This window comes from Actinacidiphila sp. bgisy160 (genome assembly GCF_057707815.1).
On the sequence record NZ_JBYIQW010000043.1, the window covers coordinates 1 to 56,762 of the forward strand.

Annotated in this window: 44 protein-coding genes, 1 tRNA gene and 2 pseudogenes (1 of these 47 running past the window's edge); 17 read left to right on the forward strand and 30 right to left on the reverse strand. The window is 75.5% G+C overall.

The annotated features are described in order from the left end of the window. Window positions 1-387, reverse strand: a pseudogene (locus tag AC3EUJ_RS27335) (amidohydrolase); the annotation flags it as partial. A 220-nt stretch (window positions 388-607) separates the two neighbouring features. Between AC3EUJ_RS27335 and AC3EUJ_RS27340 the strand changes: the two are divergent. Next, window positions 608-1,594 carry an NAD-dependent epimerase/dehydratase family protein gene (locus tag AC3EUJ_RS27340; RefSeq protein WP_431965848.1) on the forward strand — a complete coding sequence of 329 codons (987 nt, stop codon included), beginning with the start codon at window positions 608-610 and terminating at the stop codon, window positions 1,592-1,594. A 320-nt stretch (window positions 1,595-1,914) separates the two neighbouring features. Here AC3EUJ_RS27340 and AC3EUJ_RS27345 read toward each other — a convergent pair whose 3' ends face one another. Genes AC3EUJ_RS27345 through AC3EUJ_RS27370 form a run of 6 tightly spaced genes read right to left on the reverse strand, consistent with a single transcriptional unit; the run spans window position 1,915 to window position 8,752 of the window. Then, window positions 1,915-3,123 (reverse strand): vWA domain-containing protein, encoded by a 1,209-nt coding sequence (locus AC3EUJ_RS27345; RefSeq protein WP_431965850.1) that lies wholly within the window; start codon window positions 3,121-3,123, stop codon window positions 1,915-1,917. A 34-nt stretch (window positions 3,124-3,157) separates the two neighbouring features. Continuing rightward, window positions 3,158-4,057 carry an AAA family ATPase gene (locus AC3EUJ_RS27350; protein ID WP_431965852.1) on the reverse strand — a complete coding sequence of 300 codons (900 nt, stop codon included), beginning with the start codon at window positions 4,055-4,057 and terminating at the stop codon, window positions 3,158-3,160. Further along, entirely contained in the window at window positions 4,047-4,979 is a 933-nt protein-coding gene (locus AC3EUJ_RS27355) for an XdhC family protein (protein ID WP_431965854.1), read from the reverse strand. Before AC3EUJ_RS27355 ends, AC3EUJ_RS27350 begins: the two co-directional genes overlap by 11 nt. An 8-nt stretch (window positions 4,980-4,987) precedes the next feature. Continuing rightward, entirely contained in the window at window positions 4,988-7,360 is a 2,373-nt protein-coding gene (locus AC3EUJ_RS27360; protein WP_431965856.1) for an aerobic carbon-monoxide dehydrogenase large subunit, read from the reverse strand. Beyond that, complete coding sequence (locus tag AC3EUJ_RS27365) at window positions 7,357-7,878, reverse strand: (2Fe-2S)-binding protein (RefSeq protein WP_431965858.1); 522 nt, start codon at window positions 7,876-7,878, stop codon at window positions 7,357-7,359. The genes AC3EUJ_RS27360 and AC3EUJ_RS27365 overlap by 4 nt, the downstream gene beginning before the upstream one ends. Window position 7,879: 1 nt before the next feature. Beyond that, window positions 7,880-8,752, reverse strand: a complete 873-nt coding sequence (locus AC3EUJ_RS27370) for an FAD binding domain-containing protein (protein WP_431965860.1) — start codon at window positions 8,750-8,752, stop codon at window positions 7,880-7,882. 117 nt (window positions 8,753-8,869) lie between these two features. Between AC3EUJ_RS27370 and AC3EUJ_RS27375 the strand changes: the two genes are divergently transcribed. Further along, a complete protein-coding gene (locus AC3EUJ_RS27375; protein WP_431965862.1) occupies window positions 8,870-9,829 on the forward strand; it encodes a LysR family transcriptional regulator in 960 nt (319 codons plus the stop codon). 337 nt (window positions 9,830-10,166) lie between these two features. Here AC3EUJ_RS27375 and AC3EUJ_RS27380 read toward each other — a convergent pair whose 3' ends face one another. Next, complete coding sequence (locus AC3EUJ_RS27380) at window positions 10,167-10,952, reverse strand: tyrosine-protein phosphatase (protein WP_431965864.1); 786 nt, start codon at window positions 10,950-10,952, stop codon at window positions 10,167-10,169. Between the two features lie 139 nt (window positions 10,953-11,091). Here AC3EUJ_RS27380 and AC3EUJ_RS27385 point away from each other — a divergent pair, with 139 nt between their 5' ends. The 3 genes from AC3EUJ_RS27385 (at window position 11,092) to AC3EUJ_RS27395 (ending at window position 14,256) form a co-directional block, all read left to right on the forward strand. Further along, window positions 11,092-11,868 (forward strand): enoyl-CoA hydratase-related protein, encoded by a 777-nt coding sequence (locus tag AC3EUJ_RS27385; RefSeq protein WP_431965866.1) that lies wholly within the window; start codon window positions 11,092-11,094, stop codon window positions 11,866-11,868. Window positions 11,869-12,008: 140 nt separating this feature from the next. Continuing rightward, window positions 12,009-13,460, forward strand: coding sequence for an MDR family MFS transporter (locus tag AC3EUJ_RS27390; protein WP_431965868.1), 1,452 nt, complete (start codon window positions 12,009-12,011; stop codon window positions 13,458-13,460). 286 nt (window positions 13,461-13,746) lie between these two features. Next, entirely contained in the window at window positions 13,747-14,256 is a 510-nt protein-coding gene (locus AC3EUJ_RS27395) for a GNAT family N-acetyltransferase (RefSeq protein ID WP_431965870.1), read from the forward strand. Between the two features lie 110 nt (window positions 14,257-14,366). Here AC3EUJ_RS27395 and AC3EUJ_RS27400 read toward each other — a convergent pair. From AC3EUJ_RS27400 to AC3EUJ_RS27420, 5 genes and pseudogenes are all read right to left on the reverse strand, one after another. Continuing rightward, window positions 14,367-15,194 (reverse strand): annotated as a pseudogene (locus AC3EUJ_RS27400) (lysylphosphatidylglycerol synthase transmembrane domain-containing protein); the annotation flags it as partial. Further along, a complete protein-coding gene (locus AC3EUJ_RS27405) occupies window positions 15,191-16,042 on the reverse strand; it encodes an SAM-dependent methyltransferase (protein WP_431965872.1) in 852 nt (283 codons plus the stop codon). The pseudogene AC3EUJ_RS27400 and the gene AC3EUJ_RS27405, both read right to left, overlap by 4 nt. Beyond that, a complete protein-coding gene (locus AC3EUJ_RS27410) occupies window positions 16,039-17,163 on the reverse strand; it encodes a glycosyltransferase family 4 protein (protein ID WP_431965874.1) in 1,125 nt (374 codons plus the stop codon). Before AC3EUJ_RS27410 ends, AC3EUJ_RS27405 begins: the two co-directional genes overlap by 4 nt. Further along, on the reverse strand, window positions 17,160-17,558 hold the full coding sequence (locus tag AC3EUJ_RS27415) for a 6-pyruvoyl trahydropterin synthase family protein (RefSeq protein WP_431965876.1): 399 nt from the start codon (window positions 17,556-17,558) through the stop codon (window positions 17,160-17,162). Before AC3EUJ_RS27415 ends, AC3EUJ_RS27410 begins: the two co-directional genes overlap by 4 nt. A 24-nt stretch (window positions 17,559-17,582) precedes the next feature. Continuing rightward, complete coding sequence (locus tag AC3EUJ_RS27420) at window positions 17,583-18,563, reverse strand: zinc-dependent alcohol dehydrogenase (protein ID WP_431965878.1); 981 nt, start codon at window positions 18,561-18,563, stop codon at window positions 17,583-17,585. A gap of 116 nt (window positions 18,564-18,679) precedes the next feature. Between AC3EUJ_RS27420 and AC3EUJ_RS27425 the strand changes: the two genes are divergently transcribed. Then, a complete protein-coding gene (locus AC3EUJ_RS27425; RefSeq protein WP_431965880.1) occupies window positions 18,680-19,480 on the forward strand; it encodes a CDP-alcohol phosphatidyltransferase family protein in 801 nt (266 codons plus the stop codon). A gap of 555 nt (window positions 19,481-20,035) precedes the next feature. Here AC3EUJ_RS27425 and AC3EUJ_RS27430 read toward each other — a convergent pair. Together AC3EUJ_RS27430 and AC3EUJ_RS27435 are read right to left on the reverse strand one after the other, a co-directional pair. Then, complete coding sequence (locus AC3EUJ_RS27430) at window positions 20,036-20,719, reverse strand: RibD family protein (RefSeq protein WP_431965882.1); 684 nt, start codon at window positions 20,717-20,719, stop codon at window positions 20,036-20,038. A 371-nt stretch (window positions 20,720-21,090) separates the two neighbouring features. Then, window positions 21,091-21,447: an MmcQ/YjbR family DNA-binding protein gene (locus tag AC3EUJ_RS27435; protein WP_431965884.1), complete on the reverse strand. Its 357-nt coding sequence runs from the start codon at window positions 21,445-21,447 to the stop codon at window positions 21,091-21,093. A 192-nt stretch (window positions 21,448-21,639) separates the two neighbouring features. Between AC3EUJ_RS27435 and AC3EUJ_RS27440 the strand changes: the two genes are divergently transcribed. Next, the gene (locus AC3EUJ_RS27440; RefSeq protein ID WP_431965886.1) at window positions 21,640-22,119 is read left to right on the forward strand and encodes a winged helix-turn-helix transcriptional regulator; all 480 of its coding nucleotides are present in this window, start codon (window positions 21,640-21,642) and stop codon (window positions 22,117-22,119) included. A gap of 26 nt (window positions 22,120-22,145) precedes the next feature. Here AC3EUJ_RS27440 and AC3EUJ_RS27445 read toward each other — a convergent pair whose 3' ends face one another. Together AC3EUJ_RS27445 and AC3EUJ_RS27450 are read right to left on the reverse strand one after the other, a co-directional pair. Continuing rightward, a complete protein-coding gene (locus tag AC3EUJ_RS27445) occupies window positions 22,146-23,960 on the reverse strand; it encodes an ABC transporter ATP-binding protein (protein ID WP_431965888.1) in 1,815 nt (604 codons plus the stop codon). A 375-nt stretch (window positions 23,961-24,335) separates the two neighbouring features. Continuing rightward, window positions 24,336-24,409 (reverse strand) — tRNA-Pro (locus AC3EUJ_RS27450). 180 nt (window positions 24,410-24,589) lie between these two features. On the opposite strand from AC3EUJ_RS27450, the gene AC3EUJ_RS27455 reads away from it, so the two are divergent. Next, window positions 24,590-24,880, forward strand: coding sequence for a YiaA/YiaB family inner membrane protein (locus AC3EUJ_RS27455; RefSeq protein ID WP_431965890.1), 291 nt, complete (start codon window positions 24,590-24,592; stop codon window positions 24,878-24,880). Here the strand turns inward: AC3EUJ_RS27455 and soxR are convergent. Continuing rightward, complete coding sequence (gene soxR / locus AC3EUJ_RS27460; protein ID WP_431965891.1) at window positions 24,861-25,340, reverse strand: redox-sensitive transcriptional activator SoxR; 480 nt, start codon at window positions 25,338-25,340, stop codon at window positions 24,861-24,863. The genes AC3EUJ_RS27455 and soxR overlap by 20 nt on opposite strands. 54 nt (window positions 25,341-25,394) lie before the next feature. On the opposite strand from soxR, the gene AC3EUJ_RS27465 reads away from it, so the two are divergent. Both AC3EUJ_RS27465 and AC3EUJ_RS27470 read left to right on the forward strand, forming a co-directional pair. Beyond that, the gene (locus tag AC3EUJ_RS27465; protein WP_431965893.1) at window positions 25,395-26,096 is read left to right on the forward strand and encodes a transketolase; all 702 of its coding nucleotides are present in this window, start codon (window positions 25,395-25,397) and stop codon (window positions 26,094-26,096) included. A gap of 29 nt (window positions 26,097-26,125) precedes the next feature. Then, window positions 26,126-27,067 (forward strand): transketolase family protein, encoded by a 942-nt coding sequence (locus AC3EUJ_RS27470; protein ID WP_431965895.1) that lies wholly within the window; start codon window positions 26,126-26,128, stop codon window positions 27,065-27,067. A 13-nt stretch (window positions 27,068-27,080) separates the two neighbouring features. Here the strand turns inward: AC3EUJ_RS27470 and AC3EUJ_RS27475 are convergent, their stop codons facing one another. Continuing rightward, window positions 27,081-28,046, reverse strand: a complete 966-nt coding sequence (locus tag AC3EUJ_RS27475; protein ID WP_431965897.1) for an aldo/keto reductase — start codon at window positions 28,044-28,046, stop codon at window positions 27,081-27,083. Between the two features lie 119 nt (window positions 28,047-28,165). Between AC3EUJ_RS27475 and AC3EUJ_RS27480 the strand changes: the two genes are divergently transcribed. Beyond that, complete coding sequence (locus tag AC3EUJ_RS27480; RefSeq protein WP_431965898.1) at window positions 28,166-30,841, forward strand: alpha/beta fold hydrolase; 2,676 nt, start codon at window positions 28,166-28,168, stop codon at window positions 30,839-30,841. Further along, complete coding sequence (locus tag AC3EUJ_RS27485) at window positions 30,838-31,692, forward strand: ABC transporter permease (RefSeq protein ID WP_431965900.1); 855 nt, start codon at window positions 30,838-30,840, stop codon at window positions 31,690-31,692. The genes AC3EUJ_RS27480 and AC3EUJ_RS27485 overlap by 4 nt, the downstream gene beginning before the upstream one ends. A gap of 306 nt (window positions 31,693-31,998) precedes the next feature. On the opposite strand, the gene AC3EUJ_RS27490 is transcribed toward AC3EUJ_RS27485, so the two are convergent. The 5 genes from AC3EUJ_RS27490 to AC3EUJ_RS27510 form a co-directional block, all read right to left on the reverse strand. Beyond that, the gene (locus AC3EUJ_RS27490; RefSeq protein WP_431965902.1) at window positions 31,999-33,771 is read right to left on the reverse strand and encodes a hypothetical protein; all 1,773 of its coding nucleotides are present in this window, start codon (window positions 33,769-33,771) and stop codon (window positions 31,999-32,001) included. Between the two features lie 270 nt (window positions 33,772-34,041). Then, a complete protein-coding gene (locus AC3EUJ_RS27495) occupies window positions 34,042-37,860 on the reverse strand; it encodes a DUF5682 family protein (RefSeq protein WP_431965904.1) in 3,819 nt (1,272 codons plus the stop codon). A 4-nt stretch (window positions 37,861-37,864) separates the two neighbouring features. Next, on the reverse strand, window positions 37,865-39,034 hold the full coding sequence (locus tag AC3EUJ_RS27500) for an ATP-binding protein (RefSeq protein WP_431965906.1): 1,170 nt from the start codon (window positions 39,032-39,034) through the stop codon (window positions 37,865-37,867). Continuing rightward, a complete protein-coding gene (locus AC3EUJ_RS27505; RefSeq protein ID WP_431965908.1) occupies window positions 39,031-44,010 on the reverse strand; it encodes a hypothetical protein in 4,980 nt (1,659 codons plus the stop codon). The genes AC3EUJ_RS27500 and AC3EUJ_RS27505 overlap by 4 nt, the downstream gene beginning before the upstream one ends. After that, window positions 44,007-44,861, reverse strand: coding sequence for a DUF4132 domain-containing protein (locus tag AC3EUJ_RS27510; RefSeq protein ID WP_431965910.1), 855 nt, complete (start codon window positions 44,859-44,861; stop codon window positions 44,007-44,009). The genes AC3EUJ_RS27505 and AC3EUJ_RS27510 overlap by 4 nt, the downstream gene beginning before the upstream one ends. A 188-nt stretch (window positions 44,862-45,049) precedes the next feature. Between AC3EUJ_RS27510 and AC3EUJ_RS27515 the strand changes: the two genes are divergently transcribed. Together AC3EUJ_RS27515 and AC3EUJ_RS27520 are read left to right on the forward strand one after the other, a co-directional pair. Continuing rightward, on the forward strand, window positions 45,050-45,304 hold the full coding sequence (locus tag AC3EUJ_RS27515) for a type 2 periplasmic-binding domain-containing protein (RefSeq protein ID WP_431965912.1): 255 nt from the start codon (window positions 45,050-45,052) through the stop codon (window positions 45,302-45,304). Window positions 45,305-45,462: 158 nt separating this feature from the next. Continuing rightward, the gene (locus AC3EUJ_RS27520; protein ID WP_431965914.1) at window positions 45,463-47,334 is read left to right on the forward strand and encodes a hypothetical protein; all 1,872 of its coding nucleotides are present in this window, start codon (window positions 45,463-45,465) and stop codon (window positions 47,332-47,334) included. A gap of 134 nt (window positions 47,335-47,468) precedes the next feature. Here the strand turns inward: AC3EUJ_RS27520 and AC3EUJ_RS27525 are convergent, their stop codons facing one another. The 4 genes from AC3EUJ_RS27525 to AC3EUJ_RS27540 all read right to left on the reverse strand — a co-directional run bounded on the left by AC3EUJ_RS27525 (window position 47,469) and on the right by AC3EUJ_RS27540 (window position 51,677). Beyond that, a complete protein-coding gene (locus AC3EUJ_RS27525) occupies window positions 47,469-48,635 on the reverse strand; it encodes an MBL fold metallo-hydrolase (protein WP_431965916.1) in 1,167 nt (388 codons plus the stop codon). A gap of 295 nt (window positions 48,636-48,930) precedes the next feature. Then, window positions 48,931-49,359: a PPOX class F420-dependent oxidoreductase gene (locus AC3EUJ_RS27530; RefSeq protein WP_431965918.1), complete on the reverse strand. Its 429-nt coding sequence runs from the start codon at window positions 49,357-49,359 to the stop codon at window positions 48,931-48,933. 210 nt (window positions 49,360-49,569) lie between these two features. Then, on the reverse strand, window positions 49,570-50,208 hold the full coding sequence (locus tag AC3EUJ_RS27535; RefSeq protein ID WP_431965920.1) for a GNAT family N-acetyltransferase: 639 nt from the start codon (window positions 50,206-50,208) through the stop codon (window positions 49,570-49,572). Between the two features lie 107 nt (window positions 50,209-50,315). Continuing rightward, complete coding sequence (locus tag AC3EUJ_RS27540; protein ID WP_431965922.1) at window positions 50,316-51,677, reverse strand: NAD(P)/FAD-dependent oxidoreductase; 1,362 nt, start codon at window positions 51,675-51,677, stop codon at window positions 50,316-50,318. 195 nt (window positions 51,678-51,872) lie between these two features. On the opposite strand from AC3EUJ_RS27540, the gene AC3EUJ_RS27545 reads away from it, so the two are divergent. The 3 genes from AC3EUJ_RS27545 (at window position 51,873) to AC3EUJ_RS27555 (ending at window position 55,750) form a co-directional block, all read left to right on the forward strand. Continuing rightward, window positions 51,873-52,817, forward strand: a complete 945-nt coding sequence (locus AC3EUJ_RS27545) for an AraC family transcriptional regulator (protein WP_431965923.1) — start codon at window positions 51,873-51,875, stop codon at window positions 52,815-52,817. 17 nt (window positions 52,818-52,834) lie between these two features. Beyond that, complete coding sequence (locus tag AC3EUJ_RS27550; protein ID WP_431965925.1) at window positions 52,835-53,971, forward strand: site-2 protease family protein; 1,137 nt, start codon at window positions 52,835-52,837, stop codon at window positions 53,969-53,971. A 243-nt stretch (window positions 53,972-54,214) separates the two neighbouring features. After that, window positions 54,215-55,750 carry an ATP-dependent DNA ligase gene (locus tag AC3EUJ_RS27555; RefSeq protein WP_431965927.1) on the forward strand — a complete coding sequence of 512 codons (1,536 nt, stop codon included), beginning with the start codon at window positions 54,215-54,217 and terminating at the stop codon, window positions 55,748-55,750. Between the two features lie 96 nt (window positions 55,751-55,846). Here AC3EUJ_RS27555 and AC3EUJ_RS27560 read toward each other — a convergent pair whose 3' ends face one another. Continuing rightward, window positions 55,847-56,377, reverse strand: a complete 531-nt coding sequence (locus tag AC3EUJ_RS27560) for an O-acetyl-ADP-ribose deacetylase (protein ID WP_431965929.1) — start codon at window positions 56,375-56,377, stop codon at window positions 55,847-55,849. Window positions 56,378-56,429: 52 nt separating this feature from the next. Further along, window positions 56,430-56,762, reverse strand: partial view of an NUDIX domain-containing protein gene (locus AC3EUJ_RS27565; protein WP_431965931.1) — the end only. 513 nt of this gene lie beyond the right edge of the window; 333 of the gene's 846 nt are visible here — the last part of the coding sequence; its start codon lies off the right edge, out of view — the gene reads right to left on this strand; its stop codon occupies window positions 56,430-56,432.

Genomic DNA, 56,762 nt, shown 5'->3' on the forward strand with positions numbered 1-56,762 from the left:
ACCGGGGCGGTCGCGCGTCCGGGGCCCCGCGGCCACCCGCTCGCCGCCGAAGGGTCTGTGGCACCCGGGTGGCGGCGTCTCCGCGGGCGGCCCGGCGAAGGGATCCCGGTCGAGGACGACGAGGTCGCCGAGCCCGCCCGGGGTGAACGTGCCGGCGTCGTCGAGGTGGTTCACCCAGGCCCTCCTCCGGCAGGGACACGGGACGCCCTCCGGGGCGTCCGGGGTGCGGCGGTTGACCGCGGCGTGCGGGGCCTGGAACCGGCCGGGGCTGCTGACCGGCCGGCCGCTGCCGGCGGCGGGCATGGCGCCACAGCGCGACAGGTCGCCGAACCGGTACTGCCGGGCGGCCCGTTCGGGGCCGGGGAAAGGCAGCGTGAGCTCGTCCATGCGCGGCACTGTGCGGCCAACGGCGCCTGAACGTCGGCGATGGCGCCCGGTGCGGGGAAGCGGGCGGCGACGTCGGGGGCGACGACGACGTGCAGACGGTCGAGGTGGTGCCGGGCATCGCGGCGGTCCACTCGGCGGCGGTGCTCACCGCCTGGCCGCGCGATTGCGCCCACAGCGTGATCGGTGCCGCCCGGCCGCGCCACCGGGCACAGTGGCCGGTATGAAGCTGCTGACACTGGGTGGTACGGAGTTCGTGGGACGCGCCGTCGTCGAGGACGCGCTCGAACGGGGCTGGGAGGTCACGGTCTTCCACCGCGGCCGCCACCAGGCGCCGCCCGGCACCACCGAGCTGCTCGGGGAACGCGGCACCGAGGGCGGCCTGGCCGCCCTCGGACACGGCCGGTGGGACGCCGTCGTCGACACCTGGTCCGGCGCGCCTGCCGCCGTACGGGAGACCGCCCGCCTCCTGGCCGGCCGTGCCCGGACCTACGCCTACATCTCCAGCCGTTCCGTCTACACCTACCCCGCCGCCGCCGGACTCGACGAGGACGGACCCGTGGTGGACGCCTCCCCCGGCGACGGACCCGACGTCGACTACGCCCGCGCCAAACGCGGCGGGGAACTGGCCGCGGCCGAGTCCTTCGGCGACGGCGCCCTGCTGGTGCGCGCGGGCCTGATCCTGGGCCCCCACGAGAACATCGGCCGCCTGCCCTGGTGGCTCAACCGCATCGCCCGCGGCGGCCCCGTCCTCGCCCCCGGCCCCCACGACCTGCCCCTGCAGTACGTCGACGCCCGCGACCTCGCCGCATGGGTCCTGGACGCCGCCGAATCCGGCCTCGGCGGCGCCTACAACCTCGTCAGCCCACCCGGGCACACCACCACCGGCGAACTCCTGGCCACCTGCGCCGCGGTGACCGGCTCCGACGCCGAACTGCGCTGGACCGACCCGGAGACCGTCCTGGCCGCGGGCATCGAACCCTGGACCGAACTGCCCGTCTGGCTCCCGCCGGGCGAGCTCTACGACACGCTCCACACCGCCGACGTCTCCCGCGCCCTGGCCACCGGCCTGCGCTGCCGCCCCGTCACCGAGACCGTCGCCGACACCTGGCAATGGCTGCGCTCCGTCGGCGGCACGGCACCCCAGCGCCCCGACCGCCCCGTGGTCGGCCTCGCCCCCGAGAAGGAGGCCAAGGCGCTGGGCGGCTGAGACGCGGCCGGCGGGAGGTGGGAGTCGGCCGCCAGGGTGAGCTCCTGACGCTTGGCCCGGGGGCCGAACGCGGTGAACCGCGTGGCGTGGATGCCGCCGAGACAGGCCTTGCACACCGCGGTGCGGCCGGGGCCGGCCTCGGGCCGCGTCGTCGGGAAACTGCCGGCCTCCCGCAGGTCGTCGACCCCGGCGGTCGCGTCCTCGTACCGGCGCGGCGCACCCTCGCCTGCCAACCGGCCGCGGTGGCCGAAGGCGAGCGCCGCACAACCCCGTTCGGCGAACCTCGTGGGCCGCTGCCGGGCCTTGCCGGGAGGACGGAATCAGGACGAGCGATCCCCCGCGGACGCGACGGAACCCGCCGTGCCCTGCTTCGCACCGGCGCGGCGGCGCCCCGGCGCGGACAACGCGGCGGCGAAATCGTCCAGGGCGGCCAGGTCGTGGGCGCTGACGACGGTGTCGCAGTACGGCAACGCCGCGGCCATGCCGCCCACGAGCGGACGGTAACGGGGACTGGCCGTACGGGGGTTGACCCACACGACACGGAAGGCTACCCGCGCGAGCGCGGCCATGTGCCGGGCGAGGAGCGCGGGGTCGCCGGTGTCCCAGCCGTCCGAGACGATCACCACGACGGCACCGCGGGCCATGCCGCGGCGTCCGTACCGCTCGTTGAACTCCCCCAGGCACCTGGCGATCCGCGTGCCCCCCGACCAGTCCGGCGCCGTACGCCCGGCACGCGCCAGCGCGTCCGAGGGCAGACCGGGCCGCCGCAGGACGGAGGTCAGCCGGGTGAGCCGGGTGGCGAACGTGAAGACCTCGGCCCGCGCGCCGCGCGACGCGCAGTAGAGCAACTGCAGCATGGCCCGGGCGTACGGCTCCATCGACCCCGAGATGTCGCAGAGGACGACCAGGTCACGGCGCCGGGTCCGCGGCACGAAGCGGCGCAGCCGCAGAGGGTGTCCGCCCGTGCGGCGCCCGGCGGCGAGCGTACGGCGCAGGTCGACGCGCTCACCGTGCCGGGCGGCGCGGCGCCTGCGCGAGGGGCGGAGAGGGGTGTTGAGCACGATCGCGCGCATCGCCCGTGCCAGAAGGACGAGTTCGTCCTCGGACAGCTCCGCGAAGTCCCGGGTGGCGAGCCGGTCGGTGGGGCTGGCGATGGTCGGCGTCTCCACCTCGCGCGACCGCCCGCGGGCATCCTGCGCGCGCCCGGCGGCACCGCCCCTCGGCGCGGTACGCCCGGCGCCGGCGGGCGACCGCGGCGGGTCGCCCCGCTGCCCCCGCGCGACCGCGTGCGCGGGGGCCTCGCCGCCGAACACCTCCCGGAACACCGCGTCGAACAGCGTGATCTGCTCCGGGTCCGACACCAGCGTCGCCAGCGCGCAGTGCCGCAACTCCCGCGTCGTCGCAGGCCCCAGTGCGGTCACCGCACGGGCGAACCGCCCCGCCCTGTCCGGGCCCACCGGTATCCCCGCCCGCCGCAGGGACTCGCCCAACGCGGCCACCACCTCGGCCAGCCCCGGTGCCGAGGGCATCTCGACCCTCGCATTACTTGCCTGGCCTCCACGCTCACGCATCGCTGTCCACCAGGTGCGCGAGGCCCCCGGCCCGGACCGCCGCGAGGTCCTCGGCGTACTTGAGGACCGCGCCAAGGGTCCGGTCGGCCGCGTTCGCGTCGAACGAGGTGAGGCCCAGCGCCCGCATCGCGGCGGCCCAGTTGACGGCCTCGGCGATGCCGGGCGGCTTGGTGAGCCGCTGATCGGCGCGCAACCGGTCCACGGCCCCCGCGACCCGGGACGCCAGCCACTCCCCCGCCCCGGGCACGCGCCGCCGGATGACGGCGGCGACGCGCTCGGTGTCCGGGTACTCGATCCAGTGGTAGAGGCAGCGCCGCTTCAGCGCGTCGTGCAGGTCGCGGGTGCGGTTGGAGGTCAGGACGGCGACGGGCGGCACCGTCGCGGTGCGCGTGCCGAGTTCGGGGACGGTGACGGCGGCGTCGGCGAGCAGCTCCAGCAGGAAGGCCTCGAACTCGTCGTCGGCGCGGTCCACCTCGTCGATGAGCAGGACGGCCGGTCGCGGCCCCGGGTGCGTGATCGCGGCGAGCAGGGGCCTGGGCATCAGGAAGTCCTCCGTGAACAGGTCGGCGTCGCGCAGCGGTTCGCCGCGGGACTCGGCCAGCCGGATCGCGAGCAGCTGGCGCGGGTAGTTCCACTCGTAGAGTGCCTCGGCGGCGGACAGCCCCTCGTAGCACTGGAGCCGGATCAACGGCGTGTCGAGGACGGTGGCCAGTGCGCGGGCCGCCTCCGTCTTGCCGACGCCCGGTTCGCCCTCCAGCAGGATCGGCTGGCGCATGCGGACGGCCAGCAGCAGGGCCGTGGCGAGCGCGTCGTCGGCGAGGTAGTCGGCGGCGTCGAGCCGCGCGCGCAGGGCGGGGACGTCGGGGACGAGGGCGTCGGGGTCAGGAGGCATGCGCGTAGCGGGCGGGGTCGTCGGTGTAGGCGTGCCGGCAGCCGGGGCCGCAGAAGTAGACGCTGCCGCCGCCTTGTCCGGTCAGTGCGACGGTGCCGGGGGTGACGGCGACCGCCATGCCGCACACCGGGTCGACGGCCTCCGCGACGGGCGGCCCGGGCGCCGCGGTGTCCGGGGCGGCGGGTCGGGCGGCGGGAGGGGCGGCCGGCCGTGGCCGCACCGCGATGACCTCGGCGTACACCGACACGGCGATCTCCGCCGGGGTGCGGGCGCCGATGTCCAGCCCCGCCGGGGTGTGGACGCGGGCCCGCTCCCGCGGTGTCAGCCCGAGCCCGGCCAGGACGGCCGCGCCGCGCCGGGGACTGGCGACGAGTCCGACGTACGGGACCCCCGCGCGCACCGCCCCGGCCAGCGTGGCCTCCTCGTCCCGGCCGTGCGAGGCGATCACGACGGCGTCCAGGTCGTCGGGCAGTGGTGTCCCGGGTTCCGCGGGCCGGGCGTCGTAGCCGAGCGCCCGGCCGACGTCGAGCAGGGCGCGGGCGATGGGCGCGTGGCCCTGGACGTGCACCAGCAGGGGCGGCAGGTGGGCCTCCAGGAAGATGTCGAGGGTCCCGCCGGACTGGCACGGGTTGCCGACGGTCACCAGGCCCTCGTCCTGGGCGCCCGTCTCCGCGCCGCCGGGGGTGATCCGCAGCAGCACCGACTCCCCGGTCTCCAGCAGGCGCAGCCCCTGCAGCTGCACGGTCGACTCGGCGCAGACGCCGCCGACGAAGCCCTCCACGGTGCCGTCGGGCAGCACCAGGGCGCTGTCGCCGGGCCTGGCGCTGGTCGGGCGCTGCGCGCGGACGACCGTGGCGAGGACGAACGGGGTGCGGCCGTGCCGCAGTTCGTCCGCTCGGTGCAGCAGTTCGGTGCTCGTCATCGGGTGCCTCAGGTGATCGCCAGGTCGCTGCGGAGCGGCTGTCCCCGCGCGGCCCGCCAGACCGCCGCCGGGGTCAGGGGCATGTCGATGTGGCGTACCCCGAGCGGCCGCAGTGCGTCGACGACGGCGTTGACGACGGCGGCGGGCGAGCCCACGGTGGCGGACTCGCCGACGCCTTTGGCGCCGATCGGGTGGTGCGGGGAGGGGGTGACGGTCTCGCCGAGCTCCCAGGAGGGGCACTCGACGGAGGTGGGCAGCAGGTAGTCCATGAAGGACCCGCCGAGGCAGTTGCCGTCCTCGTCGAACGCGATCACCTGCATGAGCGCCATGCCGAGCCCGTCGGCGAGCCCGCCGTGCACCTGTCCTTCGACGATCATCGGGTTGATGCGGGTGCCGCAGTCGTCGACGGCGACGAAGCGGCGCACCTTGACCTGCCCGGTGCCGGCGTCGACGTCGGCGACGCAGATGTAGGCGCCGAACGGGAAGGTGAGATTGGGCGGGTTGTAGACGCAGGTCGCGTCGAGGTGGCCCTCCACGCCCTCCGGCAGTTCGAGGGTGGAGTGCGCGGCGAACGCGATCTCGGCCATCGTGCGGCCCTGGTCGGGGTCGCCGGTGACGAACCAGCGGCCCTTCTCCCACTCCAGGTCGTCCGGGCTGACCTCGAGCATCGCCGAGGCGACCAGCCGGGCCCGCTCGCGGACCTTGCGGGCCACCAGCGCGGCCGCCGCGCCGGACACGGGGGTGGAGCGGGAGCCGTAGGTGCCGAGGCCGAAGGGCGTCTGGTCGGTGTCGCCGTGCACGACCTCGATGTCCTCGGGAGGGATGCCCAGTTCCTCGGCGACGATCTGCGCGAACGTCGTCTCGTGGCCCTGGCCCTGCGTCTGCACGGAGATCCGCAGCACCGCCTTGCCGGTGGGGTGGACGCGCAGTTCCGCGCCGTCGGCCATGCCCAGGCCCAGGATGTCCATGTGCCTGCGCGGGCCCGCGCCGACGGCCTCGGTGAAGAACGAGAGCCCGATGCCCATGAGTTCGCCGCGTTCGCGCCGCTCCGCCTGCTCGCGGCGCAGCTCCTCGTAGTGCGCCAGGTCCATCGCGAGCCGCAGGGCCCGCGGGTAGTCGCCGGAGTCGTACTCCCAGCCGGTCGTGTTCCGGTAAGGGAACTGCTCGGGCCGCAGCAGGTTGCGCATCCGCAGTTCCGCCGGGTCGGTGCCGAGTTCGGCGGCGAGCACGTCGACCATGCGCTCCACGAGGTAGACGGCCTCGGTGACGCGGAAGGAGCAGGCGTAGGCGACGCCGCCCGGCGCCTTGTTGGTGTAGACGCCGGTGACCTCGCAGTGCGCGGCCTCGATGTCGTACGAGCCGGTGAAGACCCCGAAGAAACCGGCGGGGAAGTGGGTGGGCTGGGCGGTGGCGTTGAAGGCGCCGTGGTCGGCGAGGACCTTGACGCGCAGGGCCAGGATCCGCCCGTCCGCGGTCGCCGCGATCTCTCCGTGCATGTGGTAGTCGCGGGCGAAGGAGGTGCTCATCAGGTTCTCCGAGCGGTCCTCCACCCACTTGACGGGCTTGCCGGTGACGATGGAGCCGACGACCGCGCACACGTACCCGGGGTAGATGCCGACCTTGTTGCCGAAGCCGCCGCCGATGTCCGGCGAGATGATGCGGATCTTGTGCTCGGGGATGCCGGCCACCATCGCGTACAGGGTACGGTGCGCGTGCGGGGCCTGGGTGGTGGACCACACGGTGAGCTTGCCGGTGACGGCGTCCATGTCGGCGACGGTGCCGCAGGTCTCCAGCGGGGCGGGGTGCACCCGGGGGTAGAGCATGTCCTGTGTGACGACGACGTCGGCGCGGGCGAACGCCTCGTCGGTGCGCTCGCGGTCGCCCGCGGACCAGTCGAAGACGCGGTTGCCGGTCTGGTCCTCCTTGTCGTCGCGGATCAGCGGCGCGTCGGGGTCGAGCGCCCTGCGGGCGTCGACGACGGGCGGCAGCGGGTCGTACTCGACGTCGATGAGCTCCAGGGCGTCGCGGGCCGCGTAGCGGTCCTCGGCGACGACGAAGGCGACCTCCTGCCCCTGGAAGCGCACCTTGTCGGTGGCCAGCACCGCCTGGGTGTCGTACGAGATCGTGGGCATCCACGCCAGCCCGAGCCCGGCCAGGGTCTGCCCGGTGATGACGGCCTTCACCTTGGGATGCGCCTCGGCGGCGGAGGTGTCGACGGACACGATCCGCGCGTGCGCCAGCGGACTGCGCAGCACCGCGCCGTACAGCATGCCGGGCAGTCGCACGTCGTCGACATAGGTGCCGTGGCCGCGCACGAAGCGGGCGTCCTCCTTGCGGGTCATCCGCCCGAAGCCGACCGGCCGTCCCGCGGTGGTGGTCATGTCCGCACCTCCTCGCGGCCGGGCGCCCCCCGCGCCGTCTCCTCGGCGGGGCGCGCGGTGCCGCCGTGCTCGGCGGCCCAGCGGATGGAGCGCACGATGTTCTCGTAGCCGGTGCAGCGGCACATCTGTCCGGAGATGGCCTCGCGGATGTCCTCCTCGGAGGGGTCCGGGTCGTGGTCGAGCAGCCAGCGGGCGGTCATCATCATGCCGGGGGTGCAGAAGCCGCACTGCAGTCCGTGGCAGGCGACGAACCCCTGCTGGACGGGGTCGAGTTCCGATCCTTCGGCGAGGCCCTCGACGGTCCGCACCTCGTGGCCGTCGGCCATCACCGCGAGCACAGTGCAGGACTTGACGGGCGTGCCGTCCAGCCAGACCGCGCAGACCCCGCAGTTGGAGGTGTCGCAGCCCCAGTGCGTGCCGGTGAGGCCCAGCTCGTCGCGGAGGAAGTGCACGAGCAGCAGCCGGGGTTCGACGTCCCGGGTGTGGCGCTCGCCGTTCACGGTGACCGTGATCTGCATGTCAGGCCTCCTGCCCCTGGGCGCGGGCGGCCGCGGCGCGCAGCGCCCGCACGGTGAGCTCGGCGGCGAGGTGCCGCTTGTAGTCGACGGGGCCGCGCTGGTCGGCGGAGGGCCGGCACTCCTCCCCCGCGATCCGGCCCGCCTCGGTGAACCGCTCCTCGCCGGGCGGCCCGCCGCGCAGGTGTCGCTCGGCCTCCTCCGCGACGAAGCGGGGCGCGCCGACCGCAGTCAGCCCGATGCCCGCCTCGGCGACCACTCCCGCGGAGAGTTCCAGCACCGCGGCCGCCGCGGCGACCGCCCAGTCTCCGGCCCGGCGCTCCACCTTGCGGTAGGCGCTGGCGTGCGAGCGGATCGGCACCCGGATCTCCAGCAGCAACTCAGCCTCGCCGAGCACGGTCTCGTACGGGCCGAGGAAGAACTCCCGGACCGGCACGGCCCGTCGCCCGCCCGGCCCCTGGGCGACGAGGGTCGCGCGCAGCGCGCAGAACGCGGCGGACAGGTCCTCGGACGGATCGGCCTGGCAGAGCGAGCCGCCGACGGTGCCGCGGTTGCGCACCAGCGGGTCGGCGATCATCCGCTCCGCGTCGCGGAGGACGGGGAAGTGCTCGCCGACCACGGCAGAGGCCAGCAGGTCGGCGTGCCGGACCATGGCGCCGACGGCGAGTTCACCGCCGTCCACGCGGATGCGCGTCAGCTCGTCGAGGCCGTTGATGTCGATCAGCGCCTCCGGCTGGGCGAGCCGCAACTTCATCATCGGCAGCAGACTGTGCCCGCCCGCCACCACGCGGGCCTCGGGCCCGTACCGGGTGAGCAGCTCGATGGCGTGGTCGACGCCGGTCGCGCGCGCGTACTGGAAGGTGGCCGGAACCTGCATACGCCCTCCTGGGTCCGGACGTGGCCCCCTGTGGGGCCGATGCTGCGCCTGCCCGCGGGGGCGGGCAATGGGCCGATAAGCCTTCACTTATCGGGGCGAAAGCGGGAAAATCGAGGGGTGACCGTGACGCAGCTCAGCACCTTCGTGCTGGTGGCCCGGCTCGGTTCGGTCACCGCCGCCGCGCGGACGCTGAACGTGAGCGAGTCCGCTGTGTCGCAGTCCCTGGGCGCACTGCGCGCGCACTTCGGCGACCCCCTGATCCGCCGTGCGCCGGGCGGCGGGATGCGACTCACCCCGGCGGGCGCGCGGCTGCTCCCCGTCGCCTCGCGCATGGTCGCGCTGGGCGCGGACGCGGAGGCCGCCGTGCGGGCGGCGCAGGGCGAGCCCGACGAGCTGCGCGTGGTGGCCGCGGGCACACTCGCGGAGTTCGTGCTGCCCTCGCTGACGGAGGCCTTCGCCGAGCGGACGGGCGGCCGTATCGACACGTCCTTCGGGGTCGCCACGACGAGCGGGATGCGGGCGCTGGTGGAGCACCGTCTGGCCGACGTGGCGCTCGGCCCGGACCTGGGCTCGGTGGGCGGCGGAGGGCTGATCGGCGAGCCCGTCTTCCGCGCCCTGCTGGTCGCGGTGACCGGTACCCGGTCGCCCCGGCCCGCGGGGCCGCCGTCCCGGTGGACGTGGCTGGTCGACCCCTCCGGCACCGACCCGGGCGCCGACGCGGGACGCCTGCTGCGCAGGCTGCGGGTGCCCGAGGCCCGCGTCCGGGTCTTCCCGCACCAGACCGCGGCCTGGGCCGCCGCCGCGGAGGGCGCGGGCGTGGCCCCCGCGACGGCCCACCTGGTCAGCCCGCGCCTGCGCCGCGACGAACTGCGCCTGCTCGACACCCCGGCCACCCCGGTGGACGCCACCTGGTACGCCACCGTCCTGCCCCCCGGCTTCCGCTCCCCCGCGACGGACGTCTTCCTCCACTTCGTCCACACGGCCGCCGCCACGCGCGTCATGCGCGCCCCCGGCACGGGCGTCGCCCCCTCCCGCTCCCACCCCGCGGTCCACGTCACGCTCTGGCCCACCGCCTGACCCGCACCGGCATGCGGCGCGGACCGGCCCGGCCCAGGGCGCGGTGCTCCCCTCCCTCATCGGGCCGGTCCCGGCAGCCCGGTCCGCCACCGCTCTCCGCGGCGCACATCGGCCGAAGCGGCGGACGGCCGCCCGGAGCGCGAGGCCCTGCCCGGACACCCTCGTCCCACGTCGTGGCGCTGGGACGGCAAGCCCCGGGCATAGGCCCTGCCCCGGGGGCACGGCCGCGCTCGGCCCCTGCCGGACCCGCACCGCTCCGCCCCGGCGACGCGTTCGCCGCCACCGGCCCGGACCGCGGCATCCCGGGGCCGGGTCGCGCCCGCACGAGCGACAGCGGTCAGCGCGGGGCCGGGATGACCAGGACCTCCCTCAGGCGGGCGAGTTCGGCCGCCGTCAGGCCGCGGTCCCGCAGCCAGGCGGCCGCGCCGCCGTGGTCGGTGTGGAGGGTGTCCAGGAAGCGGTGCATGACGCGGGGCTCCGAGGCCATGAAGGCGTGCTCCACGGCGGGCAGGTCGCGGTACGAGGGGAGGCGGGTCAGGCGGGCGCGGATGCGGACGACGCGCTGGGCGGTGAGCGCGTAGTCGGCGGCGATGGCGGCGGCGGGCACGTCCACGGCGTCGAGCAGGAGGGCCGCGAGGACGCCGGTGCGGTCCTTGCCGACGGCGCAGTGGAAGACAACGGCGTGCTGGTCGGTGTCGGCGACGACGCGCGCCGCGGCGACCAGGGACTCGCCGCTCCCGTCGAGCAGCCCGAGATAGAAGCCGGTCGCGTCACCGTCGTCCGCGGTCGTCACCGCAACGGTGTCGGTGACCAGCGCCCGTACCCGGCTGACCGGCAGGTTCATCCTGCGCACGGCGGTGTCCGCCAGCAGGCCGTGGCCCTCGCGGGCGGCCTCGTCGGGGCCGCGCAGGTCGAGGACGGTGCGCAGCCCGTACCGGCCGAGGAGGAGTTCGACGTCGTCCGCCGTGGCCTCCTGGAGGGTGCCGGCCCGGAACACCACGCCGCGCCGGGTCGTGCCCCCGCCGCGCACCGGCAGGCCGCCCAGGTCGCGGATGTTGTCGACCTCCGCGAGTTCGAGCCAGCGCGGCGTCTCACCGGTGGATCCGTCCTGCGTCGCCTCCAAGGCGCCCTCCTCGTGCAGCCCCTGGCCATCGTGCCGTGCGCGGCCGCCCCGGTCCACCGGCGACCACGGGCGCGGGGATATCGTCGGCTGACCCCGGGGAGGCCCCGGACACGGACGACCACGACCGGAGGTGCCCGCCATGGCCCAGTCCGAGCCCCTCGTGGAGCCGCTGGTGCGCACGGAGCGGCACGGCCGCGTCCTGGTGATCCGGATGTGCCGCGCGCACAAGCGCAACGCGGTGGACCGGCAGTTGGCCGACGCGCTCGACGCGGCGTTCAACACCCTGGAGGACGACCCGGAGCTGTGGGCGGGGGTGCTCACCGGCTCCGGCGGGGTCTTCAGCGCGGGCAGCGACCTGAACGCCATCGGCGACTACGTCACCGAGCGCGGCGGCGAGTACGGGCTGATCCGCCGTCACCGGCGCAAGCCGCTGGTCGCCGCCGTGGAGGGCGCCGCCCTGGGCGGCGGGATGGAACTCGTGCTCGCCTGCGACCTGGTGGTGGCCGCGGCGACCGCCCGCTTCGGGCTGCCGGAGGTCCGGCTCGGCCTGGTGCCCACGTGCGCGGGGCTGTTCCGCGGCCCGCGCGCCCTACCCGTCAACCTGGCCAGGGAGATGGTGCTGACCGGCGACCCCGTCGACGCCGCGCGGGCGCACGCCGCGGGGCTGGTCAACCGGATCGTCCCGGAGGGCGGGGCGCTGGCGGGCGCGCTCGAACTCGCCGCGCGGGTCTGCGAGAACGCCCCGGTCGCGGTCCGGGCGAGCCTGGTGGCGATGGACGCGTGGCTGTCCGGCTCGGACGGACTCGGCTGGCGGGCCACCGAGGAGGCGACCCGCACCGTGATGGACTCCGAGGACCGGCACGAGGGCGTCGCCGCCTTCCTCGACAGGCGACCGCCCCGCTGGACCGGCCGCTGACACCCCGGTAACCGGCGGATACACGCACCCGGGTGACTCCGGCGTGCGCCACACCGGGGGCCGGGCTTATCTGGAAGCCGTGACCGGTGTCGTCCGGGCGGTCCGCCGCGCAGAAGGCGCCCCGAGCGAGGAGCTTCCTTTTGGCACGCAGGATTCCGCCGACCACCGCGGTCGCCGTGGTGTTCGTCGCCGCGCTGTTCATGGCGATCATGGACACCACCATCGTCAACGTCGCCGTACCGGCCATCGGCGAGGACTTCGGCGTACCGGCCTCCGGTCTGGGCGGTGTCAACATCGGCTACCTGGTCAGCCTGGCGGTCTTCATCCCCGTCGCCGGCTGGCTCGCCGACCGGTACGGCACCCGCAAGGTGTTCCTCGCCGCGCTGGTCGCCTTCACCGGGGCGTCGGCGCTGTGCGCGATGTCGACCAGTCTCGAACAGCTCACGCTGTACCGGATCCTGCAGGGTGCCGGCGGAGGTCTGCTCGTCCCGGTCGGCCAGACCATGCTCTTCCGGGCCTACCCGCCGGCGGAACGGATCAAGGCGCAGCGCGCGTTGATGGTGCCGACCGCGATCGCCCCGGCCGTGGGCCCGGTGCTGGGCGGCTGGCTGTGCGACGCCGTGTCCTGGCACTGGGTGTTCCTGGTCAACCTGCCCGTCGGCACCGCGGCCGTGGTCTTCGGTCTGCTCTTCCTGCCGGACTACCGGCTGGAGCGCCCCGGGCGTTTCGACCTCCTCGGTTTCGTCCTGGCCGGCGGCGGGCTGTCGCTGGCGCTGTACGCGCTGACCAACGGCGCCAAGGACGGCTGGGGCAGCACGGGCATCCTCGTGCCGCTGCTCGTGGGGATCGCGGCGCTCGGCGCGATGGTGCTGGTGGAACGGCGGATCGCCATGCCGATGCTGGACCTGGAGCTCTTCCGGGACCGGTTGTTCCGCGCGAACACCGTGGTGATGTTCCCGCTCAGCGCGGTGTTCCTCGGCACGGTGTGGCTGTACCCGATGTTCCTGCAGGAGGCGCTGGGCTTCAACGCCTTCGAGAGCGGGCTGGCCACCTGGCCGGAGGCCGTGGGCGTGATGGCCGCCGCGCAGATCGCCCCGCGCCTGTACCGGCGGATCGGGCCGCGGTGGCTCATGGTGGGCGGTTCGGCGGGCATGGGCGTCTGCGTGGCGGTGATGACCGGGTTCACGACGGCCACCTCGCCGTGGGTGCTGCGCGGGGTGCTCTTCGTCCTGGGCTACTGCATCGGGCACGTGATGATGTCGGCGCAGAACGCCGCTTTCGCCACGATCCCCGCCCCCTCGACCGGGCGGGCGGCGACCGTGTTCAACATGCAGCGGCAACTGGGCGGCGCCTTCGGGACCGCGCTCATCGCCACGCTGCTCACCGCGGTCGGGACCACCGCCGTGGCGGCGGGCGGCGCCACCAAGGCCAATCTGGGCGCGTACCACGCCGGCTTCGTGCTCTGCACGGGCCTGGCCCTGATCTCCGCGGTCGCCGCGCTCTTCGTCTCCGACAAGGACGCCCTCGGCGTCGAGACCCCCCGCGCGGGCCGCCCCGCCCGACCCGACGCCGCCGCCTCGCCGGCCTCCTGACCCTGGGGCGGCCGGGCGGGCGGCCGTCCGGGGCGGGCAGACCACCGAGACGTGGATGTGCCGCGTATGACAGCCGGTCAGGCGTCGGGCCGGACGCCGGCGTGGAGCGGGCGGCGGCCGGCTCAGCATCACATCCGGCCAGGAGCCGGCGTCCTCCTGCTCCGCGTGCCGGGCGGTCCGGTGCCGCGTGCCCGGAAACGCCACCGCCCGTGCCGGGGCACGGCGGCGCATCCGCCGCGTCAGCGGCACGTCCGGGCACGCGCCGCGCAGGGCCTAGCATCGGATCATGCCTCGCCTCGAACGTCTCCGTGCCGACCACGCCACCGCGCTCCTGGAGTTCGAGGTGGCGAACCGGGCCTACTTCGCCGCGTCGATACCGGACCGGGGCGACGACTGGTTCGCGCACTTCGACGCGCGGCACCACGCGTTGCTCGCCGAGCAGGACGCCGGGTTCTGCCACTTCCATGTGCTGGTCGGCGCGGGCGGCGAGGTGCTGGGCCGGGTCAACGTGGTGGACGTGGCGGAGGGGTCGGCGGAGCTGGGGTACCGGATCGCCGAGAGCGCGGCCGGGCGCGGGCTCGCCACGGCCGCGGTTCACGAGGTGTGCGCCCTGGCCGCCGGGGAGTACGGGCTGACGACGCTGTGGGCGGTCACCACGCTGGACAACGCGGGCTCGCGCACGGTGCTGACCCGCACGGGGTTCGTCTCGGCGGGCACGGTCGAGCTCGACGGCCGCCCCGGGCTCCGGTTCGTCCGCGAGCTGGGCGACGGGACGCCGCCGCCCTCCGCGCGCTGAAAGCGGGCGGCGAGCGCGCGCAGGCCGGGGAGGGCGAGCACGACGATCCCGGGGAGGCTGGAGACGAGGGTCAGCACCCCGTACACGACGGCGGTCGCCAGGCCCTGCGTGGCGCCCAGCCCGGCCGCGCCGAAGGCGAGCGTCGCGGCGGCCTCCCGCGGGCCCCAGCCGCCGATGTTGACGGGCAGTCCCATCACGAGCAGGGCCAGGACGAGCGGCGGCACGAGCGCGGTGACCGGCGCCGACGAGCCCGCGACGCGGGCCGCGACCACGAACAGGGCGATGTGGCCGACGAGTCCCGCCGCGGAGAGCGCGACCACACCCGGCCAGGTGCCGCGGGCGAGCAGTCCGCCGCGGAGGTCGGCAAGCCCGGTGGCCAGCGCCTGCCGGCCCTTGGCGCCGCGCCGCCACAGCAGCCATCCGCCGAGCGCCACGACGGCCACCAGCACACCGGCCGTCACCTCGGCGGCGGCCCGGCCGGGCACGAGGTCCCCGGCGATGGCCGTGACCAGGGCGGGCCGGGTGAGCAGGACGGCCCCGCCGAGCACGAGGACGACGACCTGGCCGCCGGCCCTCTCCAGGACGACCGCGCGCACGCCGCGGCCGACGTCGCCGGAGTTCTTGCCGTGGCGTACGGCCCGGTCGACGTCGCCGAGGACGCCGGCCGGGAGCACCGCGTTGAGCAGCAGCGCCCGGTAGTAGTCGGACACGGCCCGGGCCAGCGGGAGCCGCAGGCCGAGCCGGCGGGCGACCAGGCACCAGCGCCAGGCGCTCGTCACGGTGGTCAGCAGGCCGATCGCGAGAGCGGCCAGGACGGCGGGGCCGTCGACGACCCGCAGGCCGTCGACGAAGGCGCCGGTGCCGAGCCGCCACACGAGGGCGGCGAGGATGCCCGCGCCGATCAGCAACCGCAGCCAGGCCCACAGTCGTTGCCTCACCGGGCCGCACCTCCGGGCAGGGCGAGCAGGTCGCCGTGACCGACGACGGCGGTCAGCCGCCCGGCCGCGCAGTCCTCGAGGCGGCGGTGCAGATAGGCCCGCGCGGGGGCGGCCAAGGCGGGTTCCTGCTCGACCGCGGCGCCGACCCAGCCGCGCAGCCACTCGGCGGTGAGCGCGGCCTGGTCCGCGCCCAGCCTCCAGGGGCTGGCACGGGTCGTGACGGTGGCGCCGTACCAGGTGAACGCCCGGGTGGCGGCGTCGAGGGCGTCGGGTCCGAGCAGTGCGCGGCCGCCGGCGGTGCGCCGCTGGTGCGCGTTGAAGGCGGCGGTGATGTCCGCGTCGAGGGGGTCGGCGGGCCCGAGTTCGATCTCGCCGACCACGGAGAGACCGAAGAGCACGGGCACCGCGGCGGCGGCGCAGGTGGCGGCGAGGGCGTCGATCTCGTCGGCGGTGAGCAGGTCCAGCAGCGCGGAGCCGGTGACGAGCGAGGTCCCGGCGAGGTCGGCGGCGGTGAGCCGGGTGAGGTCGCCCTCGCGGGTTTCGGCGGTGACGGGGCTGCCGCCCGCGGTGCGGCCGGCCAGGCTCGCCGCGGCGAGGGCGAGCAGGGCGGCGTCGTGGTCGTGGAGGATCCAGTGCTGAGGTCCGGGCAGCCGTCCGCTGAGCCAGCGGCCCATGGACCCGGTGCCGCAGCCGAGGTCGCGGACGACCAGCGGGCCGGTGCCTCGGGGCACACCCGCGAAGTGCTCGCGGAGCGGGCCCAGCAGGTCCGCGGCGCGGGCCGCGGCGTCGGCGTCCTCGCGCAGCGCGAGCCAGCGCGGTGTGAAGGGGGCGGTGTCGGACGTGGTCATCGGGTTCCCTCCCGCAGCAGTTCCAGCACCGTGTCCATGTGCCGCGCGGTGTGCTCCCAGCCGTGCAGCGTCTCGCGCCGCCGGCCGGCCGCCGTCCGCAGCCGGCCGCGCAGGCCGGCGTCGTCGAGCCAGCGGCGGAGCGCCGCGGCGAGTTCGCCGCTGTCGTCCGGGGGGACGAGGAGGCCGGGCGGTGTGCCGTCCGGTGCCAGGCCGAGCGCGTCGGGCACTCCCCCGGCGGCGGTGGCCAGGACGGGTGTGCCGCGCATCAGGGCCTCGGTGACGACCATGCCGAAGGTCTCGGCGCGGGACGGCAGGACGAGCAGGTCGGCGGCGGCGTACTCCGCCGCGAGGGGCTCACCCGTGAGCGGGCCGGTGAGGTCCACCCGGTCGTCGAGGCCGTGCCGGCCGATCAGTTCGCGTACGCGTGCGAGGTGTCCGGGGTCACGGCCGAGCGGGCCCACGCAGCGGCAGGTCCAGGGCAGGTCGGCGACGGCGGCGAGCGCCCCGGCCAGCAGGTCGTGGCCCTTGCGCGGGGTCAGCGAGGCGACGCACAGCAGGCGCGTGCCGGCCTCCGTGCCGGGCGCGAGCGGCGCGGGATCGGTGCCCGGGGTGACGACGTGGACCCGGCCGGCGGGCAGCGCGTGCCGCTCGGCGACGCGCCGGGCGGCCCAGGGACTGGTGGCGACGACCGCGGCGGCCGCCCGCAGGGTCTCGCGCTCCAGGGCGTCCAGTTCCGCGGCGTCCGCGGGGTCGAGGCCCGTCTCGTCGGCCAGCGGAAGGTGCACCAGGACAGCGGTGCGCAGCCGGCGCGTGTGCGGTACGACGATCTCGGGGACGCCGCAGGCCACGAGCCCGTCGAGCAGGACGGCGGCGCCGTCCGGCACCGCCGTGAGCGCCCTGGCCAGGTGCTGCCGGGCGACGGTGTCCGGACGCGGCCACGCGCCCCGCACCGGAAGTTCCCGCAGCGGACGGCCCGCCGCCGCCAGGGTCTGGATCAGGCGGCGGTCGTAGACGTTGCCGCCGCTGGGCGCGGCGGTGTCGTCGACGTCGCCCGGGAGGACGACGTACGCGGGGTCCGCCCCCGCCGGAGCGGGGGCGGTCGAGCGCGCGGGCGTCCTCACAGAGAACGCTCGTAGCTCGCCCAGGCGACGTGCGACTCGTGCAACGTGACGGTGATGCCGGTCAGGCCGTGCGCGCCCGCGCCGAGCTTGCCCGCGGCCACGCGGTCGGCGAGCCGGTCGGCAATGACCTTCGCCAGGAACTCGGTGGAGGTGTTGATCCCGGAGAAGTCCGGATCGTCGTCGAGGTTGCGGTAGTTGAGCGCGGCGAGCACCACGCCCAGCTCCTGGGTGGCCAGGCCGATGTCGACGACGATGTTGTCGGCGTCGAGCTCCGGGCGGCGGAACGTGGCGTCCACCAGGAACGTCGCGCCGTGCAACCGCTGCGCGGGTCCGAAGACCTCGCCGCGGAAGCTGTGGGCGACCATGACGTGGTCGCGGACGGTGATACTGAACACGCGAGGACAACCTTCCCCAACGGCCTAACCGGGACGGTAGGCAATACGGTGACAGAGCACGGAACGTTCACCGCCTGCGATCTCCTTCATCAGCAGGGGCAGTTCCTCGAAGTCGCTCTCGCCGGTGACGAGGGCGTCGTAGACCGGGTCGGCGAGCAGGCGCAGGGCCAGTGCCATCCGGTCCGGGTAGGTACGCCGGGTGCGGCGCGAGGGTGAGACGGTGCCGACCTGGCTGCTGCGCACGACCAGGCGCCGGGAGTGGAAGGCCTCGCCCAGCGGCAGGCTGACCCGCCGGTCGCCGTACCAGCTCAGCTCCACTACGGTGCCCTCCGGCTCCAGCAGTTCCAGACAGCGGGCGAGCCCCGCCTCGGTGGCGCTGGCGTGGACGACCAGATCGCAGCCGCCCTCGGCCGCGTCGGGGTGGGCGAAGCCGACGCGCAGAGCCTCGGCGACGGCGGCGCGGGAGGGGTCGACGTCGACGAGCTGCACCCGCGCGCCCGGGACGCCCGCGAGGACGGCGGCGACGCTGCAGCCGACCATGCCGGCGCCGACCACGGCGATCCGGTCCCCGATCTGCGGGGCCGCGTCCCAGACCGCGTTGACCGCGGTCTCGACGGTGCCCGCCAGTACCGCACGCCCCGCGGGGACGTCGTCGGGCACGGGCGTCACGGCGGCGGCCGGTACGACGTACCGGGTCTGGTGCGGGTAGAGGCAGAAGACGGTGCGGCCGAGCAGCTCGGACGGCCCCTGCTCGACCACGCCCACGTTGAGGTAGCCGTACTTGACCGGTCCCGGGAACTCGCCGTCCTGGAACGGCGCCCGCATCGCCTGGCGCTGGCTCACGGGCACCCCGCCCCGGAAGACCAGGGTCTCGGTGCCACGGCTCACCCCGGAGTACAGGGTCCGCACCAGCACCTCCCCCGGGCCCGGTTCCGGCAGGGGGGCCTGCCTGATTTCGCCCTCGCCTGGTTCACGAAGCCAGAACGCACGCGCCGAACGCTCCACCGATTTCCTCCGTACTCCATGGCGGGCAACGAGCACCCGCCATCCGGGTGGTGCCGGGCCCGTACCGTACGCGGCTGTGCCGCACAGGCGACAAGCGGGGACGTCTCATGACCGTGATGACCGTTGGATCCGAGTTCCGTGGTGGTACCGCGGGCCGCGAGCAGGCCAGGGCGGCGGCAGCCCAGCTGGCGCTGCTGGCCGCGCTGTGGGCCACCGTGGGCCTGGACACCGTGGGCTGGCTGGCCGGGACCGTCTTCGCGGCGGGCACCTGGGCGCTGCTGGCCGCGGGCCTGCGGCGGGCGGGACGCCGCTCGCTGGGCCCGGCCGACCACGTCACCCTGGCCCGGGCGGTGCTCGTGGGCGGCGTGACGGCGATGGTGGCGGGCGGCGTCGCGCACGGCGAGCCGCTGCTGACCGGGCTGACCGCGGTGGCGCTGGCGCTCGACGCGGTGGACGGGAAGGTCGCGCGGCGCACGGGCACGGCGTCCGCCCTGGGCGCGCGCTTCGACATGGAGGTCGACGCCTTCCTGATCCTGGTGCTGAGCGCGCGGCTCGCCCTGACTCTGGGCCCGTGGGTGCTGCTGATCGGTGCCATGCGCTACGCCTTCGTGGCGGCGGCGTGGGTGCTGCCGTGGCTCGACTCGCCGCTGCCGCCGAGCTTCGCGCGCAAGACGGTGGCGGCCACGCAGGGCGTCGTCCTGCTCGTGGCCTGCTCGGGGCTCGTGCCCGCGGGGGTCTCCGCGGCCCTGACGGTGCTCGCGCTGGCCTCGCTGGTGTGGTCGTTCGGCCGCGACGTGCTGTGGCTGTGGCGGCACCGGCCGGCCCCGCGGTCCGCCGCGGTCTTCCCTAAGGCGGCGGGGGCATCCGCGGAGACCCGCGATCTGGTCTCCGCGTCCGCGGACGGCCGTTCCGCCTGACCCGGTACGTGTCAGGGCCCCGGCAGCGACTTCCGCTGCCGGGGCCCGGCCCGGCCGGCCGGCAACGGCGCGCCGCTTCACGGCCTTGCCGCCGCGGGCCTCGCGAGGGCCGCCCCGGCTCAGCGCGGCACCACCCGGCGGCCACAGCTCCTGGCGCGGCGAGTTCGGGCTCCCCGCAGGTGCCACCAGCGGCCGGAATCCCGGTCTGACGGGCCAGGAAGAGCGCACCGCATCGCCCCGGGACACCAGGCCGGCGAGAGCAGCCACCCGTCCCACTCATGGCCTTCATGCCGTCATGTCGGGCCGGCCGACGGCCGACGGCCGACGGAGCACAGAACAGAACAGAACAGCACAGCACATCGCAGCGCGCCCGTACGCCGGGCCCGCGCATGTGGCCGTGGCTCCTCTGGTCCGTCCGGCACTCGGACCCGCCGACGGCCGGCCGACTTCACGCAGCCGGTACGGGGATCGCCCCGAGGTCACCCGCCGTCAAGGAGCCCGCGGACCGCACGGAGCACAGGCCGCAGGGCCGGGAGCATCGGCCGTGGAGCCTGGTCAGGCGCCCTGGTGGGGCAGGTAGCGCAGCAGCACCACGTCGCCGATCTGGCGGGTCTCCGCGAGTGTCATCCGGTGCTCGGGGCCCTGGGGGAAGACCGCGGGGTTCACCATGCGCGGCGCGTCGGCCTGGCCGACGAAGAACGGCGCGTACACCAGGTGGAGTTCGTCGACGAGCCCGGCGCTGAGGAACATGGTGTGGACGACTCCCCCGCCCTCGACCATGAGCCGTTCGACACCGCGCCGCGCGAGGTCGGCCAACAGGATCCGGAGGTCCAGCGGGTCGCCCGCCTCGACGACGGTACAGAGGCCGCCCAGGCGTTCGCGAACGCGGTCGCCCACGCCGGAGGTCGTGTAGACCACCTTCTCGCACTCCCCGGTGGTGAAGAACCGGGCGCCGGGGTCCAGTTTCCCGCTCTCGGTGACCGTGACCTTCAGCGGGGTCGGCGGCAGCCCGGCGCGGACGCGCCGTTCGCGGCGCTCAGCGCCGCACACCAGGAGCCGCGGGTCGTCGGCCCGTATGGTGTTGGCGCCGACGAGGATGGCGTCCATCCCGGAGCGGACCTCGTCGATCCGGTCGAAGTCCTCCTCGTTGGAGAGCAGCAGCCGGGTCGTGCTCGTGTCGTCCAGGCATCCGTCCAGCGAGGAGGCCACGGACAGCAGTACGTACGGGCGCGATCTCATGGGGACACATTGCCGCACGAGAACGTTCGCGGATGTGAAGGTTCCGTAAGTCGCACGGAAGTCTCCGGATCGATGTAGGGTCCGCCGATCATCGTGCGGCCTGGTCAGCCGCGAAGTGGGCCGGTCAGTCCCGCACCCCGGCGAGCACGTCGAGTGCGAGGGCGTCGTCGGCGTCCTGGGAGAGGGAGACGTCCGCCCGCCGGGTGGCGCCCGCGGCGAGGGCCACTGAAGGAAGGCGTCGTGGCGCATCTCGTTGACCAGCACGCCGTCCGCGCCATGCGCCTCGGCACGGGCAGCCGCGGCGGCGGTCTGCTCGATCCGGCCGGTGAAGGTGAAGTCGGTCCTGAGGGGCGGGGACACGGCCGGGTTCGTCACGCGCCGGCTCCCGCTGCCGGGCCCGCCGCCTCGGTGAGCCGCGGCGGCGCGGCCTGCCGCCAGGAGTCGGTGACGATGTCACGGAGCTCGTCCATGTCGTCCAGGGCGGCCAGCCGCACCCGCACCCAGTTCGATCCGGCCTCGTGCGGCGGGACCCAGAACTTCCCCGGCTCGGCCGCGATCAGCTCGCCGCGCTCGTGCATGGGGCACCGCACCGCGAAGGACGTCTCGTCGTCGGGCAGCGTGAGGTACATCTTCCCGGCGACCCGGAACGTGGGCATGCTCCAGGCCTCCTTCTCCACCGTCTCGGGCAGCGAGAGGGCGATGCGGCGGACGTCTTCGGAATCGGGCATGCGAACACCGTAGCCATCGCCTCCGACAACGGCCGCGACGCGTCCCCTGTCCGTGGGCGGGCGCCCTCCGGCCCGGGGCTGAGTAGCAAGAGGAAACCTAGGTGTACACTGTCGTTCCGCCCTCGCGCGGCCGCGCGACCTGGCGGGGCGGGGCGGCACGGAAACAGCATCGGGCAGGAGGTGAGGAGACCCGTGGCGACCGGACGGCACGTGTCGGGCCCCGAGGAGGACGAGCCGGCCTGCTCCATCGAGCGGAGCCTGCAGATCCTCGGTGAGCGCTGGTCCCTGCTGGTGCTGCGCGAGATCTTCGCCGGACGGCACCGCTTCGCCGAGATCCAGACGTCGCTCGGCATCGCGCCCAATCTCCTCAGCACCCGGCTCAAGCTGCTCGTCGAGGCCGGGGTGCTGTGCACGCGCACGTACCAGGAGCCGGGCAGCAGGCCGCGGCAGAGCTACCACCTGACCGAGGCCGGCCGCGAGCTCGACCTCGTCATGGCCTCCCTCCAGCAGTGGGGCGACCGGCACCGGCCGCGCCCCTCCGGCCCCTCCGCGCGCCGCCGGACCCGCTCGACCGGCGAGGCCGTCCACGTCGCCTTCCTCACCGACGACGGCCACGAGGTGCCGGGCACCGACGTGTCCATCGCGGTGGCACAGCCCACCGGGGCGGCCTGACCGGTGGGGCGGCCGGGCGGCCCGGTTCAGTGCAGACCGGCCCGCTCGGCGGTGTCGTCCAGGAAGCCCCCGGACTGGTGCTGCCACAGCCTGGCGTAGGCGCCGTCCTCCGTGAGCAGCTCCTGATGCGTGCCCTGCTCGATGATGCGCCCGCGGTCCAGGACGACCAGCCGGTCCATGCCGGCGACCGTGCTCAGCCGGTGCGCCACCACCAGCGCCGTCCTCCCGTCCATCAGCCGCCACAGCGCCTCCTGGACGAGGATCTCGCTCTCCGAGTCCAGGGCGCTGGTCGCCTCGTCCAGCAGCAGGATCGGAGCGTCGCGCAGGATCGCCCTGGCGAGCGCGACCCGTTGCCGTTGTCCGCCGGAGAGCTTGACCCCGCGCTCGCCGACCATGGTGTCGAAACCGTCCGGCAGCGCGTCCGCGAACTCCGTGACGTGGGCCGCCCGGGCCGCACGGCGGATCTCGCTCTCGGTGGCGTCCGGCCGGGCGAAGGCGATGTTGTCCCGCAGCGAGCGGTGGAACATCGCCGGGTCCTGCGGGACGTAGGAGATAAGGCTGCGCAGGTCGGCCTGGCGCAGCCGGCTGATGTCCTGCCCGCCGATCAGGATCCGGCCGCCGTCGATGTCGTTCATCCGCAGCAGCAGCCGGGTGAGCGTGGTCTTGCCGCCGCCGGACCGGCCGACGAGACCGATCCGGGCCCCGCTGGGCACGGTCAGCTCGAGCTCCTCGAAGAGCGGCTGCGCGCCTCCGTGGGCGAAGGTCACGTGCTCGAAGCGGATGTCGGCGCCCCGGGACCGCAGCGGCTCCGGCGCGGGCGGGTCGAGCACGGTCGGCGGCTTCAGCAGCAGTTCGGTGAACTGCGCGGCCTCCGTCATCGAGCTCTCCAGACGGCGGTAGATCTGGTTGAACTCGAACATGATCCGCGTCGCGTTGGAGTAGTAGGTGAAGGCCACCACGACCGCCTCCACGCCGTGCGTGCCAGCGCCGAGCGTGACCGCGAGCAGCAGGCCGAGCGCGTTGGTCAGCACGGACAGCGGTGCGACCAGGGTGTCGATGCGCAGGTTGCCGTAGTCCCACGACTTGAGCGTGAGCCTGCGCGACTCGGCGACGCGTGAGCGGTGCTCGGCGGCCTCGCGTTCCTCGGCGGCGAACGCCCGGACGGTGTCCATGTTCATCAGGCTGTCGGCGACGTGCCCGGAGACCCGGGCGATCGCCTCCTCGCGCTGGCGGACGAGCGCCTGACGCCGGCGGATGAGGGGCGCCACGCACAGCGCGGTCACCGCGATCATCACCAGGAGGCCGACGACCAGCAGTGGTTCGTAGGCCCAGAGCACCACCGACCCGAACAGCAGCGGTACGAAGCTGCCCAGGACGTTGAAGGTCAGCGTGTCGACGAACTCCTCGAAGCGCGAGGCGAAGCTCAGCACCCGCTTGGTGAGCGACCCGGCGAAGTTGTCGTGGAAGAACGAGGCGTCCTTGGCGAACAGCTCGTCCATGCCGACCACGTACAGGTGCTCGATGCCGAGGGCGTCGAGGCGGTTGAGGCAGTGCAGGCCGATCCGCCACAGCGTCTCCGCGAGCAGCAGCACGCCGGCGAAGGCCAGGACGTAGGGCAGGGTCGCCCCGAGGCCGGGGGTGGTGCCGTCGACGAAGCCGCCGACGAGCTTCGCGACGACCAGCGGCGCGACGTAGTTGATGCCGATGTTGCCGAGGGCCGGCGACAGCATCGCCGGAAGTGTCAGCCACCGTAGCCGGGCGAGTTCCCTTCCGTAGTGACGAAGTGCCAGGAGCACCGGGCCCCCGGCCGCGCGGAACCTGTGTGATTCAGGCGATCCCATCTCCACCCTGCGGTATCGTGCGGCGCGCTGCCGCGTCCTTCTCCGGGAGGTGCCGCCGCTGCCGTCGTTCCGGCGCGGCGCTTCGTCCGGGCCGGCGGGTCCGCGCGGCTCGCGACGATGCCGGCGGTGCGATGAGGGGCGGTCCGGAAGTGGCAGTGTCCCGCGACGGGCTGGGCGGCGTCCAAGCGTTTTCCGGCCCGGCGGCACGGCGCACGGAGGCTTCCCGGCGCACGGGCGGGGCTCCCGGCGGCCGGGGGGCGGCGGGGGCGGTCGGGCGGTGCCGCCTCGCTCCGTTCGCGCCTCATGTGCCGCACAACTGCCCCAGAACGCGACCAGCGGGTTTGTCATGAATGACAAACCCGCTGGTCAGCACCGTCGGGACGACAGGATTTGAACCTGCGACCCCTTGACCCCCAGTCAAGTGCGCTACCAAGCTGCGCCACGTCCCGGTGCCGGTTCGCGCCGGGCTTCCCGCCCGGCCGACCGCGCACGAGAACAATACCGCACGTCGCCGGGTGCTCGCTCGCACCATTCCCGCACCCCGCGCGGCGCCACCGCGGCGGGGTGCCCGGCCCGGGATGAGTAGCCGTACTCATGTGGCGCGGGCCACGACCGCCGATGCTTCAGGCATGGCGAATCCGATCCAGCAGCAGACGACCGCGGCCTACTCGGCGCAGGCCGCGATCTCGTTCGCCGTCGCCCTCGGGGCGATGGTCGTGGGCATCGCCTACCTGCCGGTCGGCCCGTGGGTGCGGGCCTTCCTGGCGGTGGGGCTGCTCTACGTGGTGACTTCGGCGTTCACGCTCGCCAAGGTCGTCCGCGACCGGCAGGAGGCCGGCCAGGTGACGAGCCGGGTGGACCAGGCCCGGCTGGACAAGCTGCTGGCCGAGCACGACCCGTTCAAGGTCGACGGGGTCTAGCCGCCTGGTCGCCCAGCAGGTACCGCGCGCCGGGGCCCTTGGCGGCGGCGGTGTCGCCCGGGTTGTACAGGGCGCACTTGCGCAGGGAGAGGCAGCCGCAGCCGATGCAGCCGGTGAGGTTGCCCTTGAGCCGTTCCAGCTCCGCGATCTGCTCGTCGATGCGGTGCGTCCAGGTGCGGGCGACGGCGTTCCACTCGGCGGCGCTGGGGGCGCGGTCCTCGGGGAGCCTGGCGAGGGCCGCGCCGGCCTCCTCCAGCGACAGGCCGACGCGCTGGGCGGCCCGGATGAAGGCGACGCGGCGCAGCGTGGCGCGGGCGTAACGACGCTGCCCACCCGCGGTGCGCTCGGAGCGGATGAGGCCGAGCTCCTCGTAGTAGCGCAGGGCGGAGGGGGCCAGGCCGCTGCGGGCGGCGAGCTCGCCGATGGCCAGGCGGTCGCGGCGAGGTGCGAAGTCGCTCATGGGGCCGAGCGTACCGCTTGACCTCAAGCCGACTTGAAGTCGCACCATCCCCATATGACTTTGACCAGCGCGGACACCGCGTACGACTACGACGATCTCCGGCGGCTGATGTCGCTCATGACCGGCGACGAGAAGCACGGGCCCGCCGCCACCTCCACCCTCGACGTGCTGTGGGTGCTCTACGACCGGGTGCTGCGGGTGACCCCGGGTACGGCGGAGGACGCCGGCCGGGACCGCTTCCTGCTCTCCAAGGGCCACGGACCGATGGCGTACTACGCGGTGCTCGCGGCCAAGGGCTTCGTCCCCGAGGAGTGGCTGCCGGGCTTCGGCTCTTTCGAGTCGCCGCTGGGCCACCACCCGGACCGCGTGCTCGTGCCGGGCGCCGAGATCGGCTCCGGCTCGCTCGGCCACGGACTGCCCATCGCCGTGGGCAGCGCCCTGGGGCTGCGGGCGCACGGCCTGACCGACGCCGCGGTGTGGGTGCTGGTCGGCGACGCGGAACTGGACGAGGGCAGCAACCACGAGGCCGTGGCCTTCGCCGGCGCCATCGGCCTGGAGGGCCTGCACGTCGTCGCGGTCGACAACGCCTCCGCCACCTACCGGCGCCCCGGCGGTCCCGCCTCGCTCTTCGCCGGCGAGGGCTGGTCCGTGACGGCCGTCGACGGCCGTGACCACGAGGCGCTGTACGAGGCGTTCACCGCGCCGCACCCCGGACGGCCGCGCGCCGTCGTCGCCCGTGTCGAGTCCAAGCGGTGACCGCCGCCCCGAGCCGAGGAGACCTTCCCATGGACACCATGCGTGACCGTTTCGCCGCCGTCGCCGGACGCCTGCTGGACGATGACCCGCGGCTGGCCGTCGTGCTGGCGGTCATCTCCGGGGACCGCTTCAAGGACGCCGCCCGCGACCATCCCGACCGGGTGATCGACGTCGGCATTCGTGAGCAGCTGCTGGTCAGCGTCGCCGGCGGGCTGGCGCTGACCGGGCTGCGGCCGATCGTCCACACCTTCGGCAGTTTCCTCGTGGAACGCCCCTTCGAGCAGGTCAAGCTGGACCTGGGGCACCAGGGCGTCGGCGCGGTGCTGGTCAGCTCGGGGGCCTCGTACGACATCGCCGCGGGCGGCCGCACCCACCAGGCTCCCGGTGACGTCGCCCTGCTGGACACCCTCGACGGCTGGACCGTGCACGTGCCCGGCCACCCCGACGAGGCCGAGGCGCTGCTCCGGCACGCCGCGGCCGACGACGACAACCGGGTCTACGTACGGCTCGGCGAGCAGTCCAACCGCACGGCGCAGCCGGTCTCCCCGGGCCGCTTCCGGGTGCTGCGCGAGGGCCGGGCGGGCGTCGTCGTCGCCGTGGGCCCGCTGCTCGACGCCACGCTGGAGGCCGTGGAGGACATGGACGTGACGGTGCTGTACGCCTCCACGGTGCGCCCCTTCGACGCGGCCGGGCTGCGGGCGGCCGTGGCGCGCACGGACGCGGCGGACGTGGTGCTGGTCGAGCCGTACCTGGCGGGCACGTCGGCGCCCTTCGCCGCCGAGGCCCTGCTCGACCTGCCGCACCGCGTCCTCGCCCTGGGCACGGCCCGCCAGGAGCTGCGCCGCTACGGCACCTGGCAGCAGCATGTGGCGGCCCACGGCCTGGACGCGGCCGGGCTGCGGGCGCGGATCGGCGGCTTCCTGGCAGGCTCCCCGCGCCCGGCGGGCCTCGTGGGCTCGGGCGTCCGGTAGCCGGGGGCGTCCGCTAGCTCCAGGGGAGCTCCGATCGGTGCCGCCAGTACGCCGGGGCCGGTTCGGCCAGGGCGGCGAGCCGGGTCAGGTCCCCGGCCTCGAGCCCGAGGGAGGCGGCCCTGGCGTTGGCGGCGGCCTGACCGGTCGTCGCGGCGCCGGAGAGCACGATGCCCGCCCAGGGGCGGCGCAGGACCGCGGCGAGGGCCACGGCGTCGGGCGTGGCACCGGTCCGGTCGGCCACCTCCGCGAGGGGGGAGTCCGGATCGGCCGTGGCCAGGCGGCCATTGGCCATGGCCTCCTTGACGATCACGGTCGCTCCGGCGTCGTGCGCCTCGGCCAGGGCCGGGCCGGCGGAGGGCTCCAGCAGGTTGTAGGTGGCCTGCACGACGGTGAACAGGCGCCGCCCGTCCACCGTCACCTTCAGCGCCGCGCGGATCGCCTCGGCCTGCAGCGGCCCGCTGGTGGACAGGCCCACCTCGACGCCGTCGGCCGCCAGCCGGGCGAGGCGGGCGTGGAGGTCGCGGTCGGACAGGGCCGGGCTGTCCGGGGTGACGGAGTGGATGTGGTAGACGTCGAGGCGGTCGCCGAGCAGGGCGCGCGTCTCGGCGATCTGCCGGTCGTACGTGGCGGTTCCGTGGTCCTTGACCTCGTGCACCTCGGCGTCGACCCGCCAGCCGGCCGTGTAGGTGTAGCCCCACTTGCTGCCGATCACCACGTCGGTGGCCTCGGGGTGGGCGTCCAGCCAGCTCGCCAGGAACTCCTCGGCCCGCCCGTAGGAGCGGGCCGCGTCGAAGTAGCGGATGCCGAGCGCGTAGGCGGTGTCGAGGACCGCGTGGGCGCGGTCCCGCATCGCCTCGACGGTGCGCTCGGCGGGCAGGTCGGCGGCGCGGCCGAGGTCGATGTAGGCGGGTCGGCCGACGGCGGCGAGACCGAGACCCAGCCGGGGCAGGGGGGCGGTGGCGAGTCGTTCGAAGGGCACGGTCGCCACCGTACTCCCGGTGGAGTACGCCGATCCGGTGCCTGAGGCGGACGTCGCGGGTGATCACCGGAATGCATAGTGGGAACGTCCGGCTCTTCGTCCCCGTCCGAGGATCACGCATGCGATTCGCCCTGCCCAGGACCTGGCGCACGCGACGGCGGCCGGCGGCCGCCGTCGCCGCCCTCGCCCTGCTCGCCGGAGGCGGCGTCGTCACCCTCGCGGTGGCCGACGACCCCGCGCCCGTGCGCCGCCAGGACCGGGTCCTCTCGTTGCCCGAGGCCCCGGGCAGCGCCGCCGAGGTGCGGATCGACACCTCCTACTTCACCTCCGGCGGGTCGGCGCCGCGCCCGGCGGTGCTGCTCGCGCACGGATTCGGCGGCAGCAAGGACGACATGAGGGCCCAGGCCGAGTCCCTCGCCCGCAGCGGCTACGCCGTGCTGACCTGGTCCGCGCGGGGTTTCGGCGCCTCGGGCGGGCGGATCGGGCTCAACTCCCCCGACGCCGAGGTCGCGGACGTCTCGCGGCTCATCGACTGGCTGGGCCGGCGGCCCGAGGTGCTGCGCGACGGCCGGGACGATCCGCGGGTCGGCATCGCGGGGGCCTCGTACGGCGGGGCCGTCTCCTTGCTGGCGGCCGGCCACGACCGGCGGGTGGACGCCATCGCGCCCGCGATCACCTGGTGGGACCTGGGCGAAGCGCTGTTCCCGCAGGGCGTGTTCAAGAAGCTGTGGGCGGGGATCTTCTTCTCCACGGGCTCGCGCGGCGCCGCGTGCGGCTTCACCGCCGAACTGTGCGCGATGTACGACAGGTCGGCCGTCGCCGGCCGCCCGGACGCCGCGACGCTGCGGCTGCTGAAGCGCTCCAGCCCCTCCTCGGTGGCCGGGCGCATCAAGGTGCCGACCCTGGTGGTGCAGGGCCAGAACGACTCCCTCTTCCCGCTCGGCCAGGGCGACGCCATAGCGCGTGCCGTCGCCGCGAACGGCGCGCCCGTGGCCGTCGACTGGTTCTCCGGCGGGCACGACGGCGGCGACCAGGAGACCTCCCGGATCGAGGCGCGCACCACGGCCTGGTTCGACCGCTGGCTGAAGCGCGACAAGGGCATCGACACCGGGCCCGCGTTCCGTGTCACCCGCACCGGAGGCGTCGACACCACCGACGGCAGGGCCGTACGCCGCGGCGCGGACGCCGACGCGTACCCGGGGCTGGAGGGCACACGGACCCGGACGGTCCCGCTCGGCGGGCGCGCTCAGACGGTGGCCAACCCGGCCGGCGGCAGTCCGCCCGCGATCTCCGCGGTGCCCGGTGTGGGCGCGCTGTCCCAGCTCTCCGACCTCGGCCAGGGGCTGTCGCTGTCCCTGGACTTCCCCGGTCAGCGCGCCGCCTTCGACTCGGCGCCGCTGACCTCGGCGCTGCGGCTGACCGGCGCTCCGACGACGCGGGTCACCGTCGGCACGGACGCGCCTGCCGGAGCGGTGCTCTTCGCGAAGCTGTACGACGTGGGTCCGGGCGGCAACGAGACCCTGCCGCACCAGCTGGTCGCGCCGCTGCGGGTCGCCGGGAGCGGCACGGTGCGGGTGCGACTGCCCGCCGTGGACCACGAGTTCGCCGTCGGCCACCGGCTGCGGCTGGTGCTGTCCACCACCGACCTGGGCTACGCCTCCCCCGTCGCGGCCGCCACGTACCGGGTGTCCCTGCCCGAGGGCACCGCGCTGACCGTGCCGACCGACCCGGAGCTGACCACCGACCAGGGCGCGCTGCCCGCCTGGGTGTGGCTGGTGCCGGCCGGCGCGCTCGCGCTGGCGGCGGCGCTGCTGCTGACCGGCCGCCGCCGGGCGGGTGCGGTGCGGCAGGCGCCGGACCCGGCGCTCGCGCAGGTCCCGCTGGAGATCTCCGGGCTGTCCAAGCGCTACCGTGGGGCGGCGGACCGCTACGCCGTGCGGGAGTTGTCGTTCCGGGTGGAGCGGGGCCAGGTGCTGGGGCTGCTCGGCCCCAACGGCGCGGGCAAGACGACGACGATGCGCATGATGATGGGCCTCATCCGGCCCGACGCGGGCACCATCCGCGTGTTCGGCCACGCGATCCGGCCGGGCGCGCCCGTGCTGTCCCGGGTGGGGGCCTTCGTGGAGGGCGCGGGCTTCCTGCCGCACCTGACGGGGCGGGCCAACCTGGAGCTGTACTGGCGGGCCACGGGCCGGCCGGCGGCCGACGCCCACGTCGAGGAGGCCCTGGAGATCGCCGGCCTCGGCGAGGCCCTGGGGCGCGCGGTGCGCACGTACTCGCAGGGCATGCGCCAGCGGCTCGCCATCGCGCAGGCCATGCTGGGCCTGCCCGACCTGCTCATCCTCGACGAGCCGACCAACGGGCTCGACCCGCCGCAGATCCGCGAGATGCGCGAGGTGGTGCGGCGCTACGCGGCCGCCGGCCGTACCGTCCTCGTCTCCAGCCACCTGCTGTCGGAGGTGGAGCGGAGCTGCACGCACCTGGTCGTCATGGACAAGGGGCGGCTCGTCGCGGCCGGTCCGGTCGGCGAGATCGCCGGGAGCGGACAGACGCTCTTCGTCGGCGCGCCGGGCATGGCCGACGAGGCGCGGGAGGCGGTCGCCGCGAAGCTGTCGGCGCTGCCCGGCGTCGAGGCGGCCGAGGCCGTGGACGGCGGGCTGCTGGTCCGGCCGGGTGCGACGGCCGTGCCGGAACTGCTGTCCGAACTCCTGCGGCTCGATGTGCCGGTGGAGCGGGTCGGCCCGCACCGCCGCCTGGAGGACGCGTTCCTGACCCTGATCGGAGGTCCCGCGTGACCGAGACCCTGGAACTGGCCGAGGGGTACCGTCCGGGCCGCACCCTCCCGCTGCGGGTCGAGGCGGTGCGGCAGTTGCTGCGCCGCCGTACGCTCGTCGCGTCCGCCGTCGTCCTCGGCCTGCCCGTGATCGTGTGGGCGGCCTTCGCCATCGGCGGCACCCCGCGGGGGCGGGACACCGGCCCGACGATGATGGACGTGGCCACCGCCTCCGGCGTCAACTTCTCGCTGGCGGTCCTCTTCGTCTCCTCCGGCTTCCTGCTGACGATCCCGGTCGCCCTCTTCTTCGGCGACACGATCGCCTCGGAGGCCAACTGGTCCTCCCTGCGCTACCTGCTGGCCGCCCCGGTGCCCCGCGCCCGGCTGCTCGCCTCCAAGGCGCTGGTGTCCCTCGCCTTCAGCGCCGCCGCCGTGCTGGCGCTGCCCACGGTGGCGCTCGCCGTCGGCACGCTCGCCTACGGCTGGGGGGACCTGGAGCTCACCACGGCCGGTTCCCTGCCCCCGGGCACCGCGACGGGGCGCCTGGCGATCGCCGCCCTGTACGTCTTCGTGGGCCAACTGGCCGTCGCGGGCTTCGCCTTCTGGCTCTCCACGCTCACCGACGCGCCGCTGGGAGCGGTCGGCGGGGCCGTGGGCGTCGCGATCCTCTCCAACATCCTGGACACGATCTCGGCGCTGGGCTCGCTGCGGGACGTCCTGCCGACGCACTGGCAGTACGCCTGGATCGACGCGCTGCAGCCCCGCCTGGAATGGTCGGGCATGCTCAAGGGCACCTCGGTGTCGCTGTCCTTCGCGGTGGTGTTCTTCGCGCTGGCCTTCCGCGGCTTCCGGGGGAAGGACATCGTGTCCTGACGCACAGCGTGCTGCTGACCGGGTCGGGGCCGGGGAACGCGGACCGGGTGCCGGTCGTGCGGGCGCTTCGGTCCATGCCGGGGCTGAGCGCGCGGCGGGGCAGGCAACTGCCGGACTCCGTACCGCTCGTGGTCGTGCAGGGCACCCGGCTGAAGGCGGCAGGGGCCGGATCCGGGTTGCGCCGCACATCGAGCGGGCGCGGCTTCGCCCCCGGATCCGGTCCCGGTGCCGACCAGCCGTGCACGCCTCCCGGCTGGTCGGCGGAGGGCTGACCGCCGGCCCGCCGTTCCCTGCGCCGCTGAGCCGTTACACCGGGGCGCCCGTCGCCCCGGCGGGCGAGACCGGCGCGTCGGCGGACGGATCGGCGCCCCAGGCCGCGGCGCACAGGGCACGGGAGAGTTCGTCGGCGTAGACGGCGGCGGCGAGCCAGGCGAGGGCGAAGCGGTCGGTGTCGGCGGGCAGGAGGCGCCCGAAGGGGTCCCGGCCGCGGTCGGCCGCGGCGTGGCGGAGGTCGTCGAGGAGGTCCGCGGCCGTCGGGAGCGCGGAGCGGCGCAGGTGTCCCGCGTCGGGCGCGGAGTTCGTGGGGAGGGCGAGGACGCGGCGGCCGCCGGAGGCTGCCTGGTGGACGCGGCGGAGCAACAGGTGGACGGGGGCCTCGTCGGGCGCGGGAGACGGCGGCAGGGGGACCGCGGGTGCGGCGGCGGGGAGGTCGGCGCGCTGCAGGCGGTCGAGGCCGGTGTCGACGCGGGCCTCGGGGTCGGCCGGGTGGCTGGTGGCCAGCAGCAGCGCGCGGGGGTGCGGGGCGGGGTCGAGCCGGGCGACGACACGCAGCGTGGTGCCCGGCGTGCCCGCGAGCAGCCGCAGGTTGTCGCGGTGGGGCAGCGCGGGGTGGTCGTGCGCTGCGGAAAGCCGGACCGTCAGATCACCGCACTGGGCGAGCAGGCAGTCACCGCCGGCCTCGGGGGCGGTGCCGATCAGGGTGACGTCGAGGAAGAGCAGGCCGTCGCCGGTGCCGAGGGCGCGCATGGCCTGCTCGGCGACGGGCACCCGCCAGAGGCGGTCCAGGGGCTCGGCCGTCCAGGCGGCGCCGGTGGCCCGGACGGCGCGGACGGCGGCTCCCGCGCCGAGCCGCCCGGTGGGCGAGACCGTCGCGCCGGACACCGCAAGGCCCGCGCGGGACAGTTCGCGGTGGGTGAGGGCGGTGTCTCCGATGCGCACGGCCCGGTCGCCGGCTCCCGTGGCGCGGCCGGGGCCGCCGGGGGCGACGTCGGAGACGGTGTAGAGGCGGCCGTCGGCGTCGGCGGTCCAGGTGACGGCGCCGGCGTAGCCGCTCGCGGTGAGCACGGGCTCGGAGAACAGCCCGTACAGCCGCAGCGAGCCGTCCGGGGTGTACGGCTGCCGTGCGGTGCCGCGCACGGCAGCCAGCTCGGGGCCGCTCGCGTGGGGGACGCGGTACGCGGTGCCGAGGAGTTCGCGGAGTGCGGCGACCAGGTCGGCGAGACGGTGCCCGGGGTCGGCGGCCCGGGCGGCGCGCAGCCGGGTGACGACGGAGACCGCCGCGGCGGCGCAGCGGTGCAGTCCGCCCAGCCGGGCGGCGTGCGCGGCCCGGAGCAGTTCGGCCTGGACGACGGCGCCGGAGCCGTCGATGCCCGCGTCGAGGACTACGGCGCCCGCTGCGCGCAGGGCGCCGGCGGCGGCACGCTGCTCCGGGGTGGCGGTCTCGGGCGCGGCCTCGGGCGCCGTCTCCCCGGCCGTCTCCGGCGGGACTTCCTCGGCTGCCGGCTCGGGAGCCTCGGCGACGGGTGCGGCCGAGGCGGCGGCGGCACGGTGCAGGCAGTCGGGCGCGAGCAGGCAGCCGCAGCGCACGTCCTCGACCCGGCTCACCGTGCCGCCGGGGGCGTGCAGTTCGAGGTCGGTGCCGTCGTCGACGGCGATCCGGGTGATGTCGCCGTCGACGGCCACCGGGCGGGCCACGAGCTTGGCGACGCCGGCGTCGAGGCGCTTGCGCAGCCGCGGGGACAGGGCCTCGACGAGTTCCGCGGTCACGGACGGCGCGACCGGGGGGAGTTGCTGGTCCATGTGAGCTCTTCCCTGTTCAGCGGGCGAATTCGAGAGGGCGGAAGGCGGCGGCCGCGAACCCCGGCACCCCCGCGTCCCGGGCCACGGCCGGGGCCGCCGGATGAAGTTGCCGCCTCATGCGATCTCCTCCCCCACCCAGCAGCCTTCGCGAGGGCGGAAGGCGGCAGCCGCAGCGAATGTCCTCACCACCGGCATCCACGACGATCCGCGGGCGAGGGCCGTCCACGACCGCCCAAGGGACGGCCGGACCCGCCCGGTGAAGTTGCCGCCTCATGCGATCTTCTCCCCCACCCATCGGGCGAGTTCGAGGGGGCTGAGGGCGGCGACGGGCATGCCCGCGGCGACGAGCTGCCCGGCGACGCCGGTGGAGTAGCGGGGGCGCCCGGCGTCGTCGAGGCTGGCGCAGCCCAGGACGTGGCAGCCGGCTCCGACCAGGGCACGGACCTCGGCCAGGAGGCCGCCGAGCGGATATCCCTCCTCGAAGTCGCTGACGACCACGACGAGGGTGCGCGAGGGCACGGTCACCAGTTCGCGCGCGTGCCGCAGCCCGGCGGCGATGTGGGTGCCGCCGCCGACGCTCACCTCCAGGAGCAGGGAGAGCGGGTCCTCGACATGGTCGGTGAGGTCGATGACCTCGGTGGAGAACGCCAGGAAGTGCGTGGACAGGGTGGGCACCCCGGCCAGGACGGAGGCGGTGAGCGCGGCCCAGATCGTGGAGGCCTCCATGGACCCCGACACGTCGGTCACCAGGATCAGCCGCCAGTCGGCGGCCCGCTGGGCCCGGGAGCGGAACACCGGCCGCTCCGGGATCACCTGGACGGTGCCGTCGGGCCCGCGGCGTGCGGTGGCCAGGTTGGCGCGCAGCGTACGGGCCAGGTCGAGGCCGCCTCCGGGGCGCCGGCTGGGTCGCGGGAGGGCGGTGCCGTGCAGCGCGGGGCGCAGGCGGGTGGCGAGTCGACGGGTGAGGGCCTCGACCAGGCGCCGTACGAGCGGGCGGAGCGCGACCAGCCGGGCCTCCGGCAGCCCGCCCGCGTGCCGCAGGACGCTGCGCAGCAGGTCCACGGAGGGGCGCACGCTGTCGGGGCCGAGTTCGGCGACGACGTCCTTGCGGCCGGACGTGGCGGCGGCCGCCAGCACCTCCTCGCGGATGCCGGGCCCGAACAGCGCGGCCAGTTCCTCGGACCACTCGCGCACCCCGGGGTAGGGTGCCTCGCGGCCACCGCGGTCGCCGCCCGCCGTGCCGCGCCCGCCGAGGTCGCCGCGGCTGCCCTCGCCCCGGCCGTTGCCGTACAGCTCGTCCAGTGCCGTGGCCAGGGCGGCGGCGGAGAGCGGCAGCCGGTCGCCGCGGCGGCCCAGCACCAGGCGCCACCGGTGGGCGGGGGCGAGGGTGAAGGCCGCCACGGCGGGGGTCTCACCCGGTGCTCCGGGGGCGCCGGCGGACCGCTGCGTGCCCGGCGGCGTCCGGTGGGCGTGGCCCGCACCGTCGGCCGCCGCGCCCACGGGTCCGCCTTCGCCGGTGACCGCGCCGGGGGCGGTGGCACCGTGCGGTGCGCTCAGCAACGCCGTGGCGGCGGGGCCGGCGGGGAACGCCGTCGCCGACGGGCCCGCGGGCCCGTCCTCGCGGACAGCCGCGTCGGTGGCCTGGTCGTACGAAGTGCCCGGCTCCACGGGGACTGTTGCCGCCGCGACGGCCGTTGACACTGCCTCCGGCAACTCGTGCGAGGGCGGCGTCGCCCGTGGGGGGAGCAGGCCGAGTCGGTCCAGGGCCGCGCGGGCCGCGAGGTCGGCGCGGGTCCAGATGGCGAGGGCGACGGGGTCGACGCCCTCGGTGTCGGCGATGCCGTCGGTGTCCAGGCGTTCCTCGACTGCGGCCAGGAGCCGGTCGCGGGCGGCCGGGCTGAGGGTGTCGAAGCCGCCGCGCAGGGCGGGCAGGCGCGACAGGAAGGCCTGGTCGGGCAGGTCCCGGACGCGGTCCAGCAACGGTTCCAGGACGGGCGCCGCCGCCTCCAGCAGCGGGCCGGCCGCCGTCAGCAGCCCGGTGAGCCGGGCGGTGAGGGCGGCGCGGGAGTCGGGGTCACCCGCCGCGTCGACCCAGGAGGCGACGCGGGCGCCGAGGGTCTCGGGCGCCTCGTGGCCGAGGAGGACCCGGACGGCGCCCGCGGCCCCGCGCATCAGCGGGGAGCCGTCCGCGGCGAGTCGCGCGAGGGCGTCGGTGAGCCGGACGCCGCCCAGGAGGTCGGCGCGGTGGGCGAGTTCGAGCAGGGCGTGCGCGTCGGCGGGGTCCTCGGAGCCGGTCAGGCCGTCCACCTGGCGGACCGCCGCCGCGGTCAGCAGGTCGGCGACGGCGGTGGCGCGGGCGGTGCGGGCCTCGTCCGCGCCGAGCCCGGCGATGTGGCCGGCCCGGACGCGGTCCAGCAAGGCGAGCCCCGCGAGGAGTTCGGGGAGCGTGCCGGAGGCGGGGAGCACCTCGGCGGTCTCGGCCAGGCGTTCCCCGGCGAGTGCGGGGAGCCCGCACTCGGCGGCCTGGGCCAGTCCGGTGAGGGTCTGTGCCGCGGTGGGGCCGCCCTCGTCCGTCTCCTGGCGGCGACGTTCGCGCAGCACGCCCTCGGCGGCCTGGGCGGCGGTGACGCCGCGGACCCCGGCGGCGGTGAGCAGCGCCGCGGTGGCGGGTGTCCAGCGCAGCTCCCAGCGGGTGGTGAGGCCCTCGGTGCCGGCCGCCCCCGCGACGTCCTTCGGCTCGGCGTAGGGCACGCCGCACACGGTCAGTCTGCGCAGCAGGAGTTCGCGGCGGCGGTCGAGGTCGGAGCGGAGCGGATCCAGGCGCAGGTCCCGGGCGCCGGCCGGGGCGGCGGAGTCCGGGCCGGGGGCGGGCAGGCCCAGCGCGGCCAGTTCCGCCTCGACGGCGGGCGCGAGACCGCTGCGCGGAGCGTCGGGGGCGGGGCGTCCGCCGCGGGTGCCGACCAGCACCCGTTCCATGGCGCGCGCCACGGCCCGTCCGCGGCCGTACGGCTCACCCTGGGCCAGCACGGTCTGCACCGCCTCGACGAGCTCGCCCCGGCCGGCCGCGGGCAGCCCGCGCAGCCGTGCCAGGTCACCGGCGAGCCGGCTGATCTCGCGCGCGTCGGCCGGGCCCGACGGGTGGCCCTGGGCACGCAGTTCGGCGCAGATGCGGACGGCGGCGCGGGCGAGCACCTCCTCGAGGGCGGCGGGGTCGCCGGCCGCCTCCAACACCATGTGCTGCCACTCGGGGTCGCGGATGCCCGCCGGATAGCCGGAGCGTTCGTCCAGCAGCGGGTACGCGTAGGGGATCAGGGAGGTCGTCCAGGCGGCACCGCTCCCGGGTGCCGGAGGTGCCTCCTCCGGGCCTTCCACGGGCGCGGTGCCCCGCGGCCACACCTCGGCCGGGACGAGGGCCGGCGCGTGGAAGGCGCCGACGACGACGGCCGCGCGGCGGCCGTCCGCGGTGGCCTCGGCGATGCGGGCCCGCATCCACCGCTCGCGGCGCAGGTCGAGGCCGGGGACGCCCGGGCCCTCGGCGGCGTCGCGGCGTAGCGCCCATCCCGTCAGCAGGGCGGCACGGCGCAGCGCTTCGGGCGGTGAGCCCGGGGCGGTGGCCTCGACGAGGCGGTCCCACAGGTCGTCGCCGGGGCGGCCGGTGAGCCGGGCGCGCAGGGCGGCGTGCAGCCCGGGTCCGGAGTTCCCCGCCGCGGCTGTCGTGCGGCCGGCGTGCCAGGCGCGGTCGGCGAGCGGCAGGTCGCAGGCGACGACCGGGACGCCGCCCCGCGCCGCCCAGCGGACGGCGGCGAGTTCGGGCGAGAAGTCGGCGAAGGGGTAGAAGGCGGGGCCGCCGCCCCGGTCGCCGGGGGCGGCGGCGAGGGCGACGGGGGCCCGGGTGTCCTCGTGGGCGAGCCAGGTCAGCCATTCCTGCATCTCGCCGGGGAGTTCGACGAGCAGAACGTCGGGCTTCGCCCCGTCGAGGAGGGCGGGCAGCGCCGCCGCCAGCGACGGGGCGTGGTGCCGTACGCCGACGAGGTAGGGCGCGGCCGGGTCGGTGAGGATGTCTGCGGCCTCGTCCGGGGTGAGGGACACGGGCTCAGCCTTCCAGGACGGCGCGCAGCTCCCACAGGGTGCGCCAGGTCGGGGAGCCCTGCTCGGCGCGGCGCCGGACGGGGCCGTCCCAGTAGCCGAGCAGCCGGGCGGCGTCGGCCGGGTCGTCCTTGCGTACGACGCCCAGGAGATGGCCGGGGAGCAGGCCGAGCACGTCCCGGTCGCCGGGGAAGTACGCGGCGGCCAGGGCGAGCGCGCCGGCGACCGCGACGGCCTCCGCGGTGCTCATCACCGTGGAGGGCCGCTCCACCTCCCAGCCCTCGGCGGAGCGGCCCTCGCGCAGGTCGCGGAAGGCGGTGACGAGCGCCTCCAGGACGGCGTCGTCGACCTGGTACGGGGCGCCCGCCCGTTCGACGGCGGCGCGGGACTGGCTGCGCACGAGCGCGGTCTCGGCGTCGAGGTCGTCGATGGGGCCGACGGTCTCGAAGTTGAAGCGCCGCTTGAGGGCGGCGGACATCTCGGAGACTCCCTTGTCGCGGAGGTTGGCGGTGGCGATCAGGTTGAAGCCGGGCGCCGCGTGCGCCAGGGCGTCGTCGCCGCCGGCGAGTTCGGGGACGGCGATGCGCCGTTCGGAGAGCAGGGAGACCAGGGAGTCCTGCACCTCGGGCAGGCAGCGGGTGACCTCCTCGACGCGGGCGATGGCGCCGCGCGTCATGGCGGTGAGCACGGGTGAGGGGACGAGCGCCTGCCGGCTGGGGCCCTGGGCGAGCAGCAGGGCGTAGTTCCAGCCGTACTTGAGCTGGTCCTCTGTGGTGCCTGCGGTGCCCTGGACGACGAGCCCGCTGGTGCCGCAGACCGCGGCGGACAAAAGCTCGGAGAGCATCGACTTGGCGGTGCCGGGTTCGCCGACGAGGAGCAGGCCGCGTTCCCCGGCGAGGGTGACGACGCACCGTTCCACCAGGGCGCGGTCGCCGACGAACTTGGCCTCGACGACGAGCCGGCGCGGCACGCCCTCGGGGACCTCGGCGTCGTCGGGCAGACGCAGGACCTGCCCGTCGCTGCCCATGACGAAAGTGACGACGGCGCGCGGGGTGAGCCGCCAGGCGGGCGGGCGGGGTCCGCCGTCGTGGGCGGCGAGGAAGGCGAGTTCGGTGGCGTACCGGTCCTCGGGCGGGGTGATCTGCCGCGCGGCGGGGGCGGGGGCGGTGGTGGTCATCGGCGGCGGCCCTTCCGGGTGGCACGGGTGGTGAGTTCTTCGAAGGCGGGGGCGTCGCCGGCGCGGACGCGTTCCCAGGCGCGGGCGAACAGCTCGGGCACGGGCAGCATCGGCACGACGCGGGCGTGGTGGCGGACGGGGTAGAGGTTTTCCTTCCAGGTCTCCACGGGGAGGGCGGGGGCCTTGAGGTCGCGCCAGCCGCAGGGCAGGAAGAGGGTGCGGCCGGCGCGGGGGCGCTTGGCCTCGACGACGAGGGGGGTCGCGGCCAGTTCGGCTCGGGCCTTCCTCATGCGGGTGGGCTTCCAGCCCGTCCAGCGGGCGCAGTTGCGGTCCGTGGGGTCGGGCAGCGCGAGCAGCTGGAGGTAGAGCCCGGCGGCGTCCTCGCTCAGGCCGTGGGCCGCGGCGACCTCGGTGACCAGGTCGGGCACGGTGACCGTGGGGTCCTGGGCGTGACCTGCGGGCGCGCCGGGGTCACCGCCCGCCGTGACGGCCCGGGCGAGTTCGCCGCCCAGCACGGCGCGCAGCGCCTGCACGCCGCCGCCGCGGTGGACGCCGACGAGCCCCTCGAGGAGACCGAGGACGGGGTCCTCGGACCCGGTCAGCCCGGCGGGGCGGACGAGCACCGCCTCGGTGTCGCTGTACCAGGGGCGGAGCACGAGCGCGTCGCCCACCTGGGTCAGGCCGTGGGTGCCGGCCCCGGCGGCGGTCAGCCCGTAGGCCTTGCGGATCTGGACGGCGGTGGGGCCGCCCTTCTCCGTCCAGGCGACGTCGAGGTCGAGCAGCAGGCCGGGGTCGGCGATCCGCCGCCGCAGCGCGGCCAGGCCCTCGGGGAGGGCGGCGCGCAGCGGATGGCCGTACGGCAGCCCGTAGGCGAGTCCGGCGAGCGTGGCGACGGAACTGGTGATGTCGTGCCGTCCGGGCAGCGCGGACGGGTCGGCGGGGACGAGCTCGCCGTCCTTGCCGGGGCGCTGCACGGTGGTGCGGCTCAGCCAGGGCGTCAGGGCGGGGTTGAGCACGGCTTCGGCGGACGCGGCGGTGACCCCGGCGAGTTCGGCGGCGACGTCCTCCGGCAGGCGCACGGCGGAGCCGAGGCGTTCCTGCCAGAGGCGGCCGGCTGCGGCCGTGTCGGGGCCGCGGGTCCACAGGTCGGCGGGCTCGTCGGGGAGCAGGGACCCGATGAGGGCGGCGCGGTCGTCCCGGGAGACCGACTCCAGCATGCCGTCGCCGAAGTCCTTCTGGCGTGGCTTCAGTTCCATGAGGGCCAGCGCCTCGGCGCCCGGTTCCTCCGGTCGCCCGGCCACGAGCAGCGTCGCCTGGACGGGGCCGAGGCCGCCGCCGGTGGCTGCCGCGAGCGCGGCGGGGGCGTCGGCGCGCCAGGGCGCGGGGCCCTTGTCGCGGACGAGGCGGGTGACGGCGGCGAGCCGCTCGGCGGGGAAGGCCGGCGCGTGGTCCGTCTCGTCCTCCAGGCTGAAGTGGGCGACGGCGCCGAACACCCCGGTGGGGTCGTGGTCGAGGGCGAGCCAGTGGACGCGGCCGCGGTCGCCGTCGACGCTCTGGCAGCCGAGGATCACGACGGTGCGTCCGCCCTTGCGCAGAACCTGGCCGGCGCGCTGCTGCTTGCCGTGCTTCTCGACGAGGACAATCTCGCGGAGCCCGCTCCCGGGTACCGCCAGCGGGCCCTCGCTGATGGCGTCGAAGAACAGCAGGAGCGCCTCGCGTGCCTCCGGTGCGAGGGCGGGCGCCGCGGCCCGGTAGGCGAGCGGCCGCAGCACGGGCAGGGCGGACAGCCACACCATGCCGATGCCGGGGACGGTGTACGCGTCGCTGCTCCAGCCGCCGCCCGTGGCACCGAGTCCGGCCGACTCCGGCAGTGGCTTGCCGTCCGCTTCCTTGCCGGACAGGACGTGGTTGACCGCCCGGATCTGTTGCAGCGCGCTCCACTGGGTGGTGCCGTTCCACCAGTAGCCGCGCCGGCCGGCGATGCCGTCCAGGGCGGAGCGCAGGGTGCCGTCGTCGCCGTGCGGCGGCTTGTAGTCGGCGAACATGCCCTCGGTGCGGCGCAGCGACTGCCGCGGCGTGTCGTCGGGAGGGGCGACGAAGGAGGCGACGGACCCGGCGTGGCGCAGTGTGCCCCGGACGAGGGCGGTGACGCCGATGAGCAGCCGTGCGTCCGTGAGCGCGGGGAGGGTGCCCGCGACGGCCGCCCGCGCGACGGTCTCCGCCGACGGGCCGGTGTACGTCTTGGTCCGGCTGACTTCGGCGTGGTGTTCCGCCAGGGCTTGGGCGGTGACGCGCATCAGCTCGGCGGCCTGCTCGTCGGTGAGGGCGCGAAGCACCGCCGAGGCCCCCTCGTCACGCGGGCGCAGGGCGTGCCAGAAAGCGAGCGGCGGCACGTAGCGCGTGCCGGCGGCGAACTCGCCGCCCTGCTCGGCGAACGCGACGCTGCCCAGTTCGTCGTCGCAGGTGGCGTCGCCCGCCGCGTACAACGACACCTTCTGGTGGGTGAGCGCCACGACGGGCTCGGCCCCGCCGGGGAGCCGCAGCGCGCCGAGCGGGACACAGCGTGCCCACCCATGGCTCCTGGTGGGGAGCGCGACGGTGCGCCCGTCGGGCGTGCCGGTGACGGTGCGGGACTGCCCGCCCTCGCCCTCGACGCGGACCCAGCGGCCGAGGACGGTGCCGTCGGTGCCGAAGGGGCTCTGCTCGAGGCCGGGCTGCAGCGGCAGGACCTCGCAGTCCTCCTGGCTGAGTCGCGCGCCGTCGCGGATGCCGGAGCGGAGGAAGGCCGGCAGTGAGGCGCGGCCGTGGGTGCCGGTGGCCGGGTCGTACTCCAGCCACACGTCGTCGCGGCCCTGCTTGCCCTGGCGCCACAGGGCGGTGCCGTCGCCGAGGACGGGGCGGCCGGGCGGCAGCACGGTGTCACCGGCGTGCAGGGTGCGGCCGCCGGTGGCGCGCCCGCCGCCGGGCAGCGGGATCGACGGGGCGGCGACGTGGCCGTGCCACCAGTGCGGAAGCTGCTCGCCGCCGAGGGTGAACACCTCGGAGGGGCGGGCGGACCAGTAGCCGAACTGCTTGTCCTCCTGCCGCCACATGACGAGCAGTTCGCCGTCGGCCCAGCGGAAGTGGGGGCGGTTCCAGCGGTCGAGTTCGACGGGGATGCGCAGGTCGTGGGCGAGCAGCACCTTGTCGGGCCCGACGACGACGGCCTTGTCCCCGCGGGCGAGGATCAGCGCGGGCCAGGCTTCGGACACGGCCAGGGTGTTGTCCTTGTTCTTGGCGACCGCCGCGTCGAGCAGGCGCAGGCCCTCGTCGAGGGCGGGCCAGCCCAGTTCGTCGAGAACGCCCTCGCGGAGTGTGCGGCCGAGCAGCGGCGCGATCTCGTGCGCGGCGACGCGGGCCACGGCTCCGGGGTTGACCCGGGCCGCGACGGGGCGGAACGGGCGCAGCCGTGCGAAGGCCTTCCGGGCGGCGGGCAGACCGGTGGCGTGGGTGAACTGCCCGGCGGCCTCGTCCAGCCACTCGCGCAGGATGGCGCCGAGCACCGGGTGCGCGGCCAGGGCCTCCAGTACGCCGGGCAGCCCCCGGTCCTCGCCGAGGTTGCCGATCGCCTTGTGCAGCAGGCGCCGCAGGCGCGGGTCGGCGGCGGTGGCGGCCAGATCGCGGCGGGCGGGGTCGGTGGAGCTCAGCCACCGGTGGAGCGGCAGGTGTACGGCGACGTTCTCGGCGGGCACGGACAGCGGCACGCGCTCCGCGGCGCACAGGTCGAGCAGGTCGAGTTCGGCGCCGGCGTGCCAGCGGCCCGTGAAGAGGTCGACGGGCCTGCCGTCGGCCCGAAGGCGCGGCGCCATGCGGGCGACGAGATCGAGGGTGGCCGGGGAGAGGTCGGAGCTCGCGGAGCCGTGTTTGCGGTGGGAGGCCCAGCGGCTGAGCCAGTCCGCGGCGTCGACGGCCTGCGCGGCCTCCCCCGCCTCGCCGGTGAGCACGGTGTCGGCGCCGGTCTCGGCGAGCACGGCGAGCCAGAACTCGTCGCCCTCGGCGTCGCGGCCGAGTCCGGTCGGCATGATCTCCAGCAGCCGTGCGCGGACGGCCGGTTCGCGCTCGGCGAGGACGGCGAGGGTGGCGCGGTAGGCGGTCCAGAAGGAGCCGGGGGCGCGGACGACGGCGGGCGAGGCGACGAGGTCGGCGAGCAGGGCGCACTCCTCGGTGACCCGGTTCAGGCCGGCGGCCTTGATCAGGCTCCTGGCGTCCTGCGGCAGCGACGCGTACGGGGGCATCCCGGCGGCGCAGCGTTCCACGATCAGCCGGCGGAACTGGCGCCAGGCCTCGGCCGGGTCCAGCCGCCGCGCCAGATCCTTGACGTGCTCCTTGAGGGCCTTGACGGTGAGGGCGCCGGCGAAGGCGAACTCCAGGAAGACGGCGCGCTGCCGGTCCTCGTCGACGGCGAGGCCGTGGACGCGCTCGGCGGCGCGGGCCTTGCCGAAGAAGGCCGCAGCGTACGCGGTGTTCTCGTGCTGGAGGAAGGCGCGGGCCGCCTGCTCGTGGAAGGTGGGCAGGAAGTGCGGGACCGCGCGGCCCAGGCGCTCGGCGAGCGCTTCGAAGCCGTCCTTGGCGGCGCCGGCACGGGACTTGGCCATCCTGGCGAGCCGCTCGACCTCCTTGACCAGGGCGAGCGCGTGGTGGCCGTTGGCCGGGTCGTTGACCAGGGCCCAGGCGGGGAAGCCGAGGGTCTCCCGGCGGACCTGGCCGACCTCGGGGGCCTCGCCCTCGCGGGTCAGGCCGAGGAAGTCCAGGGCGAGGTCCTCGGCCTCGCCGAGGGTGCCGGGCACGAGCCGGACGACGCGCCGGCCGTCCAGCACGGGGTGGCTGTAGGTGCGGGCGGTGAGGGTGTCGGCGTCCTCGCGGGCGCTGGTGCCGGGCGGCAGCACGGCGCCCGCGTCGAGCAGCGCGGCCGTGGTGGTGGGGTCGTAGGTGGTCATGCCGCCTGCTCCTCGTCCTCGATGTCGCGTCCCGCGTAGAGCGCGGCCGCCATGCGCATGCCCTCCGACCAGGCGACGGGGCCGACCTGGCCGAGCGTCAGGGTCTTGCCGGCGGTGTCGGTCCAGGACAGGGGCCCGGTCTCGGTCTCGCTCCAGCCGTCGTGGTCGCCGATCCAGATACGGGCCTCGACCGCGCGGCCGTCCTCCAGCACCGGGCAGACGGAGTGCCCGCCGCGCACCCGGTACCCGAGGGAGGTGGCGCGGCCGTGCAGGAAGCGCAGCTCCTTGAAGGTGCCGCCCGCGTACTCCTCGACGAGGGTGCCCTCGGGGTCGAGCCCGGCGGACCGCTGCCACACCTCACGGAAGAGTTGCCGCGCCTTCTGCTCCACACCCAGTTCGACGGCGAACTCCCGCAGCTCCTCAAGGTCGTCGAGAAGGACCGGGTGCGGGATGCGGACCATGTCCGGGGCGATGCGCACGGTGTCGCCGTCGAGGTCGACCAGGCCGAGGCCGCGCTCGGCGTCGGCGTCCCGCAGGAAGCCGGCGACCTGTCCGTCCTCCCCGGTGACGACGAGGTCGCGCAGGGCCGTCCGCCAGGCCGGGTCGGGCCACACGCGGCCGATCACGGCCAGGGGCACGGGAAGCGAACGCACCATCCAGCGCTCGACGTCGGTCAGGCACTGGCGTTCGTGCCGTTCCAGCCACTCGGCGAGCTGCCGCAGTCCCGTCACCGCCGGGTCGTCCGCCAGCTTGGCCGGCACCGACTTCAGCCGGCGGCCGGCCGCGTTGCGGCACACGACCTTCCCACCGTCGAGGGCGATTTCGTAGTCGCCCGCCGTGACCCACCCCATGCGTGCCTCCCTGCAACGCCGTGATCAAGTCACCGGAACAGTAGGCGAGGCCACTGACAACGCCCCCGTCTCCTTGTTGACAAGGTGCCGGGCCGCAACCGGAACCACGGAGGCGGGCGCCGGCGGGGCCGTGCCGGGCCGCCGGGGATGGCGGGCCTGCGGGGCCTGGACTCCGGACCGTGCGCACCGTGACTGCTGCTGTCGTGAAGGATCCGGCGCCGACGGGCGTCCTGCGGGCGTCGGTCAACCTGGGCAACCCGCTGCCGGCGCACGGCACCGCGCAATCCCCCGGCGGTGTCACCGTCGACAGCGCGCGTGAGCCGGGCGCCCGGCTGGGCGTGCCGGCGGAGCCGGTGTGCTTCGACGCGGCGCGCAAGTCGGTCGAGGCGATGGCGGCGGGCCGGGCCGGGCAGTCCGACGCGCTGGTCGCCCCTCCCGCCTGAAGGTGGCCCCCCTTCGGCGCGATCCGTCCAGCGCGTCGCACAGCGCCCCCCTGATGACGGGGAGTTGACGATTCGCCACCCCGGCACGGGCTTGGCGATCTCCGGTTGTGGGGATCTCCACAAGAGTGCGCAAAGGGGATGTGTCGGGGGGATGTGCCATGGGGACGGTCGTCACCGCGCCCGCGGCCGCCGGGGAGGGCGGACCGTGGCCTCAGGGGTTCTGGGAGCAGTCCGGGGGCACCGCCGTGTGGGTGCTCGGCATCTTCGCGGTCGCCGTGTTCATCGGCCTGGTACGGCTGGGTTCCGGGCTGCTGCGCCGCCACCGCGGCAACCGGCTGCTGCCGGTGGTGGTGTGCGAGGACCGCGGTCTGCTCGGCGGTCACGGCAACGGCCACCGCGGCGCCGGGCCGGGCGGGCCCGACCAGGGCCAGGAGTCCGCGGCCACCGCCGAGCTGGCCGCGTACATCACGGAGCACATGGCCGCCGACGCCCTCGGGCCGAACGTCCTGACCCCCGGCAGCGGCACGACCATCGGGCCCGATCCCGCGCCCGAGACCGCCTCCTCACCGCACGGCTGGGTGGACGTGATGAAGCGCCTGGCCTTCTTCCGGCCCCGTGCGTACCACGTGATGCTGCACTGCCTGTCGACGGGCGACCAGCCGACCCGGTTCTCGGTGCGGATCCTGTACATGCCGAAGAACACGGTGGTGGCCGCGGCCATCATGGAGGCCGGCGCGCCGGAGCCCGGCGCGACGGACGGGGGCAGGCGCGGCGCCGACCGGGAGCTGTACGAGCGCGTCGCCTGCTACTGCACCGTCAAGATCCTCGCCGACCCGCGCTCGCAGGACCGCATCCCGCGCTGGGAGAGCTGGGGCGACGACCCCGACGCGTACCACTGGTACCGCATGGGCACCAAGGCGCAGGAGGAGGCGCTGGCCGCGAACAAGCACCGGGACGTGGCGCGCGAACGGGCCAGGTACGAGGAGGCCCTGAAGCATTTCGACAAGGCCGCGGCTCTGGTTCCGGGCAACCTCACGGTCCGGCTGCACCAGGCGGGCGTCCTGGAACTGATGAGCCAGTTCCCCGGCGTCGCCGAGCCCGGCGACCACATCCGGCAGGCCGTGGAGATCTACCAGTACTGCGTCCGGCTGTGGCCGGAGCACCTCGAGACGGCCTACCGGCTCTCCATCGCCCGCGCCGAGGAAAGCCGCCACCCGGCGCTCAGGCAGGAGCGGGCAAGACGCGGCGAACCCGGTTCGCGGGAGCACCTGCGGCTGCTGCTCGGCCGCCTGTCGCGGCGCGCCATCCTGCGCCGGTACACCCGCACCTGGCTCCCCGGGCGCCGCAACCTCGGGGAGCGCCGATACTGGCGGCAGTGGTGGGCCATGGAGCGGCCGCGCCCCTCCCTGCGCACCCGCCGCCGCTCCTTCCGCGGGGCGGTGCGGATCGCCAGCGCTGCCGAGGTGCTGCGCGAGAACGGCTCGCCCGGTCCGGACGAGCTGCGGACCGCGTTCCGCGACGTGGCGAGGGAGGTCACCGGGGGCTGGGCGCGCTGGGCCCGGCTGTGGGGCGGGCCCGACTGGGGGCTGTGCCGCCTGCTCTACGCAGACCACCGTGACGGCGCGGACCACGCGGGCGGGGACGCCCACCGCCGGGCGGGCATCGCCGGTTCCGCACCCCGGCACCGCGGTTCCAACCGGGCCGCCGCCGGATACCTCGTCAACTACAACGCCGCGTGCTTCCTCAGTCTGGCGCTGGCCGCGCGGCCCCCCGTCGGCTCCGCCGCCTGGGCGGACGACGAATGGCGCGAGGACTGTGCCCGGGCGGCCGTCGTCCAGCTCAACACCAGTCTCCGGGTGACGCGCAGTCAGTTCTCCGCGGCGTGGGCGGAACGCGATAGCGACCTGCTCCCGCTGTTCACCGGCCGCCTGGACGGCGAGCCGGTGACGGGCTGGGGCGAGATCGGCCGAAACTGGGCCCGGTTCACGGGCATCGACGTGACCGAGGGGGCGACCGCCGCGCACCCGTGAGGTACCGGCCGCCGCGCCGACGGCGAGGCGGCGAGGCGGCGAGGCGGCGAGGCGGCAGGTGTTAGGTGGCGGGCGGGAGCTGACGGCCCGCGGCGGAAGGGGCGGGCGCGCTGGGCGCCCCGCCCCCTGCCCGCTCAGGCCGGGGCGCTGTCCGGCTGCGGGGCGGCCGGCCGCGTGTCGTCGGTGAGGGCGGGCCAGGTGCGGGTGGCGGCCCCGTGCGCGATCGCCCGCCACCAGGGGTCGAGCGGCAGCCCGGCCGTGGGCTCGAAGGGCTCGCCGGGGCGCGGTACGGCGACCCGGGCCCCTACCGCGCCCGCCGCCGCGACGGTGCCCTCGGCGGGCTCCTCCCAGGGGTGCGGCGCCAGGTTGAACGTGCCCCAGTGGATGGGGAGCATCAGCCCGCCGCGCAGGTCCTGGTGGGCGCGGACGCCCTCCTCGGGGGTCATGTGGATGTCCGGCCAGAAGTCACTGTAGGCGCCGATCTGCACCATGGTGGCGTCGAACGGTCCGTACGTCTCCCCGATCTCCGCGAAACCGGGGAAGTACCCCGTGTCGCCGCTGTGGTAGACGCGGTGCTCGGGCCCCGCGACGACCCAGGACGCCCACAGGGTGTGCTGGGTGTTGCGGATCGCCCGGCCGCAGAAGTGCCGCGCCGGCGTCGCCGTGAGGGTCAGCCCGGCGGCCTGCGTCGACTCGTGCCAGTCCAGTTCGGTCATGCGGTCCGCGGGGACGCCCCAGCGTTCCAGGTGGGCGCCGACGCCCAGCGGCACGACGAAGCGGGTTCCTGACCCGGCGAGCGCCTTGACCGTGGGCATGTCGAGGTGGTCGTAGTGGTCGTGGGAGATGACGATCGCGTCGGCCTCGCCCAGCTCTTTCAGCGGTACCGGCGGCTGGTGGAGGCGCTTGGGACCGACGAAGGAGAACGGGGAGCACCGCTCGCCCCAGACGGGGTCGAACAGGACGCGGCGCCCGTCGATCTCGGCCCAGACGGTGGAGTGGCCCATCCAGGTGAGCCGCAGGCCCGAGGCGGGCGGGGCGGCGAGGTCGGCGAGGGTCGTGGTGTGCAGCGGGATGTCCCCGACCGGGGCCCTGCGGACCCGCTCCTCCTTGCGGAAGTACGTCCGGGCGAACCGCAGCATCGATCCGGAGGGCGCCGTACGTGCGCCGACGGGGTTGGTGAACACCCCGTCGGCGAAGTTCGGCGACCGCCGGATGCGCTCCATCCTCTCCCCGTAGGGGTTGTCACCGAATGCGGGGATGAGGCTGGAGAGCAGGGAACGCTTCGGACTGGAGCCGGACACGGCACCTCCCGTTGGTCGGCGGTCACGAACGTGCCGTGAGCCGTCCGGGCCCCGGCAGAACCAGTATGTACAGCGACAACTCCTACACCGGTCATTCCGGTTCCGCTCCCCTTCGTGGGATCGGCCGGCGGCGGCCCGCCGGATTCCGCCCATGACCGGCGGCACTGCCTTGACCAGGCAGTTCGCCGGTCCGGGAGATCGCCGCGCCGCACTTTCGATGGTGCCATTGCCGCGGGCCGGGCGCCGCCCGCCCCAGCGGGTGCGGACGGACGGCGGGACGGCGCCCGGAAGGCCGCTACCCGTGGCGGGGCTGGCCGTACGCCCGCTCGACGTGGAGCTTCAGCACCAGGCGCTTGTCCTCGACCATGGCCCGGCGGTAGTCGTCCCAGTCGGGGTGCTCACCCTGCACGGCCCGGTAGAGGTCGATGAGCTCCTCGACGGTCGCGTCGTCCCGCTCCGCCGCGACGGGTGTGAGCTCGGCCGTGCCCTCCGCGACGGTCCACGCCCAGCGGTCGGCCGTGGTGACGTGGTAGCTCGCCCGGGGGTCGCGCCGGAGGTTGCGGGTCTTGGCCCGGTCGTCGGTGAGGGAGACCCGCAGCACCCTGGTGTCCGGGTCGTAGTGGTGGTTGACGTTGGACAGCTGGGGACGGCCGTCACGCTTGAGGGTGACGAGCACGCCCCCGTTGGTGTCGGCGAGCAGGCGCAGGAGGTCTTTGTCGCTCATGGCAGCCTCAACGACCGTTGGCGAGCGAGGATTCCACGATCGCGTCCGCCGTGGTCAGCCGGGCCCCGTGGGTGGCTCCGCCGGCCCGGGTGACGGTCACCTCGTCGTCGGGCTTGTGACGGCTGGGGCACCACCGAGAATCCGAGCCCACCTGGTCAGCGGCGCGCTCCCGCCCGGCCTCGGGACCGGGGACCCTCGTGCGACGCCCTCTCATCCCCTGGCCGGCGCCGCCGCGGACGACGTCCCGCGTCCCAGGTACGTCAGGGGGCCGGGGTCCGGGACGGGAAGTTCGCGGAAGCCCATCCGGTCGTAGAAGGCGCGGGCCGCGGTGTTGGCGGTCACCATGCCGAGGTGGACGGCGCCGACGCCCTGAGCGGCGAGGGCGGACAGGAGACGCTCCATCAGCTCCCGTCCGTAGCCGCGCCGCTGGTACTCGGGCAGCAGGTCGATGTGCAGGTGCGCGGGGTACCCGGCGAGTTCGGGCACGATCATGCGCTCGGGGCGGTGCAGGAGGTCCGCCATCAGCTCGTCCGGTGTGACCGGCGGCCCGGACGGCTTCGGATGGCGGTGCTCGAGGCGGGGCAGCCACTCGGCGCGGAAGCGCCGCACGAAGGCGGCGGTGTCCGCGGTGCCGACGATGTAGCCGACGGCGCGCGTGCCGTCGTCGACGACGAAGGCGAGTTCGGGCTCGAGGTGGGCGTAGGGGCCCGCGAAGTTGTCCGGCAGCAGATCGTGGTCGGCGTAGAGGTGCCGTGCGTCCCCGCCCTCGTGGCCGGTGCGCACGCAGATGTCGTAGACGGCGGCCCGGTCCTCCGGGCGGTACGGGCGGATCACGGCGCGTGGGGTCATGCGGGCATGATGCACCTCATGGGAGCGCTCCCACAACCCCTGCGGCGCACCGGGCCGACGAGCCCGAACGGGTCGCCGACGCCATCACCGCCCGTGAGCCCGGCGGCCTACCGCGGGGGATCGGCCAAAGCGGGACGGCGCGGCAGCAGGACCGTGCGCAGCGCCACAGCCGGGGAGAACATCCTGGCCGGCGGCGCGGTGAGGGTGACGACGTCCCGGTAGACGGCGCCCACGACGGGGTCGACCGCGGCCCGGGCGAGGAACCGTTCGAAGTACCAGCCCTGCACACGCTGGGACAGGGCGGGGGCGGTGGCCTTCCCCGCCTCGGCGTAAGGCCGGTCCGCGCCGGCCGCCATCATCCACGCGGCGTCGGCGGCCCGGGCCAGGGCGCGCTGGGCGACGGGCGCGAACCCCGGCCGCGGACCGCCCCGTTCGTCCAGGACGCGGCGCAGGGCGAGCGCGCCGAGCGCGGCGACCGCCATGCCCTGCCCGTACACGGGGTTGAAGGAGCAGGCGGCGTCGCCGGTCGCGACGAAGCCCTCGGGCACGCCGCCGGGCGCGTGGTAGTGGCGGCGCCGGTTCGAGGTCTCGCGGGATCCGTGGACCGGCGAGAGCGGCTCGGCCCCGGCGACCAGTTCGTGGAGGTACGGATGGACCAGCCGGCCGGTGAAGGCTGCGAACTCGGCCTCGGAGGACGGGGCCGCGAGCCCGCCGATCCCCGAGACCGTCAGCAGCCATGTGCCGTCCTCGACCGGGAGCAGTCCGCCGCCCGCGAAGTTGTCCCTGCGGTAGGGGATGTAGACCGCGGCATCCGGCGGCGTGGGCAGCCGCAGCGCGCGCGTGGCGTACTGCAGCCCCGCGTCGACGGTCTCCTCTCGCGGCGCCGGCCGGCCCAGTTCCGCCAGCCAGCGCGGTGCCCTCGACGCGCGCCCCGCGGCGTCCACCACCAGGGTCGCGGGGATCTCCCGCTCCCCGCGCCGTTCCCCGCGGCCGCGTACCCGGACGCCGGTGACCCTCTGCGCGGAGCCGAGCAGGGCGACGGCCTCGGTGGCCTCGAGGATCTCCACCTCGGTGCCGGACTCCGCGGCCGCGGCGAGGACGCGGCGGCGCACGACGTGGTCGAGCAGGGGACGGGTGCAGCTCATGAACCGGTGGCGGCCCTCGTGGAAGCGGATCTGCCAGCCGGTCGCCCCGCAGGTGAGCAGGTCGCGCGGGATCTCCAGCGTGCGGGCGCCGGCCGCCGCGAGTTCGGCGCAGGTGCCGGGGAGGAGTTCGTCCAGGGCCTCCTGGCCCGCGGTGACGAAGATGTGCAGGTGCCGCGCCTGCGGTACGCCCTTGCGGAACTCCGGGCGCTGCGGGTAGCGGTCGCGCTCGACCACCGTGATCCGTTCGGTGTGTCCCAGCAGCGCCCGTACCGCCAGCGTCCCCGCCAGGCCGCCGCCGATCACCACCGCGTTCCTGCCGCCCATGCGCGCTCCCCGTGTCGGCCGACCCACCCGGGCCCAGCCTTCCGGGCCGCGGACGTGACGGTCAACACGGCCCCCGGGCGGCCGGGTCGGTCCCGGGCCGGGCGGGCGCCCGCCCCGGGACCCGTGGGCGCCGCGGAAGTGACGCGTGAGATCCGGACAATTACCCAACGTGATGCGGACGTCTAAGCTGACGGCATGGACGCACTGTCGGGTTTGCTCGACGGACCCCGCGCGCGGGGTGCCTTCCTGCTGCGCATGGTCATGGAAACGCCGTGGTCGCTGCGGATCGAGGACCGGGCACCGCTGTGCGTGATGACGGTCGCGCGCGGCGGGGCGTGGATCGTGCCCGAGGAGGGCGCGCCGGTGCGGTTGCGCCCCGGGGACGTGGCCGTGGCGCGCGGCCCCGTGCCCTACACGGTCGCCGACCTCCCCTCCACGCCGCCGCACGCCTGGGTCCTGCCCGGCGGGGTGTGCCGCACCGCGGACGGCCACGACCTGGCCGACGCCATGGCGCTGGGGGTGCGGACCTGGGGCAACCGGGCCGACGGCGGCGACGTCATGCTGGTCGGCACCTACCAGGTGGACGGCGCGGTGGGCCGGCGGCTGCTGGACGCGCTGCCGCCGCTGCTGATGCTCCCGGCGGACGAGTGGGAGAGCCCGCTGCCGCCGCTGCTGGCCGAGGAGATCGTCAAGGACGAGCCTGGTCAGGAGGCGGTGCTGGACCGGCTGCTGGACCTGCTGCTGATCTCCGTTCTGCGGACATGGTTCGCCCGGCGCGGGGAGGCGGCCCCCGCCTGGTACCGGGCCTTCGCCGACCCCGTGGTGGGCCGGGCGCTGCGGCTGCTGCAGAACAACCCGGCCCACCCGTGGACGGTGGCCGGGCTCGCCGCCGAGGCGGGTGTGTCGCGGGCCGCGCTGGCCCGGCGGTTCGGCGAGCTCGTGGGCGAACCCCCGATGGCCTACCTGACCGGCTGGCGGCTGGCGCTCGCCGCGGATCTGCTCCTCGAGCCGGACGCCACGCTCGGGGCGGTCGCCCGCCGGGTCGGCTACGGCAGCCCCTTCGCGCTGAGCGCCGCCTTCAAGCGGGTGCGGGGGGTGAGCCCCCAGGAGCACCGCGTCGGCGCGGTCCGGGTGGGGTGACACTGGAGAGAGGAGTCATGAACGGTTCGGTCCAGGTCGGACGCGTGTTCGGGGTTCCGCTCCGGATGCACTGGAGCGTCCCCGTCCTCGTTGTGCTGCTCGCCTACGGACTCGGCCGCGAGACCCTGCCCGCCTGGGTCCCGGGCCTGTCGGCGACCGTCTACACGGTCGCCGCGGCCGCGGGCGCGGTCCTGCTCATGGCGAGCCTGCTCGCGCACGAGGTCGCCCACGCGGCGACGGCCCGGCGCGAGCACCTGTCGGTCGAGGACGTCACCTTGTGGGCCATGGGCGGCATGACACGCATGGGGCGGCCCGGCTCCGCGGGAGCGGCCTTCCTGGTGGCGGTCAGCGGCCCGCTGACGAGCCTGGTCATCGGCGGCGCCGCGCTCGGCGCGGGCATCGGCATCGACGCGGCGGCCCACCGCACGGTGCCGGGGGCGTTGCTGACCTGGCTTGGCTGGGCGAATCTGCTGCTCGGTGTCTTCAACCTGCTGCCCGCCGCGCCCTTGGACGGCGGCCGCGTGCTGCAGGCGTTGCTGTGGTGGCGGACCGGGGACCGCGACCGCGCGGACCGGGTCGCCGGGCGCGGCGGGCAGGTCCTCGGCTTCCTCTTCGTGGTGGCCGGCTGGCTCGCCTTCGCGCGCGGCGTGCCCAGCGGACTCTGGCTCGCCCTGGTCGGCCTCTTCATGGCCCTCACCGCGGGCGCCGAGCGTCAGCGCGCGGTCATCAACGCCGCCTTGCGCGGGGTGCGGCTCGCGGACGCCATGTCCGCGCCCGTCGTGACCGGCCCCGACTGGCTGCCCGTGGACCGCTTCATCGACGAGGTCGCCGTGAACGCCCGCCACTCCGCCCTGCCCCTCGTCGACTTCGACGGCCGCCTCAGCGGGGTGCTGCAGGTGCGCCGGCTGACGTCGGTCCCGGTGGAGCGCCGCGACGAGGTGCGGGTGCGCGACATCGCCGTCCCGCTGTCCCAGACCACCACCGGCACGGCGGAGGAACCCGTCAACGACGCCCTCGACCGCCTCCGCCCCGGCGCCGGCGGCGTCCGCGTCATCGTCGTCGACGGCGGCCGCCCCATCGGCATCGTCACCGGCGACGACATCTCGCGCATCGTCCAGCACCGCCGCCTGACCGGCGGACGACCCCCCGCCTGAACGAACCGCCCCGCCCCGCGGTCGCCCACGGCCGCGCACGGCCGCGCCCGCCGGCGTCGGACAGGACCGGGCGCCGCAACGACGTACGCGTTCACGACATCGCGGGCCCATCGCCCCGGACCACCACCCGCTCGCCGGAGGAACCCGCCAACCCTTGCGCCGCCGGCGGCGGACGGCTCCCGCCCGGACGACCTGCCCCGCCCCACGGCTGCGCGCGGCGCGCCAGCGGTCCAGGATGGAGCCATGCTGCTCGCGGAGCTCGCCCGTACGTCCCGGCAGGTGGCGGCGACGTCCGCCCGGTCGGAGAAGGTGGCGGCGCTGGCCCGGCTGCTGCGTACCGCGGAGCCCGACGACGCGCCCGTGGTGATCACGTACCTGGCGGGCAGGCTCCCCCAGCGGCGCACCGGGGTGGGCTGGAGCACCCTACGGGAGCGGCGGGAGCCCGCGCCGGAGCCCCGGCTGACGGTGCGCGAGGTGCACGGGACGCTCGACCGGATCGCGGCGGTCACCGGCAAGGGGGCGGCGGCCGAACGCAAGCGACTGGTGGCGGAGCTGATGGGCGCGGCGACGGAGGAGGAACAGGCTTTCCTGCTGGGGCTGATCGGCGGGGAACTGCGGCAGGGGGCGCTCGACGCGCTCGCGGTCGAAGGGCTCGCCGTGGCGGCGGGGGCGTCCCCGCCGGACGTGCGCCGCGCGGTGATGCTGGGCGGTTCGCTCGGCGCCGTCGCGCAAGCGCTGCTGTCCGGAGGGCCGCAGGCGCTCGCGGCGTTCCGGCTGGAGGTGGGGACGCCGGTGCAGCCGATGCTCGCGCAGACCGCGAAGGACGTGGACGAGGCCCTGGACCGGCTGGGCCCGTGCGCGCTGGAGGAGAAGCTGGACGGCATCCGCGTCCAGGTGCACCGCAAGGACGAGGACGTGCGCGTGTACACCCGCACGCTGGACGAGATCACCGGCCGGCTGCCGGAAGTCGTCGCGGCGGCACGGGAGTTGGCCGTGACCGAGGCCGTACTCGACGGTGAGGTCATCTCCTTCGGCGAGGACGGGCGTCCCCGCGCCTTCCAGGAGACCTCCTCCCGGGTGGGCTCGCGCCTGGACGTCGCGGCCGCGCGCGCGACGCTGCCCGTGGCACCGGTCTTCTTCGACCTGCTGTCGGTCGACGGCCGCGACCTGCTGGACCTGTCCACCGCCGAGCGCCACGAGGAACTGGCCCGGGTCGCCCCCGCGCCGCGCCGGGTACGCCGGCTGGTGGCCGCGGATCCGGGCGACGCGGCCACCCGGCGGGCGGCCCGCGACTTCGCGGACCAGGTGCTGGAACAGGGCCACGAGGGGATCGTGGCCAAGGCGCTCGACGCCCCGTACAGCGCCGGGCGGCGCGGGGCGGCCTGGCTCAAGGTCAAACCGGTGCACACCCTCGACCTGGTCGTCCTGGCCGCCGAATGGGGCCACGGCCGGCGCACCGGCAGGCTGTCCAACCTCCACCTCGGTGCCCGCCACCCCGACGGCACCTTCGCGATGCTGGGCAAGACCTTCAAGGGGCTGACCGACGCCATGCTCGCCTGGCAGACCGGGCGCCTGCGGGAACTTGCCGTCAGCGACGACGGGTGGACGGTCCATGTCCGCCCGGAACTCGTCGTGGAGGTCGCCTTCGACGGCCTCCAGCGCTCCTCCCGCTACCCGGCGGGCGTCACGCTCCGCTTCGCCCGCGTCCTGCGCTACCGCGAGGACAAGACGGCCGCCGAGGCGGACACCGTCGAGACGGTGCTGGCACTGCGCCGCTGAGCGGCGGGGGCGGCGGACCCGGCGCGGTCGGGGTGACCGCGCCGGGGCCGCCGGGCCGCCGGGCCGGTGACCAAGAGTTCCGCCCGGAAGCCGGGATCACTGCTCGCCGTGCCCTCCCTCGGGCAGTCGCGCCGCGAACGCGCCGTAGGCCGCCTCGTCGAAGAGGACGAAGCGGACCTCCTCGACCCCGGTGTCCGTGGCCTGCACGGTGGCGACGGCGATGCGCGCGGCGTCCTCGACGGGCCATCGGTATACGCCCGTGGAGATCGCGGGAAAGGCGACCGTCCTCGCGCCGACCTCGTCGGCGACGCGCAGTGCCTCCCGGTGGCAGGAGGCGAGCAGCCCGGAGCGGTCCTCGCCGGCGCTGTGCACCGGGCCGACGGTGTGGATCACCCAGCGGGCGGGGAGCCGGCCGGCGGTGGTGGCGACGGCCTGCCCGGTCGGCAGGCCGCGCCCGTACCGCGAGGCGCGCAGCGCACGGCACTCCTCGAGGATCTCCGGGCCCCCGCGGCGGTGGATGGCGCCGTCGACGCCGCCGCCCCCGAGCAGCGAGGAGTTGGCGGCGTTGACGACGGCGTCGACGGACTGCTGCGTGATGTCGCCCCGGACGAGGGTGATGCGTGCCATACCGGCGATCCTGCCACCGCGGCCGGCCGGCCGCCCGGCCGTTCCCGCGGGGTCACCAGTCGCAGGGTACCCGCAGGTCGATCAGCGAGTCGCAGAACTCGGCGGGGCTTTCCGGCCAGCCCTCGCGGTGCCAGTGCGCGATGCGCCAGCCCAGCCGTTTGGGCCACAGCGGCAGGTGCCGCAGGTCCTCGACCGGGACCCAGCCGGGGGTCGCGGTCTTCTCCAGGTCGAGGGAGGAGCGGGGGCCGACCTCGCCGTGTGCCTCGACGAGGAAGTAGTGCCCGGGGTGCGAACCGCGCTGGACCCGGTCCACCCGGGCTATCTCCGGCCCGACGGTGCCGCTCAGGCCGGTCTCCTCCGCGAGCTCGCGCAGCACGGCCGCCTC

Bases quoted from the DNA above. Each gene is read 5' to 3' on its own strand.
- AC3EUJ_RS27340 (WP_431965848.1), top strand. From the start codon at position 608: ATGAAGCTGCTGACACTGGGTGGTACGGAGTTCGTGGGACGCGCCGTC.
- AC3EUJ_RS27345 (WP_431965850.1), bottom strand. From the start codon at position 3,123: ATGCCCTCGGCACCGGGGCTGGCCGAGGTGGTGGCCGCGTTGGGCGAG.
- AC3EUJ_RS27350 (WP_431965852.1), bottom strand. From the start codon at position 4,057: ATGCCTCCTGACCCCGACGCCCTCGTCCCCGACGTCCCCGCCCTGCGC.
- AC3EUJ_RS27355 (WP_431965854.1), bottom strand. From the start codon at position 4,979: ATGACGAGCACCGAACTGCTGCACCGAGCGGACGAACTGCGGCACGGC.
- AC3EUJ_RS27360 (WP_431965856.1), bottom strand. From the start codon at position 7,360: ATGACCACCACCGCGGGACGGCCGGTCGGCTTCGGGCGGATGACCCGC.
- AC3EUJ_RS27365 (WP_431965858.1), bottom strand. From the start codon at position 7,878: ATGCAGATCACGGTCACCGTGAACGGCGAGCGCCACACCCGGGACGTC.
- AC3EUJ_RS27370 (WP_431965860.1), bottom strand. From the start codon at position 8,752: ATGCAGGTTCCGGCCACCTTCCAGTACGCGCGCGCGACCGGCGTCGAC.
- AC3EUJ_RS27385 (WP_431965866.1), top strand. From the start codon at position 11,092: ATGGCCCAGTCCGAGCCCCTCGTGGAGCCGCTGGTGCGCACGGAGCGG.
- AC3EUJ_RS27395 (WP_431965870.1), top strand. From the start codon at position 13,747: ATGCCTCGCCTCGAACGTCTCCGTGCCGACCACGCCACCGCGCTCCTG.
- AC3EUJ_RS27405 (WP_431965872.1), bottom strand. From the start codon at position 16,042: ATGACCACGTCCGACACCGCCCCCTTCACACCGCGCTGGCTCGCGCTG.
- AC3EUJ_RS27425 (WP_431965880.1), top strand. From the start codon at position 18,680: ATGACCGTTGGATCCGAGTTCCGTGGTGGTACCGCGGGCCGCGAGCAG.
- AC3EUJ_RS27430 (WP_431965882.1), bottom strand. From the start codon at position 20,719: ATGAGATCGCGCCCGTACGTACTGCTGTCCGTGGCCTCCTCGCTGGAC.
- AC3EUJ_RS27435 (WP_431965884.1), bottom strand. From the start codon at position 21,447: ATGCCCGATTCCGAAGACGTCCGCCGCATCGCCCTCTCGCTGCCCGAG.
- AC3EUJ_RS27445 (WP_431965888.1), bottom strand. From the start codon at position 23,960: ATGGGATCGCCTGAATCACACAGGTTCCGCGCGGCCGGGGGCCCGGTG.
- AC3EUJ_RS27455 (WP_431965890.1), top strand. From the start codon at position 24,590: ATGGCGAATCCGATCCAGCAGCAGACGACCGCGGCCTACTCGGCGCAG.
- soxR (WP_431965891.1), bottom strand. From the start codon at position 25,340: ATGAGCGACTTCGCACCTCGCCGCGACCGCCTGGCCATCGGCGAGCTC.
- AC3EUJ_RS27465 (WP_431965893.1), top strand. From the start codon at position 25,395: ATGACTTTGACCAGCGCGGACACCGCGTACGACTACGACGATCTCCGG.
- AC3EUJ_RS27470 (WP_431965895.1), top strand. From the start codon at position 26,126: ATGGACACCATGCGTGACCGTTTCGCCGCCGTCGCCGGACGCCTGCTG.
- AC3EUJ_RS27480 (WP_431965898.1), top strand. From the start codon at position 28,166: ATGCGATTCGCCCTGCCCAGGACCTGGCGCACGCGACGGCGGCCGGCG.
- AC3EUJ_RS27490 (WP_431965902.1), bottom strand. From the start codon at position 33,771: ATGGACCAGCAACTCCCCCCGGTCGCGCCGTCCGTGACCGCGGAACTC.
- AC3EUJ_RS27500 (WP_431965906.1), bottom strand. From the start codon at position 39,034: ATGACCACCACCGCCCCCGCCCCCGCCGCGCGGCAGATCACCCCGCCC.
- AC3EUJ_RS27505 (WP_431965908.1), bottom strand. From the start codon at position 44,010: ATGACCACCTACGACCCCACCACCACGGCCGCGCTGCTCGACGCGGGC.
- AC3EUJ_RS27510 (WP_431965910.1), bottom strand. From the start codon at position 44,861: ATGGGGTGGGTCACGGCGGGCGACTACGAAATCGCCCTCGACGGTGGG.
- AC3EUJ_RS27520 (WP_431965914.1), top strand. From the start codon at position 45,463: ATGGGGACGGTCGTCACCGCGCCCGCGGCCGCCGGGGAGGGCGGACCG.
- AC3EUJ_RS27530 (WP_431965918.1), bottom strand. From the start codon at position 49,359: ATGAGCGACAAAGACCTCCTGCGCCTGCTCGCCGACACCAACGGGGGC.
- AC3EUJ_RS27535 (WP_431965920.1), bottom strand. From the start codon at position 50,208: ATGACCCCACGCGCCGTGATCCGCCCGTACCGCCCGGAGGACCGGGCC.
- AC3EUJ_RS27540 (WP_431965922.1), bottom strand. From the start codon at position 51,677: ATGGGCGGCAGGAACGCGGTGGTGATCGGCGGCGGCCTGGCGGGGACG.
- AC3EUJ_RS27545 (WP_431965923.1), top strand. From the start codon at position 51,873: ATGGACGCACTGTCGGGTTTGCTCGACGGACCCCGCGCGCGGGGTGCC.
- AC3EUJ_RS27550 (WP_431965925.1), top strand. From the start codon at position 52,835: ATGAACGGTTCGGTCCAGGTCGGACGCGTGTTCGGGGTTCCGCTCCGG.
- AC3EUJ_RS27555 (WP_431965927.1), top strand. From the start codon at position 54,215: ATGCTGCTCGCGGAGCTCGCCCGTACGTCCCGGCAGGTGGCGGCGACG.
- AC3EUJ_RS27560 (WP_431965929.1), bottom strand. From the start codon at position 56,377: ATGGCACGCATCACCCTCGTCCGGGGCGACATCACGCAGCAGTCCGTC.